Annotated in this window: 57 protein-coding genes (1 of these 57 only partly in view); 23 read left to right on the top strand and 34 right to left on the bottom strand. The window is 64.6% G+C overall.

Annotated features, from left to right (window positions below; all coding sequences use genetic code 11):
* Window positions 1-500, bottom strand: partial view of an alkaline phosphatase D family protein gene (locus tag IVA96_RS31190; protein WP_247280028.1) — the 5' end (the start) only. It extends 1042 nt beyond the left edge of the window; 500 of the gene's 1542 nt are visible here — the first part of the coding sequence; the start codon lies at window positions 498-500; its stop codon lies beyond the left edge, outside the window.
* A gap of 102 nt (window positions 501-602) precedes the next feature.
* Window positions 603-2048 (bottom strand): TAXI family TRAP transporter solute-binding subunit, encoded by a 1446-nt coding sequence (locus tag IVA96_RS31185; RefSeq protein ID WP_247280029.1) that lies wholly within the window; start codon window positions 2046-2048, stop codon window positions 603-605.
* A gap of 153 nt (window positions 2049-2201) precedes the next feature.
* Here IVA96_RS31185 and IVA96_RS31180 point away from each other — a divergent pair, with 153 nt between their 5' ends.
* The gene (locus IVA96_RS31180; protein WP_247421304.1) at window positions 2202-2492 is read left to right on the top strand and encodes a 4a-hydroxytetrahydrobiopterin dehydratase; all 291 of its coding nucleotides are present in this window, start codon (window positions 2202-2204) and stop codon (window positions 2490-2492) included.
* A 98-nt stretch (window positions 2493-2590) separates the two neighbouring features.
* On the top strand, window positions 2591-2968 hold the full coding sequence (locus IVA96_RS31175) for a YkvA family protein (RefSeq protein ID WP_247280031.1): 378 nt from the start codon (window positions 2591-2593) through the stop codon (window positions 2966-2968).
* Between the two features lie 8 nt (window positions 2969-2976).
* Here IVA96_RS31175 and IVA96_RS31170 read toward each other — a convergent pair whose 3' ends face one another.
* The 3 genes from IVA96_RS31170 to IVA96_RS31160 form a co-directional block, all read right to left on the bottom strand.
* Window positions 2977-4134 (bottom strand): TAXI family TRAP transporter solute-binding subunit, encoded by a 1158-nt coding sequence (locus IVA96_RS31170; RefSeq protein WP_247421301.1) that lies wholly within the window; start codon window positions 4132-4134, stop codon window positions 2977-2979.
* Window positions 4135-4153: 19 nt separating this feature from the next.
* Window positions 4154-4753 carry a hypothetical protein gene (locus IVA96_RS31165; RefSeq protein WP_247421299.1) on the bottom strand — a complete coding sequence of 200 codons (600 nt, stop codon included), beginning with the start codon at window positions 4751-4753 and terminating at the stop codon, window positions 4154-4156.
* 552 nt (window positions 4754-5305) lie between these two features.
* The gene (locus tag IVA96_RS31160) at window positions 5306-6280 is read right to left on the bottom strand and encodes an NADPH:quinone oxidoreductase family protein (protein ID WP_091882886.1); all 975 of its coding nucleotides are present in this window, start codon (window positions 6278-6280) and stop codon (window positions 5306-5308) included.
* A 261-nt stretch (window positions 6281-6541) separates the two neighbouring features.
* Here IVA96_RS31160 and IVA96_RS31155 point away from each other — a divergent pair, with 261 nt between their 5' ends.
* The 7 genes from IVA96_RS31155 (at window position 6542) to IVA96_RS31125 (ending at window position 14504) form a co-directional block, all read left to right on the top strand.
* Window positions 6542-7381 carry an SDR family oxidoreductase gene (locus tag IVA96_RS31155; RefSeq protein WP_247421297.1) on the top strand — a complete coding sequence of 280 codons (840 nt, stop codon included), beginning with the start codon at window positions 6542-6544 and terminating at the stop codon, window positions 7379-7381.
* A 115-nt stretch (window positions 7382-7496) separates the two neighbouring features.
* Entirely contained in the window at window positions 7497-8144 is a 648-nt protein-coding gene (locus tag IVA96_RS31150) for an invasion associated locus B family protein (RefSeq protein ID WP_247280035.1), read from the top strand.
* A 184-nt stretch (window positions 8145-8328) separates the two neighbouring features.
* Complete coding sequence (rlmN, locus tag IVA96_RS31145) at window positions 8329-9531, top strand: 23S rRNA (adenine(2503)-C(2))-methyltransferase RlmN (protein ID WP_247421294.1); 1203 nt, start codon at window positions 8329-8331, stop codon at window positions 9529-9531.
* A gap of 163 nt (window positions 9532-9694) precedes the next feature.
* The gene (locus tag IVA96_RS31140) at window positions 9695-10189 is read left to right on the top strand and encodes a hypothetical protein (protein ID WP_247280037.1); all 495 of its coding nucleotides are present in this window, start codon (window positions 9695-9697) and stop codon (window positions 10187-10189) included.
* A gap of 241 nt (window positions 10190-10430) precedes the next feature.
* Window positions 10431-11207 (top strand): phosphatase PAP2 family protein, encoded by a 777-nt coding sequence (locus tag IVA96_RS31135; RefSeq protein WP_247276129.1) that lies wholly within the window; start codon window positions 10431-10433, stop codon window positions 11205-11207.
* Between the two features lie 98 nt (window positions 11208-11305).
* Window positions 11306-12643: an argininosuccinate synthase gene (argG, locus tag IVA96_RS31130; protein WP_247276130.1), complete on the top strand. Its 1338-nt coding sequence runs from the start codon at window positions 11306-11308 to the stop codon at window positions 12641-12643.
* A gap of 103 nt (window positions 12644-12746) precedes the next feature.
* Entirely contained in the window at window positions 12747-14504 is a 1758-nt protein-coding gene (locus tag IVA96_RS31125; protein ID WP_247421289.1) for an alkaline phosphatase, read from the top strand.
* A gap of 65 nt (window positions 14505-14569) precedes the next feature.
* Here IVA96_RS31125 and IVA96_RS31120 read toward each other — a convergent pair whose 3' ends face one another.
* The 10 genes from IVA96_RS31120 to sdhC form a co-directional block, all read right to left on the bottom strand.
* Window positions 14570-16699 carry an OmpA family protein gene (locus tag IVA96_RS31120; RefSeq protein WP_247421287.1) on the bottom strand — a complete coding sequence of 710 codons (2130 nt, stop codon included), beginning with the start codon at window positions 16697-16699 and terminating at the stop codon, window positions 14570-14572.
* A 186-nt stretch (window positions 16700-16885) separates the two neighbouring features.
* Window positions 16886-17128, bottom strand: coding sequence for a hypothetical protein (locus IVA96_RS31115; RefSeq protein WP_247421284.1), 243 nt, complete (start codon window positions 17126-17128; stop codon window positions 16886-16888).
* Window positions 17129-17212: 84 nt separating this feature from the next.
* The gene (locus tag IVA96_RS31110; protein WP_247421283.1) at window positions 17213-17599 is read right to left on the bottom strand and encodes a VOC family protein; all 387 of its coding nucleotides are present in this window, start codon (window positions 17597-17599) and stop codon (window positions 17213-17215) included.
* Window positions 17600-17623: 24 nt separating this feature from the next.
* Window positions 17624-18448 (bottom strand): FkbM family methyltransferase, encoded by an 825-nt coding sequence (locus tag IVA96_RS31105; RefSeq protein ID WP_247421281.1) that lies wholly within the window; start codon window positions 18446-18448, stop codon window positions 17624-17626.
* Between the two features lie 99 nt (window positions 18449-18547).
* Entirely contained in the window at window positions 18548-20506 is a 1959-nt protein-coding gene (locus tag IVA96_RS31100) for an ABC transporter ATP-binding protein/permease (RefSeq protein ID WP_247421278.1), read from the bottom strand.
* Between the two features lie 53 nt (window positions 20507-20559).
* Window positions 20560-22692 (bottom strand): hybrid sensor histidine kinase/response regulator, encoded by a 2133-nt coding sequence (locus IVA96_RS31095; RefSeq protein ID WP_247421276.1) that lies wholly within the window; start codon window positions 22690-22692, stop codon window positions 20560-20562.
* A gap of 186 nt (window positions 22693-22878) precedes the next feature.
* Window positions 22879-23661 carry a succinate dehydrogenase iron-sulfur subunit gene (locus tag IVA96_RS31090; RefSeq protein WP_247421273.1) on the bottom strand — a complete coding sequence of 261 codons (783 nt, stop codon included), beginning with the start codon at window positions 23659-23661 and terminating at the stop codon, window positions 22879-22881.
* Between the two features lie 131 nt (window positions 23662-23792).
* Window positions 23793-25628 (bottom strand): succinate dehydrogenase flavoprotein subunit, encoded by a 1836-nt coding sequence (gene sdhA, locus IVA96_RS31085; RefSeq protein ID WP_247299894.1) that lies wholly within the window; start codon window positions 25626-25628, stop codon window positions 23793-23795.
* Between the two features lie 3 nt (window positions 25629-25631).
* Entirely contained in the window at window positions 25632-26048 is a 417-nt protein-coding gene (gene sdhD, locus IVA96_RS31080) for a succinate dehydrogenase, hydrophobic membrane anchor protein (RefSeq protein WP_247276140.1), read from the bottom strand.
* A complete protein-coding gene (sdhC, locus tag IVA96_RS31075) occupies window positions 26045-26443 on the bottom strand; it encodes a succinate dehydrogenase, cytochrome b556 subunit (protein ID WP_247421270.1) in 399 nt (132 codons plus the stop codon). Before sdhC ends, sdhD begins: the two co-directional genes overlap by 4 nt.
* A 510-nt stretch (window positions 26444-26953) precedes the next feature.
* On the opposite strand from sdhC, the gene IVA96_RS31070 reads away from it, so the two are divergent.
* Window positions 26954-27814 (top strand): sulfite exporter TauE/SafE family protein, encoded by an 861-nt coding sequence (locus IVA96_RS31070; protein WP_247276142.1) that lies wholly within the window; start codon window positions 26954-26956, stop codon window positions 27812-27814.
* A 143-nt stretch (window positions 27815-27957) separates the two neighbouring features.
* Here IVA96_RS31070 and IVA96_RS31065 read toward each other — a convergent pair whose 3' ends face one another.
* A complete protein-coding gene (locus tag IVA96_RS31065; RefSeq protein ID WP_247421267.1) occupies window positions 27958-28467 on the bottom strand; it encodes a DUF3658 domain-containing protein in 510 nt (169 codons plus the stop codon).
* 29 nt (window positions 28468-28496) lie between these two features.
* Entirely contained in the window at window positions 28497-30026 is a 1530-nt protein-coding gene (locus IVA96_RS31060; protein ID WP_247421265.1) for a malonyl-CoA synthase, read from the bottom strand.
* 86 nt (window positions 30027-30112) lie between these two features.
* Here IVA96_RS31060 and IVA96_RS31055 point away from each other — a divergent pair, with 86 nt between their 5' ends.
* The 4 genes from IVA96_RS31055 (at window position 30113) to IVA96_RS31040 (ending at window position 33380) form a co-directional block, all read left to right on the top strand.
* Window positions 30113-30874 (top strand): SDR family oxidoreductase, encoded by a 762-nt coding sequence (locus IVA96_RS31055; RefSeq protein WP_247421263.1) that lies wholly within the window; start codon window positions 30113-30115, stop codon window positions 30872-30874.
* A 345-nt stretch (window positions 30875-31219) separates the two neighbouring features.
* Window positions 31220-31774, top strand: a complete 555-nt coding sequence (locus tag IVA96_RS31050; RefSeq protein ID WP_247421260.1) for a fasciclin domain-containing protein — start codon at window positions 31220-31222, stop codon at window positions 31772-31774.
* 180 nt (window positions 31775-31954) lie between these two features.
* Window positions 31955-32584, top strand: a complete 630-nt coding sequence (locus tag IVA96_RS31045; RefSeq protein ID WP_247421257.1) for a cytochrome b/b6 domain-containing protein — start codon at window positions 31955-31957, stop codon at window positions 32582-32584.
* Window positions 32585-32597: 13 nt separating this feature from the next.
* On the top strand, window positions 32598-33380 hold the full coding sequence (locus tag IVA96_RS31040; protein WP_247280355.1) for a molybdopterin-binding protein: 783 nt from the start codon (window positions 32598-32600) through the stop codon (window positions 33378-33380).
* 101 nt (window positions 33381-33481) lie between these two features.
* Here IVA96_RS31040 and IVA96_RS31035 read toward each other — a convergent pair whose 3' ends face one another.
* Window positions 33482-34669: a YbfB/YjiJ family MFS transporter gene (locus IVA96_RS31035; RefSeq protein ID WP_247421255.1), complete on the bottom strand. Its 1188-nt coding sequence runs from the start codon at window positions 34667-34669 to the stop codon at window positions 33482-33484.
* 219 nt (window positions 34670-34888) lie between these two features.
* Here IVA96_RS31035 and leuB point away from each other — a divergent pair, with 219 nt between their 5' ends.
* Window positions 34889-36001 carry a 3-isopropylmalate dehydrogenase gene (gene leuB / locus IVA96_RS31030; protein WP_247421253.1) on the top strand — a complete coding sequence of 371 codons (1113 nt, stop codon included), beginning with the start codon at window positions 34889-34891 and terminating at the stop codon, window positions 35999-36001.
* A 144-nt stretch (window positions 36002-36145) separates the two neighbouring features.
* Here the strand turns inward: leuB and IVA96_RS31025 are convergent, their stop codons facing one another.
* Window positions 36146-36541, bottom strand: a complete 396-nt coding sequence (locus IVA96_RS31025; RefSeq protein WP_247421250.1) for a hypothetical protein — start codon at window positions 36539-36541, stop codon at window positions 36146-36148.
* 216 nt (window positions 36542-36757) lie between these two features.
* Window positions 36758-37546, bottom strand: a complete 789-nt coding sequence (locus IVA96_RS31020) for a hypothetical protein (RefSeq protein WP_247421248.1) — start codon at window positions 37544-37546, stop codon at window positions 36758-36760.
* Between the two features lie 116 nt (window positions 37547-37662).
* Between IVA96_RS31020 and IVA96_RS31015 the strand changes: the two genes are divergently transcribed.
* A complete protein-coding gene (locus IVA96_RS31015; RefSeq protein ID WP_247280351.1) occupies window positions 37663-38697 on the top strand; it encodes an aspartate-semialdehyde dehydrogenase in 1035 nt (344 codons plus the stop codon).
* A 115-nt stretch (window positions 38698-38812) separates the two neighbouring features.
* Here the strand turns inward: IVA96_RS31015 and IVA96_RS31010 are convergent, their stop codons facing one another.
* Window positions 38813-39457, bottom strand: a complete 645-nt coding sequence (locus tag IVA96_RS31010; protein WP_247280350.1) for a carbonic anhydrase — start codon at window positions 39455-39457, stop codon at window positions 38813-38815.
* Between the two features lie 103 nt (window positions 39458-39560).
* On the opposite strand from IVA96_RS31010, the gene IVA96_RS31005 reads away from it, so the two are divergent.
* The 3 genes from IVA96_RS31005 (at window position 39561) to IVA96_RS30995 (ending at window position 42895) form a co-directional block, all read left to right on the top strand.
* Window positions 39561-40442 carry a CoA ester lyase gene (locus tag IVA96_RS31005; RefSeq protein WP_247280349.1) on the top strand — a complete coding sequence of 294 codons (882 nt, stop codon included), beginning with the start codon at window positions 39561-39563 and terminating at the stop codon, window positions 40440-40442.
* A 3-nt stretch (window positions 40443-40445) separates the two neighbouring features.
* Complete coding sequence (locus tag IVA96_RS31000) at window positions 40446-41111, top strand: HAD hydrolase-like protein (RefSeq protein WP_247280348.1); 666 nt, start codon at window positions 40446-40448, stop codon at window positions 41109-41111.
* A gap of 302 nt (window positions 41112-41413) precedes the next feature.
* A complete protein-coding gene (locus IVA96_RS30995) occupies window positions 41414-42895 on the top strand; it encodes a tetratricopeptide repeat protein (RefSeq protein WP_247280347.1) in 1482 nt (493 codons plus the stop codon).
* An 84-nt stretch (window positions 42896-42979) separates the two neighbouring features.
* Here IVA96_RS30995 and IVA96_RS30990 read toward each other — a convergent pair whose 3' ends face one another.
* The 3 genes from IVA96_RS30990 to IVA96_RS30980 all read right to left on the bottom strand — a co-directional run bounded on the left by IVA96_RS30990 (window position 42980) and on the right by IVA96_RS30980 (window position 45125).
* Window positions 42980-43765: a capsular polysaccharide synthesis protein gene (locus tag IVA96_RS30990; protein ID WP_247280346.1), complete on the bottom strand. Its 786-nt coding sequence runs from the start codon at window positions 43763-43765 to the stop codon at window positions 42980-42982.
* Window positions 43766-43844: 79 nt separating this feature from the next.
* The gene (leuD, locus tag IVA96_RS30985) at window positions 43845-44450 is read right to left on the bottom strand and encodes a 3-isopropylmalate dehydratase small subunit (RefSeq protein ID WP_061880161.1); all 606 of its coding nucleotides are present in this window, start codon (window positions 44448-44450) and stop codon (window positions 43845-43847) included.
* A gap of 276 nt (window positions 44451-44726) precedes the next feature.
* Window positions 44727-45125 (bottom strand): metallopeptidase family protein, encoded by a 399-nt coding sequence (locus IVA96_RS30980; RefSeq protein ID WP_247280345.1) that lies wholly within the window; start codon window positions 45123-45125, stop codon window positions 44727-44729.
* Between the two features lie 156 nt (window positions 45126-45281).
* On the opposite strand from IVA96_RS30980, the gene IVA96_RS30975 reads away from it, so the two are divergent.
* Window positions 45282-45560: a hypothetical protein gene (locus IVA96_RS30975; RefSeq protein WP_247280362.1), complete on the top strand. Its 279-nt coding sequence runs from the start codon at window positions 45282-45284 to the stop codon at window positions 45558-45560.
* A gap of 50 nt (window positions 45561-45610) precedes the next feature.
* Window positions 45611-45865, top strand: a complete 255-nt coding sequence (locus IVA96_RS30970; RefSeq protein ID WP_247421246.1) for a hypothetical protein — start codon at window positions 45611-45613, stop codon at window positions 45863-45865.
* A 4-nt stretch (window positions 45866-45869) separates the two neighbouring features.
* Here the strand turns inward: IVA96_RS30970 and IVA96_RS30965 are convergent, their stop codons facing one another.
* Entirely contained in the window at window positions 45870-46169 is a 300-nt protein-coding gene (locus IVA96_RS30965) for a DUF1330 domain-containing protein (RefSeq protein ID WP_247280343.1), read from the bottom strand.
* A 180-nt stretch (window positions 46170-46349) separates the two neighbouring features.
* On the opposite strand from IVA96_RS30965, the gene IVA96_RS30960 reads away from it, so the two are divergent.
* Window positions 46350-46922, top strand: a complete 573-nt coding sequence (locus IVA96_RS30960) for a hypothetical protein (protein ID WP_247421244.1) — start codon at window positions 46350-46352, stop codon at window positions 46920-46922.
* A 103-nt stretch (window positions 46923-47025) separates the two neighbouring features.
* Here IVA96_RS30960 and IVA96_RS30955 read toward each other — a convergent pair whose 3' ends face one another.
* From IVA96_RS30955 to ffh, 7 genes are all read right to left on the bottom strand, one after another.
* A complete protein-coding gene (locus IVA96_RS30955) occupies window positions 47026-47235 on the bottom strand; it encodes a hypothetical protein (RefSeq protein ID WP_247280341.1) in 210 nt (69 codons plus the stop codon).
* Between the two features lie 92 nt (window positions 47236-47327).
* Window positions 47328-48734, bottom strand: a complete 1407-nt coding sequence (leuC, locus tag IVA96_RS30950) for a 3-isopropylmalate dehydratase large subunit (RefSeq protein WP_247280340.1) — start codon at window positions 48732-48734, stop codon at window positions 47328-47330.
* Window positions 48735-49147: 413 nt separating this feature from the next.
* Window positions 49148-49528, bottom strand: coding sequence for a 50S ribosomal protein L19 (rplS, locus tag IVA96_RS30945; protein ID WP_027573014.1), 381 nt, complete (start codon window positions 49526-49528; stop codon window positions 49148-49150).
* A 109-nt stretch (window positions 49529-49637) separates the two neighbouring features.
* Window positions 49638-50393, bottom strand: a complete 756-nt coding sequence (trmD, locus tag IVA96_RS30940; protein ID WP_247280339.1) for a tRNA (guanosine(37)-N1)-methyltransferase TrmD — start codon at window positions 50391-50393, stop codon at window positions 49638-49640.
* 6 nt (window positions 50394-50399) lie between these two features.
* Complete coding sequence (gene rimM / locus IVA96_RS30935) at window positions 50400-50939, bottom strand: ribosome maturation factor RimM (RefSeq protein ID WP_247421241.1); 540 nt, start codon at window positions 50937-50939, stop codon at window positions 50400-50402.
* A gap of 9 nt (window positions 50940-50948) precedes the next feature.
* The gene (rpsP, locus tag IVA96_RS30930) at window positions 50949-51281 is read right to left on the bottom strand and encodes a 30S ribosomal protein S16 (protein ID WP_011083313.1); all 333 of its coding nucleotides are present in this window, start codon (window positions 51279-51281) and stop codon (window positions 50949-50951) included.
* An 85-nt stretch (window positions 51282-51366) separates the two neighbouring features.
* Window positions 51367-52914 carry a signal recognition particle protein gene (ffh, locus tag IVA96_RS30925; protein ID WP_247280337.1) on the bottom strand — a complete coding sequence of 516 codons (1548 nt, stop codon included), beginning with the start codon at window positions 52912-52914 and terminating at the stop codon, window positions 51367-51369.
* 371 nt (window positions 52915-53285) lie between these two features.
* Here ffh and IVA96_RS30920 point away from each other — a divergent pair, with 371 nt between their 5' ends.
* The gene (locus tag IVA96_RS30920) at window positions 53286-54350 is read left to right on the top strand and encodes an MBL fold metallo-hydrolase (protein WP_247280336.1); all 1065 of its coding nucleotides are present in this window, start codon (window positions 53286-53288) and stop codon (window positions 54348-54350) included.
* Between the two features lie 47 nt (window positions 54351-54397).
* Here IVA96_RS30920 and IVA96_RS30915 read toward each other — a convergent pair whose 3' ends face one another.
* Both IVA96_RS30915 and IVA96_RS30910 read right to left on the bottom strand, forming a co-directional pair.
* Complete coding sequence (locus IVA96_RS30915) at window positions 54398-55114, bottom strand: SIMPL domain-containing protein (protein WP_247280361.1); 717 nt, start codon at window positions 55112-55114, stop codon at window positions 54398-54400.
* A 5-nt stretch (window positions 55115-55119) separates the two neighbouring features.
* On the bottom strand, window positions 55120-55632 hold a 513-nt coding region (locus tag IVA96_RS30910; protein WP_247421238.1), incomplete at its 5' end, for a GyrI-like domain-containing protein.

Genomic DNA, 55632 nt, shown 5'->3' with positions numbered 1-55632 from the left:
TGCTTGCGCATCGCGGCGAAGGTGAACATGCCGCCGTCGTCGGGGTTGATGCCCCAGCCCTGGCCGGCGACGTCGCCACCCCAGACGAAGCTGACATCGCGGCGGTCGGCCGGCGCGGTGCGGAAGCGGCCGGTCACCGGCTCGCCCTCGACCGCGCTATGCGAGAGATCACGGAAGCGCACGCGATAGAAGATGTCCTGTCCGCTCGGCAGGTTCTCGATCAGCATTTTGGCCGTGAAGTCGCTCTCGGGCAGCGCCGCGATCGGCGGCAGCGCGCGAGCGTCCCTGAACGACTCCGTCGTCGCCACCTCGACCAGCATCTGAGCCGGCCGGTCGGTGCGTGCCCATACCACGCCGCCGTCGACCGTGACGTCGCCTGATTGTACGCCATGGGTGACCGCAGGCCGGTCAGCCGCTCGCGACAGATAAGGCATCGCGATCGTGCCAAGCGCGCCGGCGCTGGTAGTGAGGAAACGGCGGCGTGAGAATGTGATGTTCATGGACGGTCCCGATTTCGCCAGGGACGGGTGCCTTGCGGCAGCCGCCACGATGAAATCAGACCCTATATTGAGACAATGTGACGCAGCAATAACGCGCAGGCGCTACGCGTTGCCGGCGGCTCTGAATTGCGTGCCCGTGCGTGGCGGGGTCTGCGGCAGGCTGAACAGCACCGCCTTACGGTCGGCGACGGCGGCATGGAATTGGTCGAGTGCGATGTTGAAGGCGGTGAGCGCGGCCTCCTCGATTGCACCGTGATCGAAGCAGCGCAGCGTGTCGCGCAAAATCACATCGGCTTCGGCCTGCATCTGGTCAAGCTCTTCGGTCGTCTCGCTCTTGCGGGCCGCCGTGATCATGTCGAGCAGGCGTTCGCGCAAATGGCTGTTGTTGTCGCGCTCGTCCTTCTTCAGATAGCCGGCAAACCAGGCGCCGATCGAGCCCATGGCGGAGAGCGCCATCAGGCTCCACCAGATGTAGTCGCTGTATTTGTCGAGAAACGTCTTTTCCTCGCCGTCAACGAAGGCGGCGGCGCCGGGATGCACGGGGATCACCGCATCCTTGTCGGTGTCGGGCGTCTCGATCTTCGCCGCCAGCGGGAATTCCGTCACCAGTTGCTGGCGCACGGCGAACAGCTGCCGCGTGAATGCCGCGATGGTGGTTTCGGACACAGCTTTGCGCGCCACGATGTGGTGCGCAAAGCTGATGGTTTTGACCTCGTCGTCCGGACGGTCGGGTGAACCGCCATAGGCGCCGGCTGGAATCTCCGCGGATTCGTAGACCGGGTGGTTCTGCGCGATCGCGTCTGCGGAATCGATGGCGAGGAAAGTCGGCGTGCCGCCCTCTTTGACCGATGCAGAGATCGCGTCCGCCGTGATCTTGCTGTTGACTGGGCCGGCCGCGAGGTAGACGTCGGCCTTCTGCGCCTTGATCGCCTCGGCAACCTCGTTGGCCGGGAATTGCACGATCTCGACCTTGGCGGGATCGACGCCGTATTGCTGAAGGATCACCTTGAGCAGGTTGACGTTGGCCTGGGTGCGGCCGACGACACCGATGCGATGCCCGGCGAGTTGTGCCACCTTGGTGATCTTCGCTCCCTTCTTCTTGCCCTTGCCCGCTACGGCCCACAGTACCACGACATTCTTGCGCAGCGTCGCGACCGCCTGCGCGTTCTTCGGCACATCGAGGTCGCCGCGCACGATGGCAAGATCGACCTTGCCTTCCGCGAGGGCATTGGCGCTGGCGGTGGCGCCGTCGGTCTGGATCGGGCGCAGCCGCACCTGGCTCTTGTTCTGCGTGAAGGCCTGGGTCAGCGCCTGCACGACCTTGACGTCATCGCTGCTGGCGGGACCAACCGCGATCTTCAGCGTCACCGGCCGCATCGCGAAGTAGTAACCGCCGGCGAGCGCACCGACGATCGCAAGCACGAGCGCCAGAGACACGAGCGCGGTCTTCCGCGCCGCGGATCGCGGCGAAGGCGGAGAGGGCGTTTCGGCCAGGTTCAGTCCCCCGGTCATCGATCTCCCAAACAGGCGCTTGAGGCTCAGTTTCATCTTCGCCGGCGATTTACGCCCGCAATTGTAGCAAATTTCTTGTCCGGCGGGGTTACATCTCCTTCATGGTTAGTGGGGATGGACGAAATCCCGTATGAACCCGGGCATCGACACGGTGTTAGGGTAAAGTTCCCCTGAACGACGGAGGCGATCATGGCAGAGCGGCTATCGGCGGAGGCGCGCAAGCAGGCGCTCGGCGGACTACCAGGCTGGGGCGAGATGTCCGACCGCGACGCCATCGGGAAGACCTTCGTCTTCAAGGATTTCAACCAGGCCTTCGGCTTCATGACTCGCGCGGCGCTGGTCGCCGAGAAGATGGATCACCACCCCGAATGGCGCAACGTCTACAAGACGGTCGAGGTGGTGCTGTCGACCCATGACGCCGGCGGCGTTACTGCGCTTGATATCGAGCTGGCCAAGGCGATGAACGCCATCGCCGGCTGACACCTGGCTGACGCCTTGCAGCGCCTGGCCTTATCCCCATCTTGTGATCAGCAGGCGACGCGGCGATCCGCCGCTCCGGCTGAAAGGGGAGTTTGAGCATGGCTGCGGAACACAGCGTCGGCTTTGAGCCCGCCGATCGGCTCGCGGAAGACCGGGAGGGCGTTCGCCGCCGCTTCTGGCGCAAGCTGAAGCGCGTTGCCGCGCAACTGCCGTTCGCCGAAGACCTGCTCGCCGCCTATTACTGCGCCTTCGACCGGCAGACGCCGCGCCATGTTCAGGCCTCGCTGCTGGGGGCGATCGCCTATTTCATCCTGCCATTCGACTTCGTCGCTGATGTGATGCCGATCCTCGGTTTCGCCGATGACGCCGCCGTGCTCGCCACCGCGATCCGCATGGTGGCCGGCCACATCACGAACGAGCACCGCGAGGCCGCCCGTGCCGCGCTGAAGCGCGGGGTGGATAAGGCGGAGGAGTGACGGCGCCACTACTTCTTTTCCCCCGCCTGCGCCCGCGCCGCGTCCCATGCCTGGAATTGCTTGAACAGCGTCTCCTTGTCCGCATCGGACACCTGCGCGGCCGCCGGGCTTTGCTTCAGGAACGCTTCGAAGCGCTGGCGCGTCACCGGCTCGACGCCGTGCCGGTCGAGCCATTGCTGCGCCACCGGCAATCTGCTCCAGCCCGACAAAGGCGCCGCGAGCGAGACCTCCTTCCACTTGGGATGGAAGGGCGGGTTCTGGAGCGCGGGGAATTTGGTGAAGAACGCGTCAACGAACAGCGCGAGCTTGCGATAGCGCTCGGTGTTGGGCGCCCAGTTGTAGGCCGCGAGCACCGCAGGCACCGCGATCGTGTCCACGCTCTCGCCCTCCTTGATCAGGTTCGGATAGTCCTTGGCGGTCAGCGTTGCCGGCAGATAGTCGCTCTGCAGCGGCTTTGCATAGTCGACCTTCGCAAGATGGAAGCGGCCGTCATTGCCGAAGGTCGAGACCGACTTGTACGGCTTGCCGCCGACCACGATGACGGCGTCGATCTCGCCGGCCTTCAGTTTCTCCATCGCGATGCGCTGCTCGACATAGACGAATTTCGCCTTGATCCCGAGCCGCTCGAACACGGTGAGCGCCGTGACGAAGGTGCCGCCGTTCGGCAGGTCCACGCTCACCGTCTTGTCTTCGAGGTCTTTGAGCGTCGCGACCGATCTTGGCGCGATCACCTGCATCTCCTCATTGTAGAGCTTCGTGACATAGGTGAACTGCTTCTTGATGTCCTTGGCAAAACCCTTGCGCTCGAGATAGTCGAGCGTGTCGGCGCGCACGATTCCGAGATCGACACCTTGCAGGAACAGGATATCGGCGACGCTTTGCACCGAGCCGCGGCCGACGATCGGCAGCACGCGGATCTTGTTGCCGTCGTCGAGCACGGAAGCGAGGTCGGCGCCGAATTGCACATAGGTGCCGCCGATCGTCCCGGTGATCAGCGTGACCGTGTTGGCGTTCAGCGCCTGCTTGGTCGAGGTCGAGCCGAACTGGAAGATGGCCTTCAGGCCGTCAGAGACCTTGGCGGGATCGTATTCGGTCTGATCGGCGCGTGCCGCGAAGGCACAGATCGTCATGATGGCGGCAAGCGCCATTCCCAAAGCGTTACGCATGATGTCCACCTGAAGCGATCTAGTTCTGAAGCTGGGCGAGGCGCTGCCGCGCCTCCGCCGAGCCGAGTGCCGCGGCCTTTTGGTACCAGTCGCGCGCGGCGGTCGCGTCAGCGGCGATGCGCCGCGCGTCGCTAGTGCCCAGCACGGCCGGGTCATAGGTCTGCGCCAGCAGGAACGCCGCTGCCGCATCCTGTGCATTGGCGGCGCGTTCGAGCAGCAGGCGGGCTGCAACAATGTCGCCGATTCCCAACAGGCTCTTCGCGCGCGTCATCAGCCCGGCCAGCGTGTCGGCGTCGAGCGTCCTGGCGGGCGGAGGGGGCGCAGGCGGTGCCGCCACCGGCGCGGGCGAAGGCACAGGCGTGTGGGCTTGCAGCGCGCTCTGATAGGCGGTCGCGATCTCCTCGCGGCTCGGCGGTGCAGGAAGATCCTGCGCGTCAGCGCTCGCCAGGCGCGGCTCGGTCACGCGCGCCGAATCCTTGCGCGGGCTCTGCGGTACGGCCGACGGGTTGGCGGAGGCGACCGCCTGCTCCAGCGCGACGACTGCCGAGCCACCGGCATCGAAGATGCCGCGAAGATCGGACTGAAACAGCGCGGCCAGAATTGCCAGGATGGACGCCACGAGAACGGCTGCGAGACCGCCCGCAAGAACACGCGGGACAATTCTGACCCGGGGACGCAACTCCAGCGAGGTATATTCGTCCGGGTCCGGGGCACCGCGCGGATCGGACAGGAATAGTGGAATTGGGTCGTCCGGTGACAGATCGATCCGTGCGGCGCGTGCACGGATGTACGATGCGGTGGACGGATGTGATGCGGCTCGATCGGAATCGAATGCCCTCGATTCCCTGGACGGACGGAACGCCGTCGTCTCCATGGTGATGCTCCCCAAGACTGACACGACGCGGGGCATACCGGTTTCAGTTTTTTTGTTGTTGTCCAGGAGCGCCCAGCAAACTGGAGCCGGTAAATCGCAACCTGAATCAGCCCAAAAAGCGACGACGGTTGGGGCGAATCGGGAAATATTTGGGTTTGATTCGGGCGAGGTTGTGGAATGCACCTCAATTTTGCCCGCGCTGGTTGAGGAGACCTTACCAGGTGGCGGTGTGCGAATGGGAGGCCATGAACTCAGCTGTCATGGCGCGTGTAATCGCGACAGCCAGCGCAGTCGCCATCACGGATGCAAGATCACCTTCCCCATCGCCTGACGTCCCGCGAGCACTTTCAACGCGTCCGCGGTCTGGGCCAGCGGGAAGGTGCGGTCGACATGCGAGGAAATCTTGCCTTCCGCCGTCCACTTCACGAGCTTCTCCAGATTGGCGCGATTCTTGGCCGGGTTGAGCCGGGTCCAGGCGCCCCAGAACACGCCGCGGATGTCGCAGCCCTTCAGCAATGCGAGGTTCAGCGGCATCTTCGGAATGTCGCCGGCGGCGAAGCCGATCACGAGGAAGCGACCTTCCCAGGCGATCGAGCGCAGCGCCTGCTCGGCGTAAGCACCGCCCACGGGATCGAAGATGATGTCGACGCCCTTGCCGTCGGTGAGCTTGCGCAAACCTTCCTTCAGATCCTCCTTGGCGTAATTGAGCGTCAGTTCGGCGCCGTGCGCCCTGGCGAATTCGAGCTTCTCGTCCGACGAGGCGCAGGCGATCACCTTCAGGCCCATCAGCTTGCCGAGCTCGCAGGCAGCAAGGCCCGTGCCGCCGGCTGCGCCCAGTACCGCGAGCGTCTCGCCCGGCTTCGGACTGGCGCGATCCTCGAGCGCATGCAGCGCGGTGCCGTAGATGATGATGATGCCGGCCGCGCGATCATAGTCGAGATTGTCAGGGATCTTGACGATCGATGCCGCCGGCAGCGCGATCTTCTCGCGCGCGCCGTTGTGGCCGCAGGAGGCGACAACGCGATCGCCGACCTTCAGATCAGTGACGCCAGCGCCGATGCTCTCGATCACACCCGCGACTTCAGCGGCCGGCGAGAACGGGAACGGCGGCTTGATCTGATACTTGCCCTGAATCATCAGGATGTCGAAGAAGTTCAGCGCCGCCGCCTTGATCGCGATCACGGCCTCGCCCGGTCCTGCTACCGGATCCGGCACGTCAGCCAGAACGAGATCGTCGGGCTGGCAATATTGCGAGCAGAGGATGGCTTTCATGGCGGCACCTGGAGCGTTTCGAGTGGAATTATGATTGGCCCGGTTTTGCCGGATTTAGAGCAGCCGGACAATCCGGATTCTTTGTTGATCGTTCTGTTCGGCCTATCATCACGTCATTGCGAGCCAACGGGTCCGCGCCAAGCGCGGCCCGATGACAGGCTCCGCGACGCAATCCAGAGTCCGCCCTGCGGAAATAGTCTGGATTGCTTCGACGCTTCGCTCCTCGCAATAACGAAATCCGCGGAGATAAGGATTCAAACGATGTTTGAAACAAACCTGCTTAACGGCAAGCGCATCCTCGTCACCGGCGGCGGCTCGGGCCTCGGCGCTGCGATGGGCCGTCGCTTCCTCGCACTCGGCGCCGAGCTCGTGATCTGTGGCCGCAAGCTCGACCGGCTCGAGGCAACGGCGAGCGAGATGCGCAAAGAGACCGGTGGCAAGGTCACGACGATCGCCTGCGACGTTCGCGCCGGTGCGGCCGTCGACAACATGATGGATCAGATCTGGCGCGAGGCCCCGCTCGATATCCTCGTCAACAATGCTGCCGCGACCTTCATCGCGCAGAGCGAGCATCTCTCGTTCCGCGCCGCGGACGCGATCCTCGCGCCGACCCTGCATGGCGCGATGTATTGCACGCTCGCCGCCGGCAAGCGGTGGATCGAGGGTAAGCATGGCGGTGTCGTGCTCTCGATCCTCTCGACCTCGACCATCACCGGCCGCGCCTTCACCGTGCCTTCGGCGATGGCGAAGTCGGCGCTACTGGCGATGACCAAAAGTCTCGCCGTGGAATGGGGTCCGAAGGGCATCCGAACCGTTGCCATCGCGCCGGGACCGTTCCCGACCGCGGGCGCGTCGGGGCAGCTCCGCCCCGAGGGGCGTGACGAAGGCTGGACCGCCCGCAACCCGCTGGGCCGCACCGGCGAGCACGGCGAACTTGCCGACCTCGCCAGCTTCCTGGTCTCGGACCGCGCCGGCTATATCAATGGCGAGATGGTGGTGATCGACGGGGGCGCGCATTTGCGCAGTTCCGGGGCCGAGGACCTGCTCGGCTGGACCGAGGCGCAATGGGCCGAGCAGCGCGCCGCGCGATCCCGAGCCTAAGTGCTGACAACCCGCTAACTGCCTTCCCAAATTGGACTTTCCCGGCTATCCCTGCCGGGGGACAAAACACGGCCGGGCCATCTTCCAGTCACAATATTGAGGGAACCACTCCAGCATGTGGCGGGTGCTATCTTTCGTTTTGATGATCGGCATGATGACGTGCGGGATCGCCGATCTCGCGCGGGCGCAGACGCCGCAACCGGCGCCGAAGGCGGCACCAAAGCCGGCGCCGCCGGCGGCCCATCCGACTGCCAAGACGGCTGCAAAGCCAGAGAGCAAACCGGCGGCGGCGCCCGCGGCGGTTGCGGGCGGCGCGGAGCCGACCCTGATCGGCCAGTTCGGCACCTGGGGCGCCTATTCAGCCACGCCGAACGGCAAGAAGGTCTGTTTCGCGCTGGCCAAGCCCTCGTCGTCGAAGACCAACCCGCCGAACCGGCCGCGCGATCCTGCTTATGCGTTCGTGTCGACCCGGCCGGCCGAGAAGGTCAACAACGAAGTCTCGGTCATGATCGGCTATGCGCTGAAACCGGGCTCGGAATCGACGGCCGAGGTCGGCGGCGCTGCTTTCGCAATGTATACGCAGGGCGATGGTCTCTGGATCAAGAACGCGGCCGAGGAGGAGCGGATGGTCGAAGCCATGCGCAAATCCGCCGATCTCGTGGTCAAGGGGGTCTCGGCCAAGGGCACCGAGACGACCGACACCTTCTCGCTGAAGGGCCTCGCCCAGGCGCTCGATAAGATCGCCCAAGACTGCAAAAGATAGGATTGCAGGCGGTAAGGCTAAGTCATAGCCGCGGTCGCAATCGGCAGATCCGGTTGCTATATAGGGGCTGTTCCAGATTTCCCGTCATTCCGGGGCGATGCGCAGCATCGAACCCGGAATCTCGAGGTTCCGGGTCTGGTCCTCCGGACCATCCCGGAACGACAAAACCCATCAGGTCCATTCAATGCAACCGACGACCGAGCCGCACAACGCAATCCTGGTGGAGAAGACTCCGCTCGAAACTTATGTGCCGCCGGCGAGGCCGTCGCTGATCGGCCTGTCGCGTGCCGAGCTCGCCGATCGACTCGGCGAGATCGGCGTCGCACCGGCGCAACGCAAGATGCGGGTGCAGCAGCTGTGGCACTGGCTCTATTTCCGCGGCGCCCAGAGCTTTGACGAGATGACCTCGGTTTCCAAGGGCATTCGCGCCGAGCTCGCGCAGCATTTCACCGTCGACCGGCCCGAGGTCGTGGCCGAGCAGATCTCCAACGATGGCACCCGCAAATGGCTGCTGCGTCTGCCGAGCGGTGACAACATCCAGAAGGCGCATGAAGTCGAGTGCGTCTACATCCCCGAGACCGATCGCGGCACGCTCTGCGTCTCCTCGCAGGTCGGCTGCACCCTGAACTGCTCCTTCTGCCACACCGGCACCCAGCGCCTGGTGCGCAACCTCACCGCCGGCGAGATCGTGGGACAGGTGATGGTGGCGCGCGATCGCCTCAACGATTGGGCCGATCGCGAAGACGGCACACGCCGCGTCACCAACATCGTGATGATGGGCATGGGCGAGCCGCTCTACAATTTCGATGCGGTGCGCGATGCGCTGCTGATCGTCGGCGACAATGAAGGCATCGGCATCTCCCGCCGCCGCATCACGCTGTCGACCTCGGGCGTGGTGCCGAATATCGTGCGTGCGGGCGAGGAGATCGGCGTGATGCTCGCGATCTCGCTGCATGCGGTGCGCGACGAATTGCGCAATGAGCTCGTGCCGCTCAATCGCAAATATCCGATCAAGGAACTGCTGCAGGCCTGCCGCGACTATCCCGGCGCCTCGAACGCGCGCCGCATCACCTTCGAATATGTGATGCTCAAGGGCGTCAACGACTCGCTCGACGATGCAAAACTTCTGGTGAAGCTGCTGAAGGGCATTCCGGCCAAGATCAACCTCATCCCGTTCAATCCCTGGCCCGGCACCGCCTATGAATGCTCGGACTGGGATCAGATCGAGAAGTTCTCCGAATACATCTTCAATGCCGGCTATTCATCCCCGGTTCGCACCCCGCGCGGCCGCGACATCCTCGCGGCCTGCGGCCAGCTCAAGTCAGAGACGGAGAAGCTCTCGGCGCGTGAACGCCAGGCGCTGCGTGCGATGGCGATGACGGATTGACAGGTAATGCCTGCGCCTTCGCATCCGCGTCATTACGAGCGCAGCGAAGCAATCCAGAATCTTTCCGCGGAGGCAGTCTGGATTGCTTCGTCGCGGAGCCTGTCATCCGGCCCGCCGAAGGCGGGACCGGCTGGCTCCTCGCAATGACGGTGAGGCTGACGTCATGTCCCTGATCGGCCGCCTCGTCGTCATCTTCATCGGCTTTCTCGTCGCCTGTTTCGTCGGCGGCATGATCGTCGTCGTCGCGCTGCTGTTTCCGGAATTCGCCGATCTCGGCGCAGGTCCCGTCGATCAGGGCACGATCGACATCCTGCTCGGCTTCGGCTTCATCTTCGTCTCGGGCTTCGCGCTGGTGCCGGCGGCGGTGATCGTCGCGATCACCGAGGCGCTCTATATCCGCAGCGCGCTGGCTTACGCCGTCGGCGGCGGCCTTGTCGGGCTCGCCTGCTATCTCGGTCTCGTCCCCTTCCACGGCGATACGTTCCAATTCGAGGGTATCGTGCGGCGCCACCTGGAGATCATGACGGGCGCGGGCATCGTCGCCGGCGTGGTCTACTGGCTGATCGCTGGCCGCAATGCAGGCGCCTGGCGCGATCCGCCGCCTTCGCACCGGTCCCCACCTCCGCTGCCGTCGAATTCCAGGCCCGATGCGCGGTGACTTCTTACCCTCCTCTGAAGGGCGAGGGTCGGATCTCATCATCGATGCGATCCGGGGTGGGGTGACAGACTATCGGCGACGGCGGTGTTGAGGATTCGAGCTTGCGGACAGGCGAGAGACCATTTGTGCGGCTTCACCCCACCTCGCTCGCGCTTCGCGCGATCGATCCTCCCCCTCCAGGGGAGGATGGGGACCGCCGTTGGGGTTTTCATCTCCGCCCTGCTCCGCTAAACCGCGCGCCATGAACCGGACCGGACTCTTCATCGCCCTTTCGCTGTGGCTCGTGATCGGCCTTGTCTTCGGCCTCTATCCCGAGCTCGACCTCAAGCTCGCGTCGCTCTTCTTCGACGGCGAAACGAAAACCTTTCCGCTCAAGCTGAATGGCTGGGCCGGCGTCGCGCGTGATGCTGCGATGTGGGTCGCCTGGGCCTTCGTGCTGCCGTCGCTCGTGGCGCTCGTGGTCAAGATGATCAGGCCCGATCGTCCCTTGATGGTATCTGGGCGCGCGATCGTGTTCCTGCTGGTCACGATCATCCTGTCGGCCGGCATTCTGACCAACCTCACCTTCAAGACCTATTGGGGCCGCCCGCGTCCGGTGGTGGTGACCGAGTTCGCCGGCGATCAGCAGTTCGTGCCGTGGTGGGATCCGCGCGGCGGTTGCGCGCGCAACTGCTCGTTCTTCTCCGGCGAAGGCGCGACGGCATTCTGGACGCTGGCGCCGGCCGCGCTGGCGCCGCCGGCGTGGCGTCCGCTGGCCTATGCTGGAGCCGTGATCTTTGGCGCTGTCACGAGCGGGCTGCGCATGGCCTTCGGCGGGCACTTCTTCACCGATGTCTCGATTGCGGGCCTCGTGACCTTTGTGGTGATCTGGTTCGCCTACGCGCTGATCTACCGCTGGCCGCGGACACGGTTTTCTGATGAGGCGGTCGACGCCGCCCTGACGCGGCTGAACATGCCCGCCTACCGGATCCGCCAGCGCCTGTTCGGGCGCAAGACCGGTCCCGAGCCCTCGGTTTGAGCTATTATATTAAATGCGTGCCCACCCCTGCGAAATTTGATATTCGCGCGGGTCAAACCCGCCCCGACATCAGCCCTTGAGACCCGATTGGAAGCACCATGACCACGATCCTGAAAAGCCTGCCCAAGGGTGAGAAAGTCGGCATTGCTTTTTCGGGCGGCCTCGACACCTCTGCGGCGCTGCTCTGGATGAAGCAGAAGGGCGCACGCTGCTACGCCTACACCGCCAATCTCGGCCAGCCTGATGAAGCCGACTACAACGAGATTCCGCGCAAGGCGATGGAGTTCGGCGCCGAGAAGGCCCGGCTGGTCGATTGCCGCACGCAACTCGTCCACGAAGGCATCGCCGCGATCCAGTCGGGCGCCTTCCATATCTCAACCGGCGGCATCACCTATTTCAACACCACGCCTCTGGGGCGCGCCGTCACCGGCACGATGCTGGTCGCGGCGATGAAGGAGGACGGCGTCAACATCTGGGGCGACGGCTCGACCTTCAAGGGCAACGACATCGAGCGCTTCTACCGCTACGGCCTGCTGACCAATCCGAGCCTGAAGATCTACAAGCCCTGGCTCGACCAGCAGTTCATCGACGAGCTCGGCGGCCGCGCCGAAATGTCGGCGTTCATGACGGCCCAGGGCTTCGCCTACAAGATGAGCGCCGAGAAGGCGTATTCGACCGACAGCAATCTGCTCGGCGCCACGCACGAGGCCAAGGATCTCGAGAGCCTCGACAGCGGCATCAAGATCGTCAACCCGATCATGGGCGTGCCGTTCTGGCGCGACGACTGCGCCGTCAAGGCCGAGAAGGTCGTGGTGCGTTTCGAGGAAGGCCAGCCGGTTGCGCTCAACGGCCAGACCTTCTCTGATGCCGTCGCGCTGTTCCTCGAGGCCAACGCCATCGGCGGCCGCCACGGCCTCGGCATGAGCGACCAGATCGAGAACCGCATCATCGAAGCCAAGAGCCGCGGCATCTATGAGGCGCCCGGCATGGCGCTCTTGCACATCGCCTATGAGCGCCTCGTCACCGGCATCCACAACGAGGACACCATCGAGCAGTACCGCATCAGCGGCATGCGCCTCGGCCGGCTGCTCTATCAGGGCCGCTGGTTCGACTCGCAGGCCCTGATGCTGCGCGAGACCGCGCAGCGCTGGGTCGCGCGCGCCGTCAGCGGCGAAGTCGCGCTGGAGCTGCGCCGCGGCAACGACTACTCGATCCTCAACACCGAGAGCCCCAATCTCACCTACGCGCCCGAGCGGCTCAGCATGGAGAAAGTCGAGGACGCAGCCTTCACGCCGGCCGACCGAATCGGCCAGCTCACCATGCGCAACCTCGACATCGCCGACACGCGCACCAAGCTAAAACTCTACAGCGACACCGGGCTGCTGTCGGGCAGCGAAGGCTCGCAGATCTTCCGGCTGGAGAGCGACAAGGATTGAGCCCTTTGTCGCCCCAATCGGGCGATGCACGACATAATGACGGTGTCATTGACGGCCGCTAGGCTCCTTGCTTCCCCGGAATGGGCAGCGCGGAGCATCGAACATGGTCAAGCAGTCGGCCGTCGCCTCTCTCATCGTCCTTCTTTGGACAACGCCAGTGTCGGCGCAGACGATCTATCCGATTGATCGTGCCGAGATCCTGGCCGGAGCTCAATTCGATTTTAAGGTCGAACTCCCCGGGCCGGTTGACCCGGCCAAGTTGAAGGTGACGGTGAACGGCGCAGATTACGCAATCGCGTTCGGCCGCTCCGCGACTTTCGTCGATCGCGAGGACGGCAAGGAACAGTCGGCCCTGGTCCTGCGCGACGTTACACTGACCACGCCCGGCAGCATTGCCGTGGACGTGAGCGACGGCACGCGCCAGCGCAGCGTCACATGGACGGTCTACGACACGGGTCCGCGCAAGGCGAAGAACGTCATCCTGTTCATCGGTGATGGTATGTCGCCGGCCCATCGGGTCGCAGCCCGCATCCTGTCCAAGGGCATTTCGGAGGGCAAAAGCCCCGGCAAGCTCGCCATCGACGACATGCCTCACATGGCACTGGTGGCGACTGCGGGCTCGGACTCGATCATCACGGACTCCGCGAATTCGGCCAGCGCTTATGCGACCGGGCACAAGAGCGCCGTCAACGCTTTGGGCGTCTATGCGGATCGCACCGCAAGCCCGTTTGACGATCCCCGGGTCGAAACCATCACGAGCCTCGCCAGGAGGCGGCTCGGCATGGGGATCGGTATCGTCACCAATACCGAGATCGAGGACGCAACGCCGGCGGCGATGCTTGCGCACACCCGCCGGCGCGCCGCCTATGACGAGATCGTCGAGCAATTCTTCGCGGCGAAGCCGGATGTGCTGATGGGCGGCGGCAGCGCAAATTTTCTGCCGAAATCCGCCGCAGGCTCGAAACGCAAGGACGAGACCGATTACATCGCGAAGTTTCGCGATGCAGGCTATCAGGTGGCGACGACCGCGCGTGAGCTCGGCGCTCTCGCGGCCAAGCCGGCGACGGGCAAGCTGCTCGGCCTCTTCGCCACGGGAAACATGGACGGCGCACTGGACCGCAAATTCCTGAAGGGCGGCGGCGTCAGGAAATTCCCCGAGCAGCCCGACCTGACCGAGCAGGTGCAGGCGGCGCTGAAACTCTTGTCGCGGAATGAGGCCGGTTTCTTCCTGATGGTCGAGTCCGGGATGATCGACAAATACGCGCATTTGCTCGACATGGAGCGAGCCGTCTACGACACGATCATGCTCGACAATGCTGTGCGCCAGACACGTGAATGGGCGCATGCGCGTGGCGACGACACCCTCATTCTGGTGGTGGCGGACCACAATCATCCCAACAGCCTCGTCGGTACGGTGAATGACGACATGGGCACTGCGGCCAACGTGCCGCTGCGCGAGCGCGTCGGCGTCTACGAGCAGGCCGGATTTCCCAATTATCCGGCTGCGGATGCGGAGGGCTATCCGGCACGCGTGGACGTGAGCCGGCGGCTCGCCATCTTCTCGGCCAGTCTGCCGGACCATTACGAGACGTTCCGCCCGAAGCTCGACAATCCCAACGAGCCGACCGTGAAGGGTGGCGAGGACGGGACCTTCAAGGCCAACGACAAATACAAGGATGTTCCAGGCGTCGTGCTGCGCCCGGGCAATCTGCCGGCGATGATCGGCGCCAGTGTGCATTCGGGTGAGGACGTCATCCTCACGGCGGCAGGGCCAGGCAGCGATGGTGTGCGCGGTTCGATGGACAATACCGAGGTCTTTCGCCTCATGGTCGACGCGCTTGGGCTGGCCGCTCGGCCGTAGCGGCGATGCTGTCCAAACAAAATGGCCGGGATCGCTCCCGGCCATTTGCGTTCGTATGCTTCGTCTCAGCGCGGCGGCGCGGTGCCGGGCGGGGGCGGCGGCAGCGAGGCCTGGCCGCCATTGAGCAGCGGTGTGATGCGGCGGATGGTGACGCGCCGGTTGATCAGGCTCGGCCCTTGCGTCTGCTCCTTCAGATACTGCTCGCCGTAGCCTTGCGACGTCAGGTTCTCCGCGGGCACACCGAATTGCTGCGTCAGCAATTCGGCCGCCGACTGCGCGCGGCGGTCCGACAGCGATAGATTGTCGACCTCGTTGCCGACCGCGTCAGTATGTCCCTCGATCAGGAACACCTCGCGCGGGTTGCGCTGAATCGCCTGGTTGAGGCCGTCGGCGATCACCTGCAGCCGGGCCGCCTGGTCCGGCGGGATGGTCCATGATCCGGTCTCGAAGTTGATCGTGTTGACGTCGATGCTGGGCATCTGCATGCGAACATTGGGGCTGTAGCGGATCTCGTCGAGCGAGTAACGCCGATCGATCCGCTGCACCGGCGGTGCCTGCATGGTCGCGTAGATCACGTCCGGCGACGCCTCCTGGGCATCGACGATGTAGCGATCATAGGGAATGTTGACCACCGGCGGCGGCACGTCGACATAGAACCCGCCGATCGCGCGCGGATCCCGGTAGCTGTTGTCGATGATGACGATCTCGCGCCCGCCGGGATCCCTGCGGATTCGGCGCAGCAGCGAACCGTCCGCACCGACCACGGTGATCACCTCGCTGCCGTCAGGGCGGACCACGACGGTGCGGGTTTCGCCGCCGACTGTGTCGGTGCGGATGTCGCGGGCGCCGTAGCGGAAGCGATAGAGATCGTTGCCGCGGACATAGGCCTGCCCGCCCGGATCGCGGATGATGATGCGATCCGGCTCGGTATAGACAGTACGGCCGCCTTCGACGACCTCACGCCGCTGGTTGTGGAGGTCGGCGATGGTGGCGCCGATCGCGACGCCGGCCACCACGCCTGCGCCGATCGCGAGCGGCGTCAGGTCACGCTGCGGCGGACGCGGCGGAGGCGGCAACGGTGCTGCAACGGTGGGCGCGGCCCGGAAGGCCGGCGCAACCGTGGGCGGAGCGTATTGCGCCCGGTTCGGCGGCGGTGCTGCGGCTGCCGTGCCAGGGACGACACTTGGTGCCGCGGCACCGGCGGGAGGCGCCGGCGGCCGGGCCGGGGCGCCGGCTTGCGGCGATGCGGGCGGAGCTCCGGCAGCGGGCGCACCCGCAGGCGGCGTACCGCCCTGAGGGCCAGGCGTTGGTGTCGCGCCCGGGGCTGGTGTTGCGCCGGGAGCAGGCGTCGATGCTGCACCGGGACGTCCGGGCAGCGGCGTCGGGGTGCCGGCGCCTGGTGACGGTGTCGCCGTTGGAGCGGGCGTTGCGCCGGGAGCTGGCGATCCTGCAGCCGGTGGCGCGCCCGGGCGTCCCGGCGGCGGCGCACCCGGGCGTCCAGCCGGCGGCGCGCCGGGCGTGCTCCCGGGAGCCGGCGTCGCGGTCGGCGCAGGCGTCGGGGCTGGTGACGCAGTCGGTGCAGGCGTGGCGGTCGGGGCAGGCGCGCCAGGTCGTGCCGGCGGCGCTGCGGGCGAAGGCGAAGGCGTCGCCGTCGGCGCCGGGCGGCCTTGAGGCGCTGCCGCGGGCGGGGCCGGTGGCGTCGGCGCCGGGCGTGCGCCGGATGGTGCCGGAGGCGGCGTATGCGGCTGCGCGGCAGGAGGCGGCGTCGGTGTCGGGCGAGCCGCAGGCGGCGGTGGCGTCGGCGCATGCTGCTGCGGCGCCGCAGCCGGCGGCGGCGAAGGCTGCTTCGGTGCGGCAGGCGGCGGAGGTGGTGGCGGCGGAGCCGGACGGGCCGCAGGTGGAGGCGGAGGCGGCGCTGTCGGGCGCGGCGGTGCGGCGGCCGGCGGCGGGGCGGCGGGTGGATGGGGCGGTGCAGCCGCGGGCGGCGGTGCGGCCGGGCGCGCGGGCGCTGCAGGCGGCGCGGCCGCTGGCGGTCCCTTCGGAGGCTGCTTCGGTTTTCCGTCAGGGCCAGTCTCTTGTGGCTGGGCCTGCGCGACGACGAGCGGCGGCGCACTTTGCGCATGCGATGCGGAGCTTGCGAATTGCATCGCGGTCAGAGCCGTCGTTGCAAGCAGCACGAGACGAAGGTTGGTCATGGTGGTGAACTTCCCCGGAAGGTTCTTTGACGAAGTGTTGGGATGAGCAGCTACGCGTTAGGCCGGAATGTGGCGGGCCAAGCGGTCGGGGCCCGATTTATTTCTGCACGCAAATAACTTCATGATGACGACGTTCATTGCGCATTCAGACGCAGGTTGCAATCGCCCCGCATGTGATCGCTCGCCTCATGTGTGATCCCCCGGCGAACGCGCGTCCGTCGCGGGATTGGGCGTGAGCGGTCCGTTAGGCCCGCGTCGTGGAATCTCTTCGGGAACATGGCCGGGCAATTCATCCGGCCGCGGTGTTTCGCCGGGCTCGCGCATCGGCGGCGTGATGTCGGGCTGCGGATTGCCCGGCGGAATTCCAGGAGGCGGCTCGGTTGGAGTGCCCGGTGTTGTCGGCGGAATCTCTGGCGGCTCGATTGGCATCGGCACCTTCGTGATCAATGACCCAGAGAACGGTAACGATGATGCCGTGCCGATGTTCCCTGTTCGCGGGGTGTGGAGCGCGGCTTATTCCGGTGCGTGGCAGACCGCCTCGATGTTGTGCCCGTCGGGATCGAGCACGAAGGCGCCGTAATAGTTCGCATGATAATGCGGGCGGATGCCGGGCGGCCCGTTGTCGCGTCCGCCCGCCGCTATCGCCGCCTTGTAGAACGCGTCCACCGTGGCGCGGTCCTTGGCTGCGATCGCGACGTGCACCGGCTTGTTCATCGCGCCTTGGCCGCCGAACCAGAAATCCGGCTTGCCGTCGGCGCCGAACCCTGCGGCTGCGGCGTGCCCGGTTTGCTCGGCCGTCACTTCCATGATCAGGCTGTAACCGAGCGGCGCCAGCGCCTTGGCGTAGAACGCCTTGGCGCGCTCATAGTCGGAGACCGAGAATCCCATGTGATCCAGCATCGCAACCTCCGTTGTTCGTCCCTGTCAGCGCGACAGGAACGTATTGCTGCGCGTCTTGCGCGCGATGGCAAAGCCGCGCGCCACCATGTCGGCAATACAATCCTGCTGCCATTCGTTTTGTGACAGGTGTTCGATCACCACGGCGCGGGGCCACAGCGATGTCGGCGCCTCGCGGAAGAAGCGGATCAGCACGCGGTCCTCGAAGCCTTCGACGTCGATCTTGAGCGAATCGATCTGCGTGACGGCGGCCTCGTCGAGGACACGGGTCAGGCGCAGCGAGGGGACCTTGATCGCATCAGCGCTCGCCGTGCCGGTGACGACGTGCGTGGCACCGAGATTACCGCCGCCGCTCTCGATCATCAGCTCGCCGTCGCTGTCACCGGCAGCGGCCTGCACCAGGCGCACCTGCATCGCGTTCGATGCGGCGTGATTGAACGCGAGCCGCGCAAACGTCGTCGGATGCGGCTCGATCGCCACGACCTTGCCTTTGGTGCCGACCTGCCGCGCCATCACCAGCGCAAACGTGCCGACATTGGCGCCGACGTCGACGAATGTGCCGCCCGCCGGGGTGTGCTCACGCAGGAAATCGAGCTCGTCGAGATTGTAGTCGGGATTGAACAGCGCACCGCGCTCGGTCGCGCTGCCCTGGTGATAGAAGCGGAACGAAGCGCCCTGATATTGCACGTCGACCGGGCCGCCGCGCAGCAGATTGACCAGCCGCGACATCCAGGGCCGGAATGCGCCGCGCTTCAGCCCGGACTGTTGGGCCAGGCGAATGAGAGCGGCCTGCGCCGCGTTCGGCGCAAACGCGCCGAACGGCGCGGACGAAGGGGCGTTGTCGGTCGTCAAGCAGGCGGTCCTTATTGCAAGCGGCGCATGCATAGCCGGTTTTGCGAGGGACTCCAACGCTCGATGCGGGTCATAACGGCCGGGACGGCGCAAAGAGAGTCACGCCGCCTTCTTCGGCGGGGCCATGCGCTGGCGCAGGAAGCGGCCGAGCAGCCTGCGCTTGCCCTTGCGCGGGATCAGTTCGACGTCGCTGACGAGCTTGGCGCCGCCCTTGCGGCGCTCCAGCACAATCTTGCGGCTGTGGAAAGCCTCCAGCTCGGCGCGATGTGCGACGCTGACGATGGTCGCCTTCGGCAGCTCGTCGGTGACCATCTTCATCATCTTGTCCTGGCTCTTCTCGTCGAGCGCGGATGTGGCCTCATCGAGCACGATGATGTCGGGACTGTGCAGCAGCAGCCGCGCAAATGCGAGGCGCTGCTTCTCGCCGCCTGATAGCGTCTGGTCCCATGGCGCCTCCTCCTCGATCTTGTCCTTGAGGTGATCGAGGCCGACCTTGCGCAGGGCCTTGCCGATCTCCTCGATCGTCCAATCGTCAGCGGCGCCGGGATAGGCCACCGCGCGGCGCAACGATCCCGAGGGTACGTAGGGCCGCTGCGGCAGCATGAACAGCCGCCGGTCGGGATGGAAATTGACGCTGCCGCCGCCCCACGGCCATAACCCCGCAATGGCGCGCACCAGCGTGCTCTTGCCGGTGCCGGATTCGCCGGCGACCAGAAGCCGCTCGCCCGGCTCGATCACCACCTCTGTCTCGCCGACCACGGCGGTGCCGTCGTCCAGCGTGACAGAAAGGTCTTTCAACTCCAGCATGGCGTCATTGCTGGTCTCGCCGCGCTTGATGCGGCCAAGCCCATCGCCTTGCTCGGCACGTTCGAGACCATCGAGCGACATCATCAGTGAGGCGATGCGCCGCGCGCAGGCGTTCCAGTCGGCGAGTCGCGGATAATTGTCGACCAGCCAGCCGAACGCGCTCTGCACGATGGTGAAGGCGGAGGCCGCCTGCATGACCTGTCCCAGCGTCATGCTGCCGTCGAGGAATTTTGGCGCACAGAGCAGGAGGGGGACCACGGGCGCGACGAGGCTGGAGCCCTGCGAGACAAGCGTCGTCCGCATGTGCTGTCCGGCCAGGCGCGCCCATTGCCGAAGTACGCTGGTGAAATTGCGGTCGATGCCGTCGCGCTCCTCCTGTTCGCCGCCGAGCAGCGCGATGCTCTCGCCATGTTCGCGCACGCGCGTCAGCGTGTAGCGGAAATCGGCTTCGGCCTGGTTCTTGTCCTCGGAGACCTGCACGAAGCGGCGGCCGATCACCAGGATCGAGCTGGAGGCGATCGCGGCGTAGAGGATCGCGGCGATCACCAGGAAGCCGGGAATGGTGAGGCTTAAGCCGCCGAGCCTGACGGTGAGTGCGCCGCCGATGGTCCAGAGCACGATGATGAAGGTCACGGCCGACAGCAGCGCGGACGTGACGCCGGCGAGGAAATCGACCGGCGAGTCGGTCGCAATGCGCAGATCCTCGGCGATGCGGTATTCGGGATTCTTGTGGTCGCCGCCGACGAGGTTAAGCTGATAATAGCGGCCGTTGGCGAGCCAGCGCGTCAGCACGCTGCTCGTGAGCCAGGCTCGCCAGCGCCGCTGGATGCTCATCCGCGCGAACACCTGGGCGACGCCGAGCACGATGCTGCCGATTGCGAGCGGGAAGAACAGCGCCGTGAGATGGAAGACGCTCGTCGCATCGCGCTTCTCGATGGCGTCGAAGATCGCGCGATTCCAGACGTTGATGCCGTATTGGAAGCCGACGGTCAGGACGATCAGCATGCCGAGGCCGATCGAGAACGGCCAGGCCATGGGATCGCCGTTACGGCCCCAGAAGCCGCGTGCACTGATCCAGAAGCGCGTCAGCAGATAGTCCTTGCGGGCCTGCTCGGCTTCTTCGGGCGACAGTTCGGGGTCCGGTTCGAGCAGTTCGGGCGGCGGCGGCGCCACGTCATCGCCGTTCTCGCCTTTGATCTCGACAATGGGCGGATTCTTGCCCTGTTCGCGTTTCGTGGCCGGCTTGTGCATGGGCGGACAACGCAAAGGAAATCAAACGGTTCCCTTGGGTTCCGAGCGCCGGTTCATTCGGCGGCGCCGTCCCGGACGCGCCGCAGCCGGGCGGTCCGGTGGAGCACGCGCGACAATTCTTCGATCGAATAGGGCTTCTGCACGAGATCGAACTCGGCGGCGCCATCCTGGGAGAGAGCCTGGCTGTAGCCCGTAGTCAGCACGACCGGCACGCCGATGCCGCGGTCGCGGACCGCCTGCGCCAGGTCGAGCCCGGTCATCCCAGGCATCACCACGTCCGAGAACACGACGTCGAAACGATCGGCGTCCACGACGAGCTCGGCAAGCGCATCGGTCGCATTGTCGACCAGCGTGATGCTGTAACCGAGCTCGGTCAGCCCGTCGGCGGCAAAATTGGCGAGCTCGATGTTGTCCTCGACCACCAGCACCGACATGCCGCTGCCGGCCACCGCCGGCGCCGTGCTCGGCGCCTGCCGCTGCGGCCGCAGCTCCAGCGGCACGCGCGGCAGATAGAGCGAGAAGGTGCTGCCTTGTCCCACCTCGCTCGTGACCGTCACCTCGCCGCCGGATTGCCGGGCGAAACCGAACACCTGGGACAGGCCGAGACCGGTGCCGTGGCCGACCTGCTTGGTGGTGAAGAACGGCTCGAAGATGCGCCCGAGCCGCGCCGCAGGAATGCCGATCCCGGTGTCGCGGACGGTGACGCTTATGTAGCCATGGGCGCCGGGGGCCAGCGTATCCGGAATGGTCGTCGCGGCCTCGACCTCGAAGGTGATCCTGCCCTTTCCCTGCATGGCATCGCGCGCATTGGTCGCCATGTTGATCAGCGCCGTCTCGAACTGGCCGGCATCGGCGTTGACGAGGCAGGGTTCGGCCGGCAGCCGCGTGACGATCTCGATGGCGGGCCCGAGCAGCGTTGCCAGCATGTCATGCAGCGACTGCATCCGCTGTCCGACATCAAACACTTCCGGCTTCAGGGTCTGGCGCCGCGCGAAGGCGAGGAGCTGCGAGGTCAGCTTGGCGGCGCGCGCAACTGCGTCCGCGATGGCCGTGATGTAGCGCTGCCGCCGCTCCTCGGTCAGTTGCGGGCGATTCAGCAGGTCGACCGAGGCGCGGATCACCGTCAGCAGATTGTTGAAGTCGTGCGCGACGCCGCCGGTGAGCTGCCCGAGCGCCTCCAGGCGCTGACTGTGCTTGAGCGCGTCCTCGGCTTCTCGCCGCGCTGCGGCCTCGGCCTGGAGATGCTGGGTGCGGCGGAACGCGAAGGCGAGCAGCAGGAAGAGCAGCGCCGTCGCGGGAATGCCGAACACCAGATGCTGGCCCATGGTGGCGAACCAGCGTGCCCGGATGGCCGAGCTTTCGAGCCCGGCGCTGACATAGATCGGATATTCGGCGATGCGCCGGTAGCCGATGCGGCGCTCAATCCCGTCCAACGGCCAGGCGATGGTCATGAGGCCGTGCTCGGGGCTTGTCGCGATCTTTTGGCCAACCGGGCCACCCGGATCGAGCCGCAGGTCGTGGTCGAGCCGCGGGAAATGCGCGAGCAGTGCGCCGTCCGTGCGTCCCATTGCGAAGAAGCTGCCGGGATCGGAGCCGATCCTGGCATAAAAGCTCTCGAAATATTCCGGCAGGACCGAGGCCTGGATCACGCCGATGAAGCGGCCGTCGTTGGCATCGCGGCGCCGGCTCACGCCGAAGAAGCGGGCGCCCTGATAGGGCGGGCGTGGCGTCAGCGCCGTGCCGATGAAGGTGCCGATGCTCTGGTCGACGTGGGCATAGAAGTAGTCGCGGTCCGCAAAGCTCAGCTCCGGCGGCGGCGAGACGAGGCTGTTGACCAGCGCTTTTCCGTCCGCATCGAAGATCCAGGCCGATTTCAGCTGCGGCAGCGAATCGGTCAGCCGCTTCAGGCGACGGTGCAAAGTCGGTTCGCGCGCGCGGATGGTTTCGTCGGAAAGGCTGCGCACGACCTCGTTGAGCTCGGCAAGGCTGCGGTCGATGGTTTCAAATACCTTGAGCGCATGCTCATGCGCGACGTCGAGGGTGCGCTCGATCTCGCGGTCGGCGATGTCATTCGTCGATGTGTAGGAGATCGTGGCGGCGATGGCGAACAGCGCAATCGGCAGCGCCAGGGATGCCGCCATCATCCACTGCAACAGTTTCAGCGAATTGCGTTGCGCCCTCTGCACAGTCGCTCCGTCCCTGGACGGAGCTTAACTGAATCACGCGCAGGGAAGGAAGCAGCTTCTGCTGGAACCTTTGGTTGTGGACCGAAAATTTGCGCGCGCAGCGGGTTGGAGAAAATTCTCCTCGAATTGCGTGCGATCGCAGCATGCCCCGGCCAGCCGGGCCGGGGCGGGACCATCAATTTCGACTCAGATCTGGCGCTCGACCATCTTGAGCTTGAGCTCGGCGATGGCTTCCGCGGGGTTCAGGCCCTTCGGGCAGGCCTTGGCGCAGTTCATGATGGTGTGGCAGCGATAGAGGCGGAATGGATCCTCGAGATTGTCGAGCCGCTCGCCGGTCGCTTCATCGCGCGAATCGGACACCCAGCGGTTGGCCTGAAGCAGCGCGGCGGGGCCGAGATAGCGCTCGCTGTTCCACCAATAGCTCGGGCAGGAGGTCGAGCAGCAGGCACACAGGATGCACTCGTAGAGGCCGTCAAGCTTCTCGCGATCCTCGTGGCTCTGGCGCCATTCCTTCTGCGGCGTCGGCGAGGTCGTCTTCAGCCACGGCTCGATCGAGGCGTACTGCGCGTAGAAATTGGTGAGGTCGGGAACGAGGTCCTTGACGACCGGCTGATGCGGCAGCGGGTTGATCTTCACCGCGCCGTCCTTCACGTCGTGCATCGAGCGGGTGCAGGCCAGCGTGTTCTGGCCGTCGATGTTCATGGCGCAGGAGCCGCAGACGCCTTCGCGGCAGGAGCGGCGGAAGGTCAGCGACGGATCGATGTGGTTCTTGATCCAGATCAGGCCGTCGAGCACCATCGGACCGCAATCATTGGTGTCGACGTAATAGGTGTCGACGCTCGGATTCTTGCCGTCGTCCGGATTCCAGCGATAGACCCTGAACTCGCGGAGCTCGGTGGCCCCCGTGGGCTTCGGCCAGGTCTTGCCGCCAGTGATCTTGGAGTTCTTCGGAAGTGCGAATTCAACCATAAGTCCTGCCTCTGGTTTCTTCCGTCATGCGCGGGCTCAACCCGCGCATCCATCTTTAAAGGATGGATCGCCGGGTCATCAGGTTTGAAGACGACGCTTCGCGCCTTTTGCCCGGCAATGACAAGCAATGATCAATACACGCGCGCCTTCGGCGGGATGTACTGCACGTCGTTGGTCATGGTGTAGTTGTGAACGGGGCGGTACTCGATCTTGACCTTGCCGGATTCGTCCAGCCAGGCCAGCGTGTGCTTCATCCAGTTCTTGTCGTCGCGTTCGGAGAAATCCTCGCGCGCATGAGCGCCGCGGCTCTCGGTGCGGTTGGCGGCCGAGTTCATCGTCACCACCGCCTGCGAGATCAGATTGTCGAATTCGAGCGTCTCGACGAGGTCAGAATTCCACACCAGCGAGCGGTCGGACACCGCGATGTCGGTGATGCCGCTGTGGACCTTCTGGATCAGGTTCTGGCCTTCGCTCAACACCTCGCCGGTGCGGAACACCGCGCAATTGTTCTGCATCACGTGCTGCATGCCTTCACGCAGCTTCGCGGTCGGCGTGCCGCCGGAGGCGTAGCGGTAATGGTCGAGCCGGCCGAGCGCGAGGTCAGCCGAGTTTGCCGGCAGCTCGGGCTGCTTGGCGTTGGGCGTGAGCTTCTCGGCGAGGCGGAGCGCCGCGGCGCGGCCGAACACGACGAGATCGATCAGCGAGTTGGAGCCGAGGCGGTTGGCGCCGTGCACGGAGACGCAGGCGGCTTCACCGATCGCCATCAGGCCTGGGATGATGGCGTTGTCGTCGCCATCCTTCTTGGTCAGCACCTCGCCGTGATAATTCGTGGGGATGCCGCCCATGTTGTAGTGCACGGTCGGCACGATCGGGATCGGCTCGCGCGTCACGTCGACATTGGCGAAGATCTTCGCGGATTCGGAGATGCCCGGCAGCCGTTCGGCCAGCACCGCGGGATCGAGATGGTCGAGGTGCAGGAAGATGTGGTCCTTCTTCTTGCCGACGCCGCGCCCTTCGCGGATCTCGATGGTCATTGCGCGCGATACGACGTCACGTGAGGCGAGATCCTTGGCCGATGGCGCATAGCGCTCCATGAAGCGCTCGCCCTCGGAGTTGACGAGATAGCCGCCTTCGCCGCGCGCGCCCTCGGTGACGAGACAGCCCGATCCGTAGATGCCGGTCGGGTGGAACTGGACGAACTCCATGTCCTGCATCGGCAGGCCGGCGCGCAGCACCATGCCGCCGCCGTCGCCGGTGCAGGTATGCGCCGAGGTGCAGGAGGCATAGGCGCGGCCGTAGCCGCCGGTGGCCAGGATCGTGGTCTGGGCGCGGAAGCGGTGCAGCGTGCCGTCGTCGAGCTTGAGCGCGATGACGCCGCGGCAGGTGCCCTGGTCGTCCATGATCAGGTCGATGGCGAAGAACTCGATGAAGAACTCGGCCGCGTGGCGCAGCGACTGGCCGTACATCGTGTGGAGCATGGCGTGGCCGGTGCGGTCGGCGGCGGCGCAGGTGCGCTGCGCCTGGGCCTTGCCGAACTCGGTCGTCATGCCGCCGAACGGGCGCTGGTAGATCTTGCCGTCCTCGGTGCGTGAGAACGGCACGCCCCAATGCTCGAGCTCGTAGACCGCGTCGGGCGCGTTGCGCACCATGTATTCGATCGCGTCCTGGTCACCGAGCCAATCCGACCCCTTGACGGTGTCGTACATGTGCCAGCGCCAGTCGTCCTTGTGCATGTTGCCGAGCGAGGCGGAGATGCCGCCCTGCGCAGCGACCGTGTGCGAGCGGGTGGGAAACACTTTTGTGATGCAGGCGGTGCGCAGGCCGGCTTCGCTGCAGCCGACCACGGCGCGCAGGCCCGCGCCGCCGGCGCCGACCACGACGACGTCATAGGTGTGGTCTTCGATCGGATAGGCTTTGCCGTTGGTGGCGGGAGCGCCCTTGCCCGAGCCATTCGTTGTGGTGGCCATGGGTTACACTCCGGATGACAGTTTCAGGATCGCGTAGGTCGAGGCGAGCGCCACGGCGACCGAGAAGAAGTTGTTGAGCATGATGGCGGTGAGCTTCAGCTTCTCGTTATGGACGTAGTCCTCGATCACCACCTGCATGCCGATCTTCATGTGCCAGGCGCTGGCGATGATGAAGAGGAGCAGGATCACCGCGACAGGAATGGAGCTGAGAATCTGCGCAGCGCCGACCTGGTTGCGGCCGAGCAGCATCATGATGATCACCAGCACCGGGATCATCAGCAGCGTCATCGCGACGCCGGTGATGCGCTGGCGCCAGAAATCGGACGTGCCCGAATGCGCGGCGCCGAGATTGCGGACGCGGCCAAGCGGGGTGCGCATCGAGGGACGCTGCGGCGAGCCGTGGGATTCGTCAAAACTCATCGGCCGCCTCCAATCGCATAGGCGATGATCCAGATCAGCACCGTGAGAGCGATGCCGCCGATCAGGGCGCCCCAGGTCAGCGCTTCCCGCTCATTGGCCTTGAAGCCGTAGCCGAGGTCCCACACGAAATGCCGGATGCCGCTGAGCATATGATGCATCAGCGCCCAGGTGTAGCCGAACACGATCAGCCGGCCGATGATGCTGCCGGCGAAGGCCTGGACATGGCCGTAGGCGGCCGGACCGGAGGCTGCGGCAACCAGCCACCAGACCAGCAGCAGGGTTCCGACATAGAGGGCGATACCGGTGCCGCGATGGACGATGGACAGCGCCATCGTCAGCGTCCAGCGGTAGACTTGCATGTGTGGCGAGAGCGGTCGTTCGATCCGTGCGGTCATGGGCTTTGATGTTTATTGCGGCCCAACAGAAGGGCGCGTGGGGATCGGAAAGGTCGGCTCTATTTACGGAGTCGATTTCGCCTGCGCAATCACCAAATGGCCATAAATCGAACGCGAGTTCAGCTCTAGAGCCTTGATGAAACAAGGCCAATCAGAGGCTTGGTATACCAGAGCGAAGGCCTACCAACGAAACATCGGATCTTCGTTCATCCTTTGCGGGCGTCGGCGCGGTCCATTGAAATCACTGTTGGAACGCCTCTAAGCGATGCTGGTTTGAATCGCGCTCGAGCCAGCCAGTTCATGACGCCGGAAGCACCTCGGGCGAACCACAAGGCATGTCCAATTCTGCCGTGCGCACCGACTTTCCGCGCGATGGCGGATATGCGCGTCCTGCATCCCACCCGAGGCGGCAGGCGCGGCGTGTCGACCGGACAAATCAGATCTTCTACAGCTGGGCCTGCAGCCGAATCCGAGCGGAGGTTTCGGGGTCGATGCCGGAGCAGGTCAGGGGTGATTGCAGGTCTTGATATCAAGGAGATCATCGAGCTCGTGCTGTTGCTGATTGCAACCGGCGCACTCTCGGGATTCCTGGCCGGCGTGTTCGGCATCGGCGGCGGCGCGATCCTCGTGCCGGTGCTCTACGAATGCTTCCGCATCGTCGGCGTGCCGCTAGAGGTGCGGATGCCGCTCTGCATCGGCACCTCGCTAGCGATCATCATCCCGACCTCGCTTCGCTCGTTCCAGGCGCATTACCGGCGCGGCGCGGTCGACATGGCGATCCTGCGCCTCTGGTGGCTGCCAATCGTCATTGGCGTCGTCGCCGGCAGCGTGGTGGCGCGCTACGCGCCGGAGCGGCTGTTCAAGATCGTGTTCGTCTGCGTCGCCTACGCCGCTGCGGCGAGGCTCGTCTTCGCGCGCGAGAGCTGGAAGCTCGGCGGCGATCTGCCGAAGGGCGGGTTGATGCGGGTCTACGGCTTCTGCGTCGGCATCCTCTCGACGCTGATGGGCATCGGCGGCGGCCTGTTCTCCAACCTGCTGATGACGTTCTACGGCCGTCCGATCCATCAGGCGGTCGCGACCTCATCGGCGCTCGCCGTGCTGATCTCGATCCCCGGCGCGCTCGGCTACGTCTATGCTGGCTGGCCGGCCGCGGCGACCTATCCGGCCATCGTAGCGCTGCAAGTTCCGTTCGCGCTCGGCTACGTCTCGCTGATCGGCGCCGCGCTGGTGATGCCGATGAGCCTCGTCACCGCGCCGCTTGGTGTAAGAGCCGCCCATGCGATGTCGAAGCGAACGCTGGAAGTCGCGTTCGGCTGCTATCTGTTCATCGTGGGCAGCCGGTTTGTGCTGAGCCTGTTGGGCGGACAGTAGCTACACACTCCCGCATTGCGAGCGAAGCAATCCAGAATCTTTCAACAATCGCAGTCTGGATTGCTTCGTCGCAAGGGCTCCTCGCAATGACGGGGTTGAGAGCGTACGCTACACCAAGTGAACGGACTGAGCCCCGATCTGGCCTAATCGGCGGTCTCGTCCTTCAATCGTACTTCGCTGTGGCGCCACATTCGGAGATCGCCGATACCTTCGATGCGATCGGAGTCGGAAAGCGCCTTCAATCGCGCAGCAACCATTTCGTCGTCGATCGACAATCCAAGTTCCTTGCAGCGATTCACCACAAGCCACGCCATCATGGCGGTCTTCCGCCAAGTCCGCTCCATGACCGAAAAAATGATCTCGTCGAAACGCTGCTCGGTCACTGACGGCGGAAGCTGGACATCATTCCATGTGAGCTCACTGGTGACCGTCGGCTCCTCTAAATCGGCCAATGGCGGCTCCAGATCCGGATGCTGCTCGTAAATCGGCAGGAGCAGCTTGTCCTCCAGAGCGCCGACGATAGCGTTAAGCCAGTCTCCGAGCTCGATCCGCTCGGTCTTGCCAAGTGCTGCAATCGCCATTCGAGCCCGGTCGAGGGCTTCGCAAGCATCAAGAAGATGATCGTTGATCCGGACGGCCCGCTCTCGGTTCATGCGTCCCCCATCCCGGAGCGATTGAGCCCCTATTTCTTCGCGTAGATATCCTTATACGTCTCGCGCAAAATGTTCTTTTGCACCTTGCCCATGGTGTTGCGTGGCAGCTCGTCGACGACGAAGACGCGTTTGGGCATCTTGAATTTGGCGAGTCGCCCTTCCAGGCCCTTCAGCACGGTCGCCTCATCGATGCTCGCGCCGGGCTGGCGCACCAGCACCGCGGTGACGCCCTCGCCGAAGTCGGCGTGCGGCACGCCGATCACGGCGGATTCGACCACGCCGGGCATGGCGTCGATCTCGCTCTCGATTTCCTTCGGATAGACGTTGAAGCCGCCGGAGATAACGAGGTCCTTGCCGCGGCCGAGGATGTGGACGTAGCCCTTGGCGTCGATCTTACCGAGATCGCCGGTGATGAAGAAGCCGTCGGGCCGGAATTCCGCCTTGGTCTTCTCCGGCATACGCCAATAGCCCTTGAAGACGTTCGGGCCCTTCACCTCGATCATGCCGACTTCGTCGCGCGGCAGCTCTTTCCCTGTCTCGGGATCGGTCACGCGCAACGAGACGCCGGGCAGCGGGAAGCCGACCGCGCCGGGCACGCGCTCGCCGTCATAGGGGTTCGACGTGTTCATGTTGGTCTCGGTCATGCCGTAGCGCTCGAGCACCGCGTGGCCGGTGCGGGCCGACCATTCGCGATGAGTCTCGGCCAGCAGTGGCGCGGAGCCCGAGATGAACAGCCGCATGTGCTTGGTCGTTTCGTGCGACAGCGCGGGGTTCTGCAGAAGCCGTGTGTAGAAGGTTGGAACGCCCATGAGCACTGTGGCGCGCGCCATCAGCTTGATGATCAGATCCGGATCGAGCTTCGGCAGAAAGATCATCGACGCCCGCGCGAACAGCGTCACGTTGGTCGCGACGAACAGGCCGTGGGTGTGGTAGATCGGCAGCGCGTGGATCAAGACGTCCTTGTCCGTGAAGCGCCAGTAATCGACGAGGCTGAGCGAATTCGACGCCAGATTGTCGTGGGTGAGCATCGCGCCCTTGGAGCGGCCCGTGGTGCCGGACGTGTAGAGGATCGCGGCGAGGTCGCCGTTTTCGCGCGACACCGTCGTAAACTCGCTGCTCGCCTTGGCGGCGGCATCCGTTAGCGAGCCCCTGCCGTCAGGCCCGAGCGTCTCGACCCCGGCTTTCACCTTGGCCGCGATCGGGGCGAGGCCCTCGGCCTTGGAGGGATCGCAGACCACCAGCGACGGCTCGGCATCGCCGATGAAGTAGTCGAGCTCGTTCAGCGTATAGGCAGTGTTCAGCGGCAGATAGACCGCGCCGGCCCGCACGGTGGCAAGATACAGCACGATATTAGCGACCGATTTCTCCACCTGCACCGCGACGCGATCGCCGGGCTTCACGCCGCGTGCGACCAGCACATTCGCCATCTGCCCCGCGCGCGCGATCAGATCGCCATAGCTGATAGGGGCGCCGTCATGCGTCTCGATCGCGAGGCGTTTGGGATCGGAAAGGCCGTCGAACAGGCGGGAAAACAGGTTGGCGTTGGCAGCTTGGTTCATGCAACATTCCTCGCCGGCAAAGGCCGGTCAAAACCGAGGGCTGGATTAGCAAAAACCGCCCCGCAGAAGCAACGGAGACAGTTGGCATGACAAGAAACGGGAAACGCGTGGCCTGGGTCACCGGCGGCGGCAGCGGCATCGGGGAGGCCGGCGCCGAGGCGCTCGCGGCCGATGGCTGGACGGTGGTGGTCTCGGGCCGGCGCCAGCCAGCCCTGGATGCCGTGGTCGCGAAGATCACGGGAGCGGGCGGGACGGCCGAGGCCATTGTGTTGGACGTGTCCAACGCCACGGAAGCCCAGAAGGCGGCCGATCAGATCGTCGCCAGATATGACCGGATCGATCTGCTGGTGAACAATGCCGGCATCAATGTCCCCAAGCGCAGCTGGAAGGATATGGAACTGGAAGGCTGGGACAGACTGGTCCAAGTCAATCTCAACGGCGTGCTCTATTGCATGCGCGCGGTGCTGCCGACGATGCGCAAACAGCAGGACGGCGCGATCATCAACGTCTCGTCCTGGGCCGGCCGCCATGTCTCGAAGATGCCGGGCCCGGCCTATACCACAACCAAGCATGCGGTGCTGGCGCTGACCCATTCCTTCAACATGGACGAATGCGTCAACGGCCTGCGCGCCTGCTGCCTGATGCCGGGCGAGGTGGCGACGCCGATCCTGAAACTGCGCCCGGTGGTGCCGAGCGAGGAGGAGCAGGCCAGGATGCTGCAATCCGAAGATCTCGGCCGCACCATCGCCTTCATCGCAAGCATGCCGGCCAGAGTCTGCATCAACGAAGTGTTGATCAGTCCCACGCATAATCGCGGCTTCATCCAGACGCCGCAGAGCAGGGATTGATTGTCGGCCTGTAGCCCGGATGGAGGCACACTGCCGTAGGGTGGACAAAGCCGCGAAGCGCCGTGCCCACCATCTCTCCGCATTTGAGGAAGCGCGGGGTGGGCACGCTGCGCTTTGCTCACCCTACACGACCGTCCGCTTTGCACCCTCTCGCGCGCCCCCACACGTAATCCCTTCCCCATAGTTTCACGCATCACAAAGAGTTTTGACCCGAAACCGCAGCGCAAGCCCTCCCGTAATTCGGTCCAACGACGGCACTGCTGCATCACCCCACACTGTCGCAGCCGCCGTTGTTGCCAGCTCAACGCCGGCCATCGCCGGTCTCAATTCAATCGGGAGATCTCCATGTCGAAGCGCATTGCCTGTCTCGCTGCCGCCGCCTTCAGTGCCCTGATCGTCACCGCGACCGTCGTCGCGCCTGTCAGCGCCGAGGAAAGGACCGTCATGGTCGGCGGCGCCGCGATGTTCCCGTCCAAGAACATCGTCCAGAACGCGGTCAACTCCAAGGACCACACCACGCTCGTGGCGGCGGTGAAGGCGGCCGGCCTGGTGCCGACGCTCGAAGGCAAGGGCCCGTTCACGGTGTTCGCGCCGACCAACGCCGCCTTCGGCAAGCTGCCGGCCGGCACCGTCGACAATCTGGTCAAGCCCGAGAACAAGGCGACGCTGACCAAGATCCTCACCTATCACGTCGTGCCCGGCAAGCTCGATGCCTCTGCCCTCACCGACGGCAAGAAGCTGAAGACCGCAGAAGGCGAGGAGCTGACGGTAAAGAAAATGGACGGCAAGGTCTGGATCGTCGACGCCAAGGGCGGCACCTCGATGGTGACGATCTCCAACGTCAACCAGTCGAATGGCGTCATCCATGTGGTTGACACCGTGCTGATGCCGGCGACGTAATACTGCGCGGTCCTGTTTCATCCCCCGAACAGGAGGCCTTGAGGCGGCGAGCCGGGGGTACCCGGCTCGCTTTATTGTGACCGTGATAGCCTGCCGGTATCGATTCCATGCCGGAAGGGCGTAACGAAAGCGGACGCTTCGGCGTATAATTGCTGTCACGACCTTCAGGACGGAACCATCATGGCGAGCCTCACAGTCAGCGACGAGCAGGTCAGGGCCACTCCGGCCAAAGTGATCCAGCCGGTCTGGGTGCGGATCATGCACTGGATCAATGCGCTTGCCATGATCCTGATGATCCTGTCGGGCTGGCAGATCTACAACGCCTCGCCGCTGTTCGGCTTCAGCTTTCCCCGCGAGTACACACTCGGCGGCTGGCTTGGCGGCGGCCTGCTCTGGCATTTTGCGGCGATGTGGCTGTTGATGATCAACGGCCTCGCTTATCTCATCACCGGTTTCGCCACCGGCCGCTTCCGCAAGAAGCTGCTCCCGATCACGCCGGCGGGCGTGCTGCACGACGTCAGGGCGGCGCTGACCTTCAAGCTCGGCCATGACGATCTCACCGTCTACAATTACGTGCAGCGCCTGCTCTATGCCGGCATCATCGTGGTCGGCGTGCTGATCGTGCTCTCGGGCCTCGCGATCTGGAAGCCGGTCCAGCTCTATTATTTGGTGATGCTGTTCGGCGATTATCCAACCGCGCGCTATGTGCACTTCTTCTGCATGGCCGCGATCTGTGCGTTCCTGATCGTTCACGTTGCTCTCGCGCTGCTGGTGCCGAAGAGCCTACGCGCGATGATCATTGGTCGTTGAGAGGGAGGAGATCATGGCCAAGCGCTCATTCCTGATCCCCGGCGTCGACAAGCGATTGCTGATCAAGGACTCCATCAAGACGATGCCTGATGTCACCCGCCGCCGCTTCATCGCGGGCGGCGCCAGCTTAGGGGCGCTGACGCTGCTCACCGGCTGCGACGTCGTCGATTCCTCCTCGGCCGAGGAGATGCTGAAGCAGGTCTCCAAGTTCAACGACGCGGTGCAGGCCTTCATCTTCAATCCCGATGCGCTGGCGCCGACGTTTCCCGAGAGCGCGATCACCAAGCCGTTCCCGTTCAACGCCTATTACGATCTCGACGACGCGCCCGACGTCGACGGCAAAGACTGGAAGCTCGAGGTGCGCGGCCTCGTCGACAACACGAAGTCCTGGACGCTGGATGAGCTCTACAAGCTGCCGCAGGTCACGCAAATCACCCGCCACATCTGCGTCGAGGGCTGGAGCGCGATCGGAAGCTGGACCGGCACGCCGCTGCGCGATTTCCTCAAACTGATCGGCGCCGACACGCGTGCGAAATATGTCTGGTTCCAGTGCGCCGACAAGGACGGCTACAACTCGCCGCTCGACATGCGCAGCGCGCTGCATCCGCAGACCCAGATGACATTCAAATACGCGAACGAGATTCTGCCGCGCGCCTACGGTTTCCCGATGAAGATCCGCGTGCCGACAAAACTTGGCTTCAAGAATCCGAAATACGTGGTGTCCATGGAAGTCACCAACGACTACAAGGGCGGCTATTGGGAAGACCAGGGGTATAATTCGTTTAGTGGGAGCTGATTGAGGCTGTCATTCCGGGGCTCGCGAAGCGAGAACCCGGAATCTCGCGCCACAAACCTCTGGATTCCCGGTTCGCGCTGCGCGCGCCCCGGAAATGACGATTATGCCGACGCCACCTTGCGCTGGCACAGCGCCGCCAACGCCCCCAGCGCCAGCAGCGCCGCCGATACGTTCAACGCGTAACTCAAGCTCCCCAGCGCATCGGTGATCGCGCCGACCACGATCGGCCCCAGCGTCTGGCCGACGCCGAACGAGATCGTCATCGCCGCGATCGCGGTCGGCCACATCTCGGGCGGATAGTTGAAGCGCACGAAGGCGGTGGTCGAGCCGACCACGGCGAAGAACGCGACGCCGAACACCACCGCGGAGACCGCAAGCCACGCCGGCGAATGTCCGAGCATCGGCAAGGCGGCTCCTAACGCGTTGGTGCCGAGAATGATGGCGGTGGCAAGCCCGCCGCGATCGAGCGCCAGCACGCCGCGCCAAACCCATGGCGTGACGAAGGCGCTCAGCCCGATCAGGCTCCAGAATGCGGCCTGTGCCGCGGCCCCGCCGCCGCCGTCGCGCACATAGGCGATCATGAAGGTCATGTAGGCGATGTAGCCGGCGCCGAACAGGAAGTAGCCGGCGAGATAGATCAGCACGGGCAGAATCGCAAACGACGCGTGGCTGCCTTCCGAGAAGCGCGCACCGCTTTCGATGCGGATCAGGAACAGCGGAATCGTCATTGCGATGGACAGCAGCGTCAGCGCCCACCAGACGATCCACCACGAGCCTGGCCCGAAATATTGCAGCGTGAACGGGGCGATCAGCCCCGAGGCGAGAATGCCGATGCCCGGGCCGGCGTAGAACAGGCTCAGCAGGAAATTGGCGCGCTCCGGGCGCGACTGGGCGATGGTCGCAGCCAGCGCGCCGCCGGCGACGAAGCCGGCCGCCGCGCCCAAGCCCAGCACGAGGCGCGCGAGGCTCAGCGCAACGAAATTGCCGGATAGCGCGCAGGTGGCGAGCCCGGCGACGCAGGCCAGGGTTCCCAGGCGGATCGCCGCCGACCAGCCGACCCGCTGGATCAGCCGGGACGCTACCAGCGCGCCAACGAGGTAGCCGACGGCGTTGATGGTGTTCATGAACCCGGCCGCCGAGTAGGACCAGCCGAGGGTCTCCCGCATATCGGGCAGCACCAGTGCATAGGCAAAGCGGCCGATCCCGAGCCCGACCGTCGCCGCCAGCGACAAGGTCAGGATCAGCCGCGCGGGATGCGCGTTGGGCGGGAGGCGGTCAGGGGCGTGCAAGGGGGTACTCCGGCGGCGCGAGTGTGGCAGGCTCCATCCGCTTTGCACAGGCGGCTCCCCGGCAATGGTGTCTTGCCAAGCGCGCAACGCCGCTCTAGCACTCCGGCCGAAATTCATCCCCTTCGTCATGCCCGGGCTTGACCCGGGCATCCATCTTTCAAGAAGGCTGGATTGCCGGGTCAAGCCCGGCAATGACGAGGAAAAACTGAGGACACGACCATGGCGACCCATAAACTGCTGCTGCTCCCCGGCGACGGTATCGGCCCCGAGGTGATGGGCGAGGTGAAGCGGCTGATCGATTGGCTCAATTCGGCCGGGATCGCCAAGTTCGAGACCGATACGGGCCTTGTCGGCGGCGCGGCCTATGACGCGCACAAGGTGTCGATCTCGGAAGGCGACATGGCCAAGGCCAAGGACGCCGACGCCGTGATCTTCGGCGCGGTCGGCGGTCCGAAATGGGACGCCGTGCCCTATGAGGTGCGCCCCGAGGCCGGCCTGCTTCGCCTGCGCAAGGATCTCGCTCTGTTCGCGAACCTCCGTCCCGCCATGTGCTACCCGGCGCTGGCGGACGCTTCGAGCCTGAAGCGCGAAGCGGTCGAGGGCCTCGACATCGTCATCGTGCGCGAGCTCACCGGCGGGGTCTATTTCGGCGAGCCCAAGACCATCACCGATCTCGGCAACGGCCAGAAGCGCGCCGTCGATACCCAGGTCTACGACACCTATGAGATCGAGCGCATCGCCCGCGTCGCCTTCGAGCTTGCCAAGAAGCGCAAGAACAAGGTGACGTCGATGGAGAAGCGCAACGTCATGAAGTCGGGCGTGCTCTGGAACGAGGTCGTCACGCAGGTTCACAAGCGCGAATACCCTGACGTCACGCTCGAGCATCAGCTCGCCGATTCCGGCGGCATGATGCTGGTGAAGTCGCCGAAGCAGTTCGACGTCATCGTCACCGATAATCTGTTTGGCGACATGCTGTCCGACATCGCGGCGATGCTGACCGGATCGCTCGGCATGCTGCCCTCGGCCTCGCTCGGCGAGGTCGACGTCAAGAGCAAGAAGCGCAAGGCGCTGTACGAGCCGGTGCACGGCTCCGCCCCCGATATCGCCGGCAAGGGCCTCGCCAATCCGATCGCGATGATCTCGTCTTTCGGCATGGCGCTGCGCTATTCCTTCGACATGGGCGATCTCGCCGACAAGGTCGATGCCGCGATCGCCGCCGTGCTGGCCAGCGGCCTGCGCACCGCCGACATCAAGTCGGAAGGCACCAAAGCCGCCTCGACCACGCAGATGGGCGAAGCGATTTTGAAGGAATTGCAGAAGCTGCATGGGTAGATGCCGTCATTCCGGGATGGTCCGAAGGACCAGAGCCGGAATCTCGAGATTCCGGGTTCGGCTCTTCGAGCCGCCCCGGAATGACGGCCCAAACAAATTGGCCGGGCGTGAGCCCGGCCATTTTGATTCGGTCGACGGTCCGCTTCAGTACAGCGGGAAATTCTGCGGGTAACCGCCGACATCCTGCGGCGGCGAGAGCGGCTGGCGGTCGATCGGACGGTTGAGGTTCTCGCGGGCGAAGGACGGATAGCCCACCGCCGGCGGGAAGGCGTAGTCGCTGAACTTGCGGTCGCCGGGATTGACCTCGGTGCCGCCGTCGAGCCAGGAGCGCTTGCTCACATAGATGCGGGTGCGGCCCTGCTGGTAGACCGCGTTGGGGCCGCTCGGTCCGTAATAGTGTCGGCCGCGCTCGTCATAGCGCTTGGTCTTGGTGTCGGCCGAAGCCGGCGAAGCCAAACCGATGGCAGAGGACATGGCAATGACGGCGCCCGCCGCAAGCAAGTTCGCCAATTTGTTCGCCGCAGAGAAATTCAAGCTCATCACGTCCCCTTCAGGCGGCAGGCCGCCAGTCGATTCACCCCATACTAGCCCGGCCGGGGCAGACGCAACTAGGTCAATTGGGTCACACCAGCCCGGAATAATCGCGCGTGCCGGCAAAAGTTGCATCAATACCAGCCACTTGAGCTTGATGCGGTCTTGAGCGTGATCCGAAAAAGTGTGCAGCGGTTTTCCGAAAGATCACGCTCAAACAACAACCTAAAGCGCCCCGCGCAACTGCGCGTTGGCGGCGCCCAGCAGCCAGTCCGGTGAACCCGGGGAATCGCAGGTCCGGCGCTTCAACTCGGCGCGGGCGAACAATTCGGCCAGCCTGGGCTCGTTGCCCGAGGTCAGCAGCGTCAACCGGTTCAGCGTGCAGGCAATCGCCGCGCGCCGGGCGGGCAGGGTGTTGCCCTGGCAGGAGAAGCCGGATATCTGCAGCGCCGGCTCCTCGCTGCGCTTGAGATAGCCGAGGCAAGCCCGCGTCCCCTCCGCCGCGCCGACCGGCCGGAACAGGGCGACGGGACCGAATTTCGTGTCGATCAGGCCGGCCTGCTCAAGCGTGCTCGTCGTGCTCAATCCCATTTCCACGGCCAGATCCGCAGTCGCCGGACGGGCCACGTCGAACTCGCCGCCTTCCCGGTAGATGTCGAGCTCGGCCACGGGCTGGCCGGCCTCGTTTGTCCAGCGCAGCACGTCCCTGCGGCCGCCTTCGGGATGCCGAAGGATGGTGTAAGAGGCTGTTTTCTCTGATGAATCGATCCGGCTGATGGCGAAGGCCGGGTGCGGGCGGTCGGCCACGCTCCAGCCCGGCTCGTCCGCCGGCTCATCGCCCTGCAAGTCGGGCAGCTGGCCGAGCGCCGCGAGGGCGAGGATGGCAAACAGGGCGAGCGCCCCCACATAGGCGATCAGGCGCGCCAGCGTGCCGACGACCTCATCGGCGAAGGCTGCAAGCGCCAGATGGATCTGGGTGGGGCTAACGGCCGTGCTGGCCTCAGGCGACTGCATCCACGGCCTTCAGGCATGGTCCAACGTTGTCTTGAGGCCGGTTCTCGCATAGAAGCGCTGCTCTTCCTGTTTAAGCGTCAGCTTCAGGAACGGGCTTTTTCATCGGAGAGTGAACGATGGGTTACAAAGTCGCAGTCGTCGGCGCGACCGGCAATGTCGGACGGGAAATGCTCAACATCCTGGACGAGCGCAAATTCCCCGCCGACGAGGTCGTGGCCCTGGCGTCGCGCCGCAGCGTCGGCGTCGAGGTCTCCTATGGCGACCGCACCCTGAAGATCAAAGCGCTCGAGCATTACGACTTCTCCGACGTCGACATCTGCCTGATGTCGGCGGGCGGCTCGGTGTCGAAGGAATGGTCGCCGCAGATCGGCGCGGCCGGCGCGGTCGTGATCGACAATTCCTCGGCGTGGCGCATGGATCCGGACGTGCCGCTGATCGTGCCGGAAGTGAATGCGGCTGCGACCGAAGGCTTCAAGAAGAAGAACATCATCGCCAACCCGAACTGCTCGACCGCGCAGCTCGTCGTCGCGCTCAAGCCGCTGCACGACAAGGCGACCATCAAGCGCGTCGTGGTCTCGACCTATCAATCCGTGTCGGGTGCCGGCAAGGACGCGATGGACGAATTGTTCTCGCAGACCAAGGCCGTCTACACAAATGACGAGCTGGTCGCGAAGAAATTCCCCAAGCGCATCGCATTCAACGTCATCCCCCACATCGACGTCTTCATGGAGGACGGTTACACCAAGGAAGAGTGGAAGATGATGGCGGAGACCAAGAAGATTCTTGATCCCAAGATCAAGCTCTCCGCCACCTGCGTGCGCGTGCCGGTCTTCGTCGGCCACTCCGAGGCCGTCAACATCGAGTTCGAGAACCCGATCAGTGCGGACGAAGCCCGCGAGATCCTGCGCAAGGCGCCGGGCTGCCTCGTCATCGACAAGCAGGAGCCCGGCGGCTACGCCACCCCTTACGAAGCGGCCGGCGAGGACGCCACCTATATCAGCCGCATCCGCGAGGACGCGACGGTGGAGAACGGCCTCGTGCTGTGGTGCGTGTCCGACAATTTGCGCAAGGGCGCCGCGCTGAACGCGATCCAGATCGCGGAAGTCCTGATCAACCGCAAGCTGATCAGTGCGAAGAAGAAGGCGGCGTAAAGTCGAGCTGCCGTAGGGTGGGGCAAAGGCGCGAAGCGCCGTGCCCACCATCTCTCCAGATTGCGACAGAAGTGGTGGGCACGCTCCGCTTTGCCCACCGTACAAGAGTGGTAGCCTACGCCACGCTTTGCGCGCTCCTGAATTCCTTCGCGGCCTTGTCCAGCACGAACAGCGTGCCCTCGGCCACGCCGAAATAGGCGCCGTGGGTCTGCATCTGGCCGCTCTCCACCGCCTTGCGCACGAACGGGAAGGTCATCAGGTTTTCCAGGCTGCGGAACACCGCGGCCTTCTCGATGCGCTCGACGAACTGCGCCATGGTCTCGTGCTCGCGCTGCTCGACCACCTCGCCCGGCTTGATGAACATCTGCATCCATTTGCCGATGAAGTCGCCCGGCGTCAGCGGCTCGCTCTTGTCGATGAAGGCACGGATGCCGCCGCATTGGGCGTGGCCGAGCACCACGATGTGCTTCACCTTCAGCACCGTCACCGCAAATTCCAGCGCCGCCGAGACGCCGTGTGCGTTCTCGTCAGGCTGATAGGTCGGCACCAGGTTGGCGATGTTGCGGACGACGAAGAGTTCGCCCGGCCCGGCATCGAAGATCACCTCGGGGGAGACCCGCGAGTCGCAGCAGCCGATCACCATCGTCTCGGGCGACTGTCCTTTGACAGAGAGTTCGCGATAGCGGTTCTGCTCGGTCGGCAGCCGCTGGGTGGCGAAGGCCTTGTAGCCTTCCAGCAAATGCTTCGGGAATGTCGTCATGCCTATGCCTAATCATAGACCGCAGGGGCGAACAAGCCTTTCGAATAGGCAGGCCAGATGCTATCGGCTTCGGTCAGAGGACTGACGAGGAAGGAACGCTCGCATGACCCGCCCGCGCCGCAGCCATCTGTTCATGCCCGGCTCCAACCCCCGCGCGCTGGAAAAGGCGCGCAATCTTCCCGCCGACGGCCTCATCCTCGACCTCGAGGATTCCGTCGCCCCCGAGGCCAAGGCGGTGGCGCGCGACGGCATCGCCGCCGCGATCGCCGCCAAGGGTTTTGGCAAACGCGAGGTCCTGATCCGGACCAACGGCCTCGACACGCCCTGGTGGGCCGGTGACGTCGCGATGGCTGCTAAGGCGTCCCCGGACGGCATCCTGGTTCCAAAAGTTTCAAGCATCGAAGATCTCGATACGATCGGCCGGAAGCTGGCCGAGCTTGGCGCTGCGTCGACCGTGAAGGTCTGGGCCATGATCGAGACCGCGCGCGCCGTGCTCCATGCCGAGGAACTGGCCGCCGCCGGCCGCGATCCGTCGAGCCGCCTCGCAGGCTTCGTGTTCGGCCCGAACGACATTTCGCGCGAGACCCGCATCAGGATGCTGCCGGGCCGTGCCGCGATGATCCCGATGATCACCCATTGCATCCTGGCGACGCGCGCCCACGGCCTCGAAATCCTCGACGGCCCCTATAGCGACATCGCCAATGCCGACGGCTTTGCCACCGAATGCGCGCAAGGCCGCGATCTCGGCTTCGACGGCAAGACGCTGATCCATCCCTCGCAGATCGATGCCTGCAACGCGATCTTCACCCCGCCCGAAGAGGAAGTCGCGCGGGCGCGAAAAATCATCGCGGCGTTCGAATTGCCGGAGAACGTCTCGCGCGGCGCGATCCGGCTCGACGGCGCGATGGTGGAGCGCCTGCACGCGGACATGGCGCGGCGCACGATCGAGATCGCAGACGCAATCGCGGCGATGGGGAAGGGCTGAGCCATGGGCGCAGCCCGCTGCGTCCTCCTCGATCTCGACGGAACGCTGGTCGATTCCCAGCCGGGCATTGCCGCGAGCTGCCTGGCTGCGTTGCGTGCGCTCGGTCATGAGCCCGGCGACACCCTCGATATCAAGCGCTTCATCGGACCGCCGCTTGAAGACATATTACGGGCGTTGCTCGCCGCCTACGGTGATGACCGCATCGAGTTAGCCGTAGCGGCCTATCGCCAGCATTACGGCGACAGTGGCCTGCTCGGAAGCGAGCTCTATCCCGGAATCAACTGGGCGCTTGAGGAGATGCGAAGCGCTGGATTGCGAATCTATCTCGCGACATCGAAGCGCGAAATCTTCGCGCGGCGGATCCTGGAGAATCTGAACTTAGCGACGCATTTCGACGGCATTCATGGCTCAGTTCCCGGCGGCGTGCTGGATCACAAGCCTGAGCTGCTCGCCCATATCCTATCCAAGCACGATATCTCTGCATCGCACAGCCTCATGGTCGGCGACCGCCGCCACGACATCAATGGCGCTCACGCGGTCAAGATACGCGGCCTCGGCGTGCTCTGGGGATATGGCACTCGGGATGAGCTGGAAACAGCCGGCGCGGATCAACTGGTAGAGTGGCCCGCGGATCTTGCGCGCGCGGTTTTATCGACGCTGAACCGATAGGCTCCGGTGCAAGCTGCCTCGGCGCGGCGCCAGATCGGCGCGGTCAAGCGACTCCAGCGTCGAAGCGTTGGCGCAATAACCGTGGCAATTTGCGCCGGTGCGTCGGCATGTTCGCAACTGGGCATGATGCTCCTCAGCAAGCGCTCGAGTGCACGGGCATCTATCCTCAGCACCAACTGGCGACAGCCGCCGCGAAGTCGACGTTCCTGTGATTTAGGTCACACAATCCGGCTGGTTGCCCCGTTAAATTTGCGCCGTTTAAATACGGCTTCCATCCTTTCGATATGGCGAGTGGGGTTCTTATGCTCCGCAAATTATTTTATTGCTTTGTCATTCTTGCCCTCGCTGGCCCGGCAGCGGCTGTCGATCGCGTCAAGGACGACACGAGCCCTGCCATTGCAGCCGCCTCGGAGGCGATCCGGCGAGATCCCAAGGATGCGAACGCCTACTACAACCGGGGCAACGCTTACAGCGCTAATGGCAACAATGATCGTGCCATAGCGGACTACACGGCAACGCTCCGTCTCGATCCGACGCATGCGCACGCGTACTACAATCGCGGCAACGCTTATAGCATCAAAGGCGACACGGAGCGTGCGATCGCGGACTACACGGCGACAATCCGGCTCGATCCGGCCTATGCGAACGCGTACTACAATCGAGGCAATGCCTACAGCAACAAAGGCAACACCGACCGCGCAATTGCTGACTATAGCGAAGCGGTTCGCCTGCAGCCCACCAATGCAAACGCCTATTTCAACCGCGGGAATGCATACGGCAGCAAGGGCGACACGGACCGCGCCATTGCAGATTACACAGAAGCGATACGCGTGGATCCCACATACGCGAACGCGTATGTCAACCGCGGACTGGCCTACGAGAAGCGCGGAGATTTCGCCAAAGCAAGGACCGACTTCAATGCCACGCTCGGATTGAGCCATGGCGCCACAAGATGGGCCCAGGACAAGGCTCGCGAGCGGCTTGCTGTCCTGCCTTCGCCGCGGCCAGCAACGATATTGGTCGAGAAACCCAGTGTGGCGCCGGCTGTGGTGGCGTCCGGGGCTGCGAACGGCGATCGCCGCATCGCTCTCGTGATCGGCAATTCGGCTTATGAAAACGTCGCCGCGCTAGCGAACCCCGTGCGGGATGCAAGCCTCGTCGCCGACGTGCTGAAGCTCACTGGGTTCGAAGCAGTTACCCTGCTGACCAATCTCCGCAAGGATGCGCTGGTGAATGCCCTGCGCGAATTCGCAGCACGTGCGGAAACGGCGGATTGGGCCGTCGTGTATTATGCCGGGCACGGCATGGAGGTCGGCGGCGTCAACTATCTCATTCCGACGGATGCCAAGATTGCCGCGGATCGCGAAATCGGATTTGAAGCCGTTCCGGTTGATCAGGTTCTCAATGCGGCGGAGCGCGCCAAAAAGCTGCGCCTCGTCATTCTCGATGCCTGCCGCGACAACCCATTCGCAAACCAGATGAAGCGGACGATGACGGTGGCGTCGCGTTCGGTATCGCGAGGTTTGGCCCCGATCGAGCCAGAGGCGGGAACGCTGGTGGTCTACGCCGCCAAGGACGGCGAGACCGCACTTGACGGTGACGGGATCAATAGTCCGTTCGCGGCTGCCTTCGTCAAGAACGTTCCAACGCCGGGCCTCGAAGTCCGCAGGCTCTTCGATTTCGTTCGCGACGATGTCATGGAAGCGACCGGTCGTCGGCAAAAACCCTTCAGTTACGGCTCGATCTCCGGCCGACAGGACTTCTATTTCGTGGCTGCTAAATGATCTTCAAACGAAGGGCAATCTCAGTGTCCAACGCGGACTTGCTTGCGGGAGAGCCGCCTTTGGAGCGCACTTTCTACGCGGCCGCTATCCGAACCGCTCCGCCGCCCAGGCATACAGGCTGCCCGGAATCGGCTTTTCGCCGCCACGGCCCTTGGGCGAGATGTGCAGGCCGATGATCTCGGGATTGGTGACGAGGCCGAGATAGCTTGATGGATCGAAGAACAGTTTTGGCTCGGCATGCACGGCGTAGAACGATTGCTTGGGTAGCGCGTAAGCGAGCTCGCCGGTGCGACGCGCGAGCGCGGTCAGTGCCGCCGGTCCGTAGATCGCCACGCGAATGTCCGAGAGACGGTTCGAGCCGCCGCGGAGGCGGCGCATCGCGAAGGTGACGCGGTGGCGCACGGACAGCCAGTTCGGCGTCAGCTCCTCCTGCTCCATCAGCTCCTCGAAGGCCGCGACGATGCCGTGCCCGGCCGGCAGGTAGATCACGGAATTGCCGAGTTGGCGCGGCCGCTCCCAGGCGAAATAGGGTTTTGCCGGATCGATCTCGACGGGCTTCAGCAGCAGCACGTCGGCATCGAGCCAGAGGCCGAGGCCCTTCGCCATCAGCTTCATGCGGAAGAAGTCGCTGAACTGCAGCGTGGTCCAGTCGCGCCAGCTGCCGTCCGGCTGCGGCGGCCGCAATCGTTCGGAGAAGGCGTGCGGCAGGATCGCTTCGGCATCCGCATTCGCGATGCCTGCAGGCAGGCCCGGAATGGTGTCGAAGCTATAGACCGTGACCTTGTGGCCGGCAGCCAGCTGCGAGCGCAGACAGGTCTGGCGCAGGGCGTCCATCGGACCATGCCAGAAGGTGACGATGTCGGGCAGCATGCGCGAGCTATAAGGATAGTCAGAGCAAAGAAAAAGCCCCGGCGCGGTCAGCACCGGGGCTCGAACCAGAAAAGCGATCTCAGGCCCAGGCGCGTTCGCGCTTGAGCTTCTCCTCATAGCTGTCGATCGAGGCCTTCTTTTCCATCGTCAGGCCGATGTCGTCGAGGCCGTTGATCAGGCAGTGCTTGCGGAACGGATCGATCTCGAATTTGACCTTGCCGCCGTCGGGACCGCGGATTTCCTGGTTGGGCAGGTCGATCGTCAGCGTCGCGTTGGCGCCGCGCTCAGCGTCATCGAACAGCTTGTCGAGATCTTCCTGCGAGACGCGGATCGGCAGAATGCCGTTCTTGAAGCAGTTGTTGTAGAAGATGTCGCCGAACGAGGTCGAGATCACGCAGCGGATGCCGAAGTCGAGCAGCGCCCAGGGCGCGTGCTCGCGGCTCGACCCGCAGCCGAAATTGTCGCCGGCCACCAGCACCTTGGCGTTGCGATAGGCCGGCTGGTTCAGCACGAAATCGGGATTCTCGCTGCCGTCGTCCTTGTAGCGCTGCTCGGAGAAGAGCCCCTTGCCAAGGCCGGTGCGCTTGATGGTCTTGAGGTACTGCTTCGGAATGATCATGTCGGTGTCGACATTGATGATCTTCAGCGGCGCCGCGACGCCTTCCAGCGTGGTGAACTTGTCCATGGTTGCGCTTCCCGGATGGGTCTAGGGGAACAGGTGTTTATCGCGATCGGGCTGGAAATCCTAGGCCGAATTCGGCAGATCTCGTCTGCTGGCGGGTTTGAGGCTGGACTGGTGCGGCATCGGGATTGCACCTCTCCCGCTTGCGGGGGGAGGTCGACGCGCGTAGCGCGGCGGGTGGGGGCTCTCTCGTCTAGGGGACTTTCCCGCTGTGGAGACACCCTCTCTCCAGCCCTCCCCCGCAAGCAGGCGAGGGAGCGCACCGGCTTTGTGCGGCCCTCAATCCGCCTTCGCCTCAATCGCGGCCATATCGTCGTCCGACAGACCGAAATGGTGGCCGATCTCGTGGATCAGGACGTGGCGGACGATGTGGCCGAGGGTCTCGTCGTGCTCGGCCCAATAGTCCAGGATCGGTCGACGGTAGAGCCAGACCATGTTGGGCAGCCGCGCCACGTCGCCGAAACTCTGCTGCGGCAGGCCGATGCCCTGGAACAGGCCGAGCAGGTCGAACTCGCTCTCGCATTGCATCTCGTCCAGCACCTCATCGGTCGGGAAGTCGTCGACGCGGATGATGACGCCCTCGCAGAGCTTGCGAAACTCCGCCGGCAGGCGCTCGAAGATGTCGTGCGCCGTCGCTTCCATCTCGGCCAGTGAGGGCGCTTTCAATTCCGTCCACATGGGGTTCTCTTACCGCGGGTTCCGCGGCGATGCATCTGGCTTTATAAGCCCGGCGAGGTTGACGAGCGCCGCCAAAACGGGGAGCGTGGGACCTCGAATGGGACGTTTCAAGTGGGCGGAAAAATGCGAGCGAAAACAGCGCTGACGCTACTGTGCATGGGGTTGTTTTCGCAGTTTTGCGTTGGCGCCGAGGCGCAGACCGCCCCCGAGATCCGTCTCGCCCAGGCCGCCTCGCCGGACGACGTTCCCCCGCCGCGCAAGCGGGCCCCGGCACGCCTGCGCGTCACGCCCTATTACAGCCCGGACGGTGTCTATCCGCGCTACAATCCGGGCCCCGACGCAGTCCGCGTGTGCAACGCCACCTATGTGCAGGAGTACCGCCCGAGCGGCACGGTGATCGTGCCGCGTGTGAGCTGTTACTGGCGCCGGGGCTGATGCCAGGTTCACTGCCCGCGCCAACGAACGGTGGCCTCGTGGGGGTCGTCATGGCGAGATGGATTGCATTAGCCGTTGCCGTCGCGCTTGCCGCCGGTCTGCCGCGCGCTTCCACTGCGCGAAGGGTGCCGGAGGCCGCGGCCGGGATCGCGGTTTTCGATGTGCGACGACACGCGCGAACCCATGACATGGTGCGGCCGGCTGCGCGCCATGATCCACGCTATTACGCGCGGCCGGTCCACTACCGTCCCTATCCCTACGCGGTGCCTGCTCCCTTCGTGTTCGGCTACGGGCCGTGGTGGTGACGCGTTAGCGGTCTGGCGCAAATCCCTTGACCAGAAGTACCGTCGCCTGCGCACCCGCTTTGCGGTCGCGCGAGATTTCCTCGTAGTCTGGTGCGTTCGAGAAGGCGAGGAACGCAGCCTCATCCGGGAATGACATCATGACAATCTTGTCATGCGGCCATGCGCCTTCGAGCACGCGCGGATGTTCGTCCGCGGCGAGCAGCTTTCCGCCATACTTCTTGAACACGTCGAAGAAGCGCGCCTGATAACGGTCATAGGCCGCGCGGTCTGTCATCTTCAATTGCGCAATCGCGTAGACAGTCATTTCCAAAAAACTCCTTCCGTCGCGGCACTGCGTCGCATCGCGAAGCCCAGCGTCGTTCATTCATGGGGCGTTCACATCGGTCTCCTCAGTCTAATCCAGGGAGCGACCGCAATTGAACAGCGTTTGGCGCGGCCAAGACGTCGCGCCGCAACTGCGCTGTCCAGATTTAGGGAGGATTCTATGCTGAGGACATCAGGTCTCAAGGCAAGCCCGATGCGCTTGCTCGGAATTGCGGCCGCCACGGCGCTGATGCTGTCGGCCGGCACCGCGCGTCGCGCTGAAGCACTCACGTTGATCAATCCGGCCACGTCGCCCGCGACGAAGGCTGCAGCCGACGATCTCGTCACGCAGGTTCGCCACGGCGGCGGGCACGGCGGACATGGTGGCGGCTTTCACGGCGGAGGCTTCCGCGGTGGCGGCTTCCATGGCGGCGGAGGACATATCGGCGGCTTCCGCGGCGGTGGATTTCGTGGCGGCCATATCGGCGCCTTCCGCGCCGCGCCGGCCTTTCACAGCCATATCGGCGGCTATCGCTATGGCGGCGTTCGCTACGGCGGCTATGGCGGCTATCACCGTCACTGGGGCTATCACCGCCCCTATTACGGCTACCGTCACTTCCACCGGCGCTATTATTATGGCGGCTATTATCCCTACTACCATTATCCGCGCCGCTGCCGGATCATCTGGACCTATTACGGCCCGCGCCGCGTTTGCCGCTGGCCCCGCTGGCACTATCCGTACCGGTATTGGTGATGTGAGTTAGCACCGTCATTCCGGGGCGATGCGAAGCATCGAACCCGGAATCTCGAGATTCCGGGTCTGGCGCTTCCGCGCCACCCCGGAATGACAGCGTGGCCTACAGCCAATCCTTCAGCTTCCACGACGCGGATTTCCACCGCCGCAAATTCTCAAGCTTCCATTGCCTGAACATCGCCGGCGGCCAGCGGCTGAGCTTCGAGGTTTCCTCGACCTCGGGCTTGGCAACGATGCGCAGCGGCGTTGCGCGCCGGCGGTGCTGGCGCGTGGCCTCGCTGATCAAATCGACATATTCCGGCTTGTCGGCCATGGCTTGCGTCCTCGCGAAATCCGCGAGGACGCAATGTCGGCGCTGCCGATTAAGGGCAGCTTGCCGCGATCGCTATAATTGCAGGGAGCAGCTCAGCGCCAGTCCCTGACGTCGACGAAGTGACCCGCGATCGCCGCCGCTGCCGCCATCGCCGGCGACACCAGATGGGTGCGGCCCTTGAAGCCCTGACGGCCTTCGAAGTTGCGGTTCGAGGTCGAGGCGCAGCGCTCTTCCGGCTTCAGCTTGTCCGGGTTCATGGCGAGGCACATCGAGCAGCCCGGCTCGCGCCACTCGAAGCCGGCCTTGATGAAGATCTTGTCGAGACCTTCAGCTTCGGCCTGCTCCTTCACGATGCCCGAGCCCGGCACCACCATCGCATTGACGTGGCCAGAGACCTGCTTGCCTTCCGCGATCTTGGCGGCGGCGCGCAAATCCTCGATCCGGCCATTGGTGCAGGAGCCGATGAAGACGCGGTCGAGCTTGATGTCGGTGATCTTCGTTCCCGCCGTCAGGCCCATATACTTGAGCGCACGATGCTTGGAGATGCGCTTGGCCTCGTCCTCGATCTTGTCGGGGTCGGGCACGATGCCGGTCACCGAGATGACGTCCTCCGGGCTCGTGCCCCAGGTCACGATCGGCGGCAGCTTTGCGGCGTCGAGCCGCAGCTCGTGGTCGAAATGCGCGCCTTCGTCGGAACGCAGTGTCTCCCAATAGCGCATTGCCGCGTCCCAGGCCGCGCCCTTCGGCGCCTTCGGCCGGTCGCGCAGGAAGTCGTAGGCCTTCTGGTCGGGTGCGACGAGACCGGCGCGGGCGCCGCCTTCAATCGACATGTTGCAGACCGTCATGCGGCCTTCCATGCTGAGCGCGCGGATCGCTTCGCCCGCATATTCCAGCACGTAGCCGGTGCCGCCGGCGGTGCCGATCTCACCGATGATGGCCAGGATGATGTCCTTGCCCGTCACGCCGTCAGGCAATTTGCCATCGACGGTGACGCGCATGTTCTTCGCTTTTTTCTGGATCAGCGTCTGCGTCGCCAGCACGTGCTCGACCTCGCTCGTGCCGATGCCATGCGCGAGCGCGCCGAACGCGCCGTGCGTCGAGGTGTGGCTGTCACCGCAGACGATGGTGGTGCCGGGCAGCGTAAAGCCCTGCTCGGGGCCGATGACGTGAACGATGCCCTGGCGCTTATCGAACTCGTTGTAATATTCGATGCCGAATTCCTTGGCGTTCTCAGCCAGCGCCTTGATCTGCTCGATGCTTTCCGGGTCCGGGTTCGGCTTGGTGCGGTCGGTGGTCGGCACGTTGTGATCGACGACGGCGAGCGTCTTCTCGGGCGCGTGCACCTTGCGACCCGTGGCGCGCAGGCCTTCGAACGCCTGCGGCGAGGTCACCTCGTGCACCAGGTGGCGATCGATATAGAGCAGGCAGGTGCCGTCCTCGGCTTCGTGCACCAGATGGTCGTTCCAGATCTTGTCGTACAATGTGGTCGGCTTGGACATGAGCGTCAGCTCCGAAGGAATGCTGTGTAAGCGGATAGGCGCACTTGGCGCGTGGGCAACAAAATCGTCGGCGCAGCTTTTAAGCTGCGCGCGTAAGCTCTGACGTTGCCGAGGTCGCGAAGCGTCCGAAGAACCGGCCAGGCAGCCGCGAGCGATCGTCGATGACGATGCGCTTGACGGGGGCGAGGCTGGTCAGATCTGGGAACATTCTAGAGATATATAGCACGCGGAAGTTAAAGCGCGAGAGCTTAGCGGCGTCGTCATTGCGACCGCAGCGAAGCAATCCAGAAATGCGTCCGCGGAGACAGTCTGGATTGCTTCGTCGCAAGGACTCCTCGCAATGACAGCGCGGGGAAACAAAAAAAGCGCGGAGCCGAGCCCCGCGCTTTTCGAAACTTGCCTGGTGGCGAAGCTTACTCGCCGACGGCAGCCGCGCGGTCCTGCTTCTCGACGATGCGGGCCGACTTGCCGCGAAGGTTGCGGAGGTAATAGAGCTTGGCGCGGCGCACCTTGCCGCGGCGCACCACCTTGATCGAGTCGATCATCGGCGACATCACCGGGAACACACGCTCCACGCCCTCGCCATAGGAGATCTTGCGCACGGTGAAGCTCTCGTTGAGGCCACCGCCGGAACGGCCGATGCAGACGCCTTCATAGGCCTGCACGCGGGTGCGGTCGCCTTCGACGACCTTCACGTTGACGATCACCGTGTCGCCGGGGCCGAATTCCGGGATGTCCTTGCCGGCGGACAGCTTGTCGAATTGCTCTTGTTCGAGCTGCTTGATCAGGTTCATGGGTAAATCTCCATCGGCGCGCCCAGCCTTTTCAACGGGGGCTGCGCGAAATTCGTCTATCCAGCCATTGCGGATGTGGCCGCTCCTATAAGGCAAGCCGGAGCGTTTGTCACCCGTCCGTCTTGTTTTTTGGCGTTTTTTGGCGCCCGGCCCGATTCGGGGCCTTGCTCGGGATCTGGGCCCACAAATCCGGCCGCCGGGCCGCCGTCAACGCCTCGGATTGCGCCCGCCGCCAAGCCGCGACCTTGGCGTGGTCGCCGGAGGTCAGGATCTCCGGGATCGGAGCCCCTTCGAACAGCTGCGGGCGGGTGTATTGCGGGTATTCGAGCAGGCCGTCCGAAAAGCTTTCCTCGGTTCCCGAGGTCTCCTTGCCCATCACCCCCGGCAGCAGCCGGACGCAGGCGTCAATCACGGCTAACGCGGCGATTTCGCCCCCGGACAGCACGTAATCGCCGATCGAGACCTCCTCCAGGCCTCTCCCGTCGATTACCCGCTGGTCCACCCCCTCGAACCGTCCGCAGACGATGAGAGGGCCGGGACCCCTGGCCAGTTCCACAACGCGGGCCTGGGTCAATGGCCGACCGCGCGGGCTCATCAGCAGACGGGGCCGATCCGGGCTGATTTCAGCGGCATCGATGGCGGCGGCCAGGACATCCGCCCGCAGCACCATGCCCGGCCCGCCGCCGGCCGGGGTGTCGTCGACGCTGCGGTGACGGTCGGTGGCGGAGGCCCGGATGTCCCGCGCCTCGAGTTGCCAAAGCCCGCCCGCCAGCGCCCGGCCGGCCAGGCTCACGCCGAGCGGCCCGGGAAACATGTCCGGAAACAGCGTCAGCACCGTCGCGCGCCAGGGTGAGGGGGTGGTCATTGCATCTCAATTACCTTCGCCGGGACGACTAGCGGTAGGGTCCTCGCCCTGAATCTCCTGCGGCAGGGCGATGACCACACGCCCGCCGGCGATATCGACCTCAGGCACCACCGCGTTGGAGAACGGCAGCAGCAGCGTCGTGCCCATGAGCGGAGCGATCTCGATGATGTCGCCGGCGCCGAAATTATGGATCGCGAGCACGCGGCCGAGCGCCTCGCCGTCCGTGGTGACGGCGGCGAGCCCGATCAGGTCGGTGTGGTAATATTCGTCCGCGTCGGTCGCGGGCAGCTTGTCGCGCGGGACGTAGAGCTCGATGCCGTTGAGCCGTTCGGCCTCATCGCGGGTCGTGACCCCCGTGAACGTCGCGACGAGATGATCTTTGGCCTCGCGCGCCGTTGCGACCTCAAACTGGCGCTTGCCGTCCTTGGACAGCAGCGGACCGTAGCGCCTGATAGCAAAGGGATCTTCGGTGAAGGTCCACAATTTGACCGCACCGCGCACCCCGTGCGCGGCGCCGATCCGCGCGACGCAGACCAGCGCCGGCATGGTCTGGCCTTAACCCTTCGCGGCGGCTTCGGCCTGCGCCTTGCGCTCCTTGCGCGGCACGGCCTTCTGCGGGTTGTTGCGCGCTTCGCGCTTCTTGACGCCGGCGGCGTCGAGGAAGCGAGACACGCGGTCCGACGGCTGCGCGCCCTTGGCGACCCAGGCCTTCACCTTCTCCATGTCGAGCTTGAGGCGGGCCTCGTTGTCCTTCGGCAGCAGCGGGTTGAAATAACCGAGACGCTCGATGAAGCGGCCATCGCGCGGAAAGCGCGAATCGGCGACGACGACATGATAGACGGGACGCTTCTTGGTGCCTGCACGGGCGAGGCGGATAACGACGGACATCAAGTTCTCCTTCAAAGTACAGTCTGTTGGGTTGATTGGTATTCCGCGTTGCGCGGGACGCTTGCGATCCCGTGCGACGAATTCCTCATTTCTTCTTGCCCGGGAAATCGCCGAGGCCCGGCAGCATCGGCTTGCCGCTGAGCCCAGTCAGTCCGGGAACGTTGGGCAGGCCGGTGCGAAGACCAGCCGGCAAATCCTTCGGCAGGCTCGGCAGGCCCTGTCCGCCGCCGCTCTGCATCTTCTCCTGAAGAGCCTTCATCTCTTCCGGAGACGGCATCTTCATGCCGCCGCCAAAGCCCATGGCCTGCGCGATGCCGGCGAGCGGGCCGCGCTTGCCCGAGCCCATGGCCTTCATCACGTCGGCCATGTTCCGGTGCATCTTCAGGAGCTTGTTCACGTGCTCGACGCTCTGGCCGCTCCCTGCAGCGATGCGCTTCTTGCGGCTCGCTTTCAGGACGTCGGGGTGACGGCGCTCCTCGCGCGTCATGGAATCGATGATCGCGACCTGGCGCTTCAGGATCTTGTCGTCGATGCCGGCGGCCGCGATCTGGTTCTTCATCTTGGAGATGCCGGGCATCATGCCCATTAGCCCGCTGATGCCGCCCATGTTGGACATCTGCAACAGCTGCTCGCGCATGTCGTTGAGGTCGAACTGACCCTTGCGCATGCGCTCGGCGGTGCGCGCGGCCTTCTCGGCGTCGATGTTGGCGGCGGCGCGCTCGACCAGCGAGACGACGTCGCCCATGCCGAGGATGCGGCCGGCGATACGATCAGGATGGAAATCCTCCAGCGCATCGGTCTTTTCGCCGGTGCCGATCAGCTTGATCGGCTTGCCGGTGACGGCGCGCATCGACAGCGCGGCGCCACCGCGGCCGTCGCCGTCGACGCGGGTCAGCACGATACCGGTGAGGCCGACGCGCTGATCGAACGAGCGCGCGAGATTCACGGCGTCCTGGCCCGTGAGGCTGTCGGCGACCAGCAGCACTTCATGCGGATTGGCCGCGGCTTTGATCGCGGCCGCCTCCGCCATCATCTCTTCGTCGAGCGTGGTGCGGCCGGCGGTATCGAGCAGCACGATGTCGTAGCCGCCGAGCTTGCCGGCCTCCAGCGCGCGCTTCGCGATCTGCGGCGGCTGCTGGCCTGCGACGATGGGGAGCGTTGGAATGTCGAGATCGCGGCCGAGCACGGCCAGTTGCTCCATCGCCGCCGGGCGATAGACGTCGAGCGAAGCCATCAGCACCTTGCGCTTGTCGCGCTGGACCAGGCGGCGGGCGAGCTTGGCGGTGGTGGTGGTCTTACCGGAGCCTTGCAGGCCGACCATCATGATCGGCACCGGCGGCACGGAATTGACGTCGATGGTCTGGCTTTCGGCGCCGAGCGTGTTGATCAGCTCGTCATGGACGATCTTGACCACCATCTGGCCTGGTGTGACCGACTTGACGACGGTAGCGCCGATCGCCTGCTCACGGACGCGTTCGGTGAAGCTGCGCACCACCTCCAACGCGACATCGGCCTCCAGCAGCGCGCGGCGCACCTCGCGCATCGCGGCGTCGACGTCCTTTTCGGTCAGCGCCCCGCGCCCCGTCAGACGATCGAGGATGCCGCCAAGCCGTTCCGACAGATTGTCGAACAATGCACTTGTCCTGTTGCTGCGCCGTGAGGGGGCGCTTCGTTATTCCCGTGTCATGCCCGCGAAGGCGGGGCATGACCTCTTCCTTAGACAGACGATCTTCCAAACACCTTTGCGCCCGAGGGCGCACAGCGCTGTCGGGCGTTGACCTCCGGCCTCCAGGGCCAGTCGGCGGGTCGAAAAGAAAGCCTTTCCGAGAAAGTGGCGGGGTTAAACGCCGCTCACGCCCAAAAGTCAAGGAAAGTTAGGGTGCCGCGGCGCCTTTGCCAGGACAAGGTCCTGAAATTTAGTGCCCTTTTGCCGGGTGGTTCCATTTCCTAGGGCTGCCCATATAGAAGGCCATGACTGACCTCCGCTATCATCCCTGAGCCGCCGTGCCGATCACCCGCCGTCGCCTGTTCGGACTGCTTGCCGGGGCCGGCGCGCTCGTCGCAATTCCGTCCCTTTGGATGTCTCGCATGAAAACCTATGATGGTCCGGCCTCCGACCATTTCAACGGTCTGCACTTCTTCGATCCCGACGGCGCGCCGCCGAAATCGCTTCGAGAGGTGCTGCGCTGGCAATTCGGCGGCAAGCGGCAGCGCGCGGAATGGCCGGATTGGGCCCCCAGCCCCCATGCCGACACCCCGCCGGCGCGGGTCGACGGCGACAAGGTGCGGCTCTCCTTCGTCGGCCACGCCAGCTGGCTGATCCAGACCGGCGGCCTCAACATCCTGGTCGATCCCGTCTGGTCGATGCGGGTCTCGCCGGTCGCCTGGGCCGGGCCGAAGCGGCACAACGATCCCGGCATTGCCTTCGAACGTTTGCCCAAGATCGACGTCGTGCTGGTCTCGCACGGCCACTACGATCACCTGGACATCTCGACGCTATCGCGGCTCGCCAAGAACTTTGCGCCGCGCGTCGTCACCCCGCTCGGCAACGACGTGACGATTCGAAGCTGGGATCCCACGATCAAGGTGGAGGCGTTCGACTGGCACGACCGCGTCGAGCTCGGTGGCGGCATCGCCGTGCATCTGGTTCCGACCCGGCACTGGACGGCGCGCGGTGTGTTCGATCGCAACAAGGCGCTATGGGCGAGCTTCGTGCTGGAGACGCCGGCCGGCAAGATCTACGTCGTCTGCGATTCCGGCTATGGCGAGGGCAGGCATTTCCGCCGCGTCGCGGAGAAGCATGGGCCGCTGCGGCTTGCGATCCTTCCCATCGGTGCCTACGAGCCGCGCTGGTTCATGCGTGACCAGCACATGAATCCGGAAGATGCCGTGAAGGCGCTCGCGGACTGCGGCGCGCAGGAAGCGCTCGGGCATCATCACGGCACGTTCCAGCTGACGGATGAGGCAATCGATGCGCCGGCAAAGGCGCTGGTCGAAGCGCTGGATGCTGCGAAGATTCCGCAAGAGCGGTTCGTGGCGATGCTGCCGGGACAGGTGGTGGAGATTTAGCGTGCCGGCAAACTGCTCGTGCCCCGGAGGTGCATCCGGGACACCAGTCATTGCTCTTTCGGCTTGATCGCCCAGCTCACATTCACCGTCACCGTCAGCGTCTCCTCGCCGGGCGCGACGGCTGCGGGTGCAGCCATCGGAGCCGCAGCGACGCGGCCTTTGAACAGCGGCACCGGGCCGCCACCCTCGGTGACGCTGAGCGGCGCCCCTAGCGTGACGCCGGTGGCTTTGGCGTAAATCTCCGCCTTGCGGCGGGCATCAGCGACTGCCTGCTCGCGCGCATCATCGAGCAGTTTCGAGGCCTGCGTCACCTCGAAGGAGATATTGCCGATGTCGTTGGCGCCGGCGCTGACCAGCGTGTCGATGATGCCTGCGACTTTGGTCACGTCGCGAATTTTCACGGTGACACGGTTGGAGGCGCGGAAGCCGACCACGGGCGAGGCGCCGGTGGATTTGTTCTGGCCGTATTGCGGCTGGAGCGACAGGCGCGAGGTCTGATAATCCTTCTCGGCAATCCCGGCGCCCTTCAGCGCCAGCAGCACCTTGCCCATCGCGGCGTTGTTGGCGTCGGAGGCTTCCTTCGCCGTTTTGGCATCGTTGGCGACCCCGGCGTCGATCTGCGCGAGATCGGGGGCGGCGGAAATCGTGGCTTCGCCGCTCACCGAAATGGCTGACGGAAAATCGTCGGCGCGGGCGGGGGCCGCCAGCAGCGTTGCGGCGAAAACGGCGGCGAGTGGAGCAAAAAGGACGGCAAGCTTTTTCATCATTCTCACTTCAGCGGCACGAAAACGTTGATCACGAGCTTGTCCTCGGCCGTCTTCAGGGGATCGGTGAGGTACTCCTCGATGAAGGTATCCTTGGCTTCCAGCCTCTTGTCGTCGAGGTGATTGGTGATCGCCTCATAGGTGTTGTCCATGTTGTCGTAGGAGCCGCGATGGACGAATTTCAGCGCCTTGCCCTCCGGCGATTTGCCGATGCTCATGTCCTTGGGCAGGTTCTTCGGATCCTGCTCGACCGGGATCTCGGCGAGGAAGGTGAAGCCGGTGTCGTCGGTGGAGGTGTAGACGATCATCGAATTGCCGGCATGCTTGATGCCCTGCTTGTCCAGGAGCGTGTTCAGCGCCTTGAAGGCGTCGATCAGGGTGTCGAAGGCCGAGTCCCAATTGGCAGTGCCCTTGACCATCACGACCTTCTTGGGCTCGAGCACGGTCTCGAGGCCAAACGGATCGGCAGTCTGTACCGGGGCGGGGGTGGCGGCCGCCACCCCCGCCCCGGTACAGAC

The organism is Bradyrhizobium sp. 159, from assembly GCF_023073795.1.
Classification (GTDB): domain Bacteria; phylum Pseudomonadota; class Alphaproteobacteria; order Rhizobiales; family Xanthobacteraceae; genus Bradyrhizobium.
The sequence above is the reverse complement of the archived record's forward strand: the minus strand, read 5'-3'. Positions and strand labels throughout refer to the sequence as shown.

Bases quoted from the DNA above. Each gene is read 5' to 3' on its own strand.
- IVA96_RS31185 (WP_247280029.1), bottom strand. From the start codon at position 2,048: ATGAAACTGAGCCTCAAGCGCCTGTTTGGGAGATCGATGACCGGGGGA.
- IVA96_RS31180 (WP_247421304.1), top strand. From the start codon at position 2,202: ATGGCAGAGCGGCTATCGGCGGAGGCGCGCAAGCAGGCGCTCGGCGGA.
- IVA96_RS31175 (WP_247280031.1), top strand. From the start codon at position 2,591: ATGGCTGCGGAACACAGCGTCGGCTTTGAGCCCGCCGATCGGCTCGCG.
- IVA96_RS31170 (WP_247421301.1), bottom strand. From the start codon at position 4,134: ATGCGTAACGCTTTGGGAATGGCGCTTGCCGCCATCATGACGATCTGT.
- IVA96_RS31160 (WP_091882886.1), bottom strand. From the start codon at position 6,280: ATGAAAGCCATCCTCTGCTCGCAATATTGCCAGCCCGACGATCTCGTT.
- IVA96_RS31155 (WP_247421297.1), top strand. From the start codon at position 6,542: ATGTTTGAAACAAACCTGCTTAACGGCAAGCGCATCCTCGTCACCGGC.
- IVA96_RS31150 (WP_247280035.1), top strand. From the start codon at position 7,497: ATGTGGCGGGTGCTATCTTTCGTTTTGATGATCGGCATGATGACGTGC.
- rlmN (WP_247421294.1), top strand. From the start codon at position 8,329: ATGCAACCGACGACCGAGCCGCACAACGCAATCCTGGTGGAGAAGACT.
- IVA96_RS31140 (WP_247280037.1), top strand. From the start codon at position 9,695: ATGTCCCTGATCGGCCGCCTCGTCGTCATCTTCATCGGCTTTCTCGTC.
- IVA96_RS31135 (WP_247276129.1), top strand. From the start codon at position 10,431: ATGAACCGGACCGGACTCTTCATCGCCCTTTCGCTGTGGCTCGTGATC.
- argG (WP_247276130.1), top strand. From the start codon at position 11,306: ATGACCACGATCCTGAAAAGCCTGCCCAAGGGTGAGAAAGTCGGCATT.
- IVA96_RS31125 (WP_247421289.1), top strand. From the start codon at position 12,747: ATGGTCAAGCAGTCGGCCGTCGCCTCTCTCATCGTCCTTCTTTGGACA.
- IVA96_RS31120 (WP_247421287.1), bottom strand. From the start codon at position 16,699: ATGACCAACCTTCGTCTCGTGCTGCTTGCAACGACGGCTCTGACCGCG.
- IVA96_RS31115 (WP_247421284.1), bottom strand. From the start codon at position 17,128: ATGCCAATCGAGCCGCCAGAGATTCCGCCGACAACACCGGGCACTCCA.
- IVA96_RS31110 (WP_247421283.1), bottom strand. From the start codon at position 17,599: ATGCTGGATCACATGGGATTCTCGGTCTCCGACTATGAGCGCGCCAAG.
- IVA96_RS31100 (WP_247421278.1), bottom strand. From the start codon at position 20,506: ATGCACAAGCCGGCCACGAAACGCGAACAGGGCAAGAATCCGCCCATT.
- IVA96_RS31090 (WP_247421273.1), bottom strand. From the start codon at position 23,661: ATGGTTGAATTCGCACTTCCGAAGAACTCCAAGATCACTGGCGGCAAG.
- sdhA (WP_247299894.1), bottom strand. From the start codon at position 25,628: ATGGCCACCACAACGAATGGCTCGGGCAAGGGCGCTCCCGCCACCAAC.
- sdhD (WP_247276140.1), bottom strand. From the start codon at position 26,048: ATGAGTTTTGACGAATCCCACGGCTCGCCGCAGCGTCCCTCGATGCGC.
- sdhC (WP_247421270.1), bottom strand. From the start codon at position 26,443: ATGACCGCACGGATCGAACGACCGCTCTCGCCACACATGCAAGTCTAC.
- IVA96_RS31065 (WP_247421267.1), bottom strand. From the start codon at position 28,467: ATGAACCGAGAGCGGGCCGTCCGGATCAACGATCATCTTCTTGATGCT.
- IVA96_RS31060 (WP_247421265.1), bottom strand. From the start codon at position 30,026: ATGAACCAAGCTGCCAACGCCAACCTGTTTTCCCGCCTGTTCGACGGC.
- IVA96_RS31055 (WP_247421263.1), top strand. From the start codon at position 30,113: ATGACAAGAAACGGGAAACGCGTGGCCTGGGTCACCGGCGGCGGCAGC.
- IVA96_RS31050 (WP_247421260.1), top strand. From the start codon at position 31,220: ATGTCGAAGCGCATTGCCTGTCTCGCTGCCGCCGCCTTCAGTGCCCTG.
- IVA96_RS31045 (WP_247421257.1), top strand. From the start codon at position 31,955: ATGGCGAGCCTCACAGTCAGCGACGAGCAGGTCAGGGCCACTCCGGCC.
- IVA96_RS31040 (WP_247280355.1), top strand. From the start codon at position 32,598: ATGGCCAAGCGCTCATTCCTGATCCCCGGCGTCGACAAGCGATTGCTG.
- leuB (WP_247421253.1), top strand. From the start codon at position 34,889: ATGGCGACCCATAAACTGCTGCTGCTCCCCGGCGACGGTATCGGCCCC.
- IVA96_RS31025 (WP_247421250.1), bottom strand. From the start codon at position 36,541: ATGAGCTTGAATTTCTCTGCGGCGAACAAATTGGCGAACTTGCTTGCG.
- IVA96_RS31020 (WP_247421248.1), bottom strand. From the start codon at position 37,546: ATGCAGTCGCCTGAGGCCAGCACGGCCGTTAGCCCCACCCAGATCCAT.
- IVA96_RS31015 (WP_247280351.1), top strand. From the start codon at position 37,663: ATGGGTTACAAAGTCGCAGTCGTCGGCGCGACCGGCAATGTCGGACGG.
- IVA96_RS31010 (WP_247280350.1), bottom strand. From the start codon at position 39,457: ATGACGACATTCCCGAAGCATTTGCTGGAAGGCTACAAGGCCTTCGCC.
- IVA96_RS31005 (WP_247280349.1), top strand. From the start codon at position 39,561: ATGACCCGCCCGCGCCGCAGCCATCTGTTCATGCCCGGCTCCAACCCC.
- IVA96_RS31000 (WP_247280348.1), top strand. From the start codon at position 40,446: ATGGGCGCAGCCCGCTGCGTCCTCCTCGATCTCGACGGAACGCTGGTC.
- IVA96_RS30995 (WP_247280347.1), top strand. From the start codon at position 41,414: ATGCTCCGCAAATTATTTTATTGCTTTGTCATTCTTGCCCTCGCTGGC.
- IVA96_RS30990 (WP_247280346.1), bottom strand. From the start codon at position 43,765: ATGCTGCCCGACATCGTCACCTTCTGGCATGGTCCGATGGACGCCCTG.
- leuD (WP_061880161.1), bottom strand. From the start codon at position 44,450: ATGGACAAGTTCACCACGCTGGAAGGCGTCGCGGCGCCGCTGAAGATC.
- IVA96_RS30980 (WP_247280345.1), bottom strand. From the start codon at position 45,125: ATGTGGACGGAATTGAAAGCGCCCTCACTGGCCGAGATGGAAGCGACG.
- IVA96_RS30975 (WP_247280362.1), top strand. From the start codon at position 45,282: ATGGGGTTGTTTTCGCAGTTTTGCGTTGGCGCCGAGGCGCAGACCGCC.
- IVA96_RS30970 (WP_247421246.1), top strand. From the start codon at position 45,611: ATGGCGAGATGGATTGCATTAGCCGTTGCCGTCGCGCTTGCCGCCGGT.
- IVA96_RS30965 (WP_247280343.1), bottom strand. From the start codon at position 46,169: ATGACTGTCTACGCGATTGCGCAATTGAAGATGACAGACCGCGCGGCC.
- IVA96_RS30960 (WP_247421244.1), top strand. From the start codon at position 46,350: ATGCTGAGGACATCAGGTCTCAAGGCAAGCCCGATGCGCTTGCTCGGA.
- IVA96_RS30955 (WP_247280341.1), bottom strand. From the start codon at position 47,235: ATGGCCGACAAGCCGGAATATGTCGATTTGATCAGCGAGGCCACGCGC.
- leuC (WP_247280340.1), bottom strand. From the start codon at position 48,734: ATGTCCAAGCCGACCACATTGTACGACAAGATCTGGAACGACCATCTG.
- rplS (WP_027573014.1), bottom strand. From the start codon at position 49,528: ATGAACCTGATCAAGCAGCTCGAACAAGAGCAATTCGACAAGCTGTCC.
- trmD (WP_247280339.1), bottom strand. From the start codon at position 50,393: ATGACCACCCCCTCACCCTGGCGCGCGACGGTGCTGACGCTGTTTCCG.
- rimM (WP_247421241.1), bottom strand. From the start codon at position 50,939: ATGCCGGCGCTGGTCTGCGTCGCGCGGATCGGCGCCGCGCACGGGGTG.
- rpsP (WP_011083313.1), bottom strand. From the start codon at position 51,281: ATGTCCGTCGTTATCCGCCTCGCCCGTGCAGGCACCAAGAAGCGTCCC.
- IVA96_RS30915 (WP_247280361.1), bottom strand. From the start codon at position 55,114: ATGAAAAAGCTTGCCGTCCTTTTTGCTCCACTCGCCGCCGTTTTCGCC.